Raw genomic sequence first — 57,671 nt, 5'->3', positions numbered from 1 at the left:
GGGGCCTAATTCTCGCCAGGACTCCTGCAATTGAGGTGACAACGCGTCATAGAGCGACTGATTGAATTCCCCCTGCTTGACATCAACCATCAACTCCAGACGATCACCCGTTTCTCGGCGTTTGAATGTCCCTGATCCTGACAGTTGTGCTGTTCCATGCTCAGCCACCATATCATTCATGGTGAGCGTGTCGTTCAGCCAGGTGACAACGCCCCGCGCCTGTTGAAGTTCAAAGGGAAATTTGCTGCATTTGATTCGGCCATCAATCACTTGAGCAGCCAGTTGAAAATCCCATTTCTGCCCCAGCCCCGGTGGTCGAATGAGGCGGGCCACCAGATCGGCTTTCCCCTCCATCCGCAGCATGTTCAGAATTTCGGCAATCGCGGGCGGGGCACTCCCTTTGAGAACATCGTCAATCGCGACGCCGCGTGTTCTGACCTCAATCGCGGCATCAGCCATGGGGCCGGGATTCATCGCCACGCCTTTGAAGAAAACGGGAACAGTCCCCGCCATCCCGTGAGCCTCCAGATCCAACCGTGTCCCGGCGACAGTAATCAGGCCGCTGACATTCGTGACAGGGTAAGGAAATTTGGCATACCTGAAGGTTCCCTCTCGTCCCAGAATGGTCATGCGAGGAACCCATGCCGCTCCCGCTTCGTGATCCAGTTCGCACTTCGCCCGGAATAATCCGGTCAGTTTCAGTTCGTCGGCCCATTTCCGAAGGCTCGCGGGGAGTCGCTGGCGAAGTCCATCAGTCAGTTCGAGTTCTTCCACCCCCGACTGGATAATCGTGCGGCCGGTATCAAAATGATGCTCGGCAGTCGCTGACCATTGTGCAAAACCCGTTGCTGCTGTCAGTGATTCCACTCGAGCCAATTCTTCAGTCACCTGACAGGCCCCCGTGAGGCCCGTCAGTGCCATGGGAATGGCAGGATGTGCCACGCTCCCGCTGCGAATTTTGGCGTTTACTAAATAGGCAGGTGGCTTGGTTTCTGACTGTTGTGACGCTTGAAATGTCAGATCGGCCTGCAATTGAATGGGCGGCATCTCTGGCAATCCACGCACTGATGCCGGCGCATCCAACGCATTCATCGCCTTATCCCACTGCTGTGCCCATTGCTGTTCAATGCGGGAATCCAGGGTTTTGGCAAATGTCCAACCCGACTTGGTGAAACGCAATGCCTGCCATTCCCCCCGCACCGACCAGAGCTTTTCATCGATCGAGAACATGGCCTCGTCGATCACTAATCGTCCGAGATCACCCACACGAGCTTCACCATGAATGGCCAATTGCTTGGCCGAAACGGGCATGCACGTCCATGCCAGGTCATCAATGACTAACGAGACGGATGACGTCGAAGCCTCGCTTTCATTGACTGTACTGCCGGTTCTCCATCCCATTTGCGTATCAGAGACTGGCCAGGCTTCTAATGTCGCAGGGGACGCCTCCCCCGCCATGAGCTGAATGGCCGATTCCAGGGTGATCTGGCAGCGTCCGTTCTCAATAAAAACTTCCGGGATCGCGGCGGCTGAGCTTTTCGCCATGGCGAGCGATTCGCTGTTCCAGCGTCCCTCGGCGTTGCGTTTTAGATAGACGTTGGGTTGGAGCACTCGAAGCTGTTCAATCACAATTAACTGGTGCTCGGATAACTGTTCCCGATCAAGCGTGACGATGAGTTCAGGCACAACCACCAGAGGCGTGGCCTCTCCCGGTGGCGTGACCTGAAGATTGAAGAGTCGGATATGTCCGGTGAAATCAAACCGAGCGCCATCTAATGTGATTGTCGCCTCAGGGAAGGCTCTTGTGAATTGACGTAACGCTTCTTCCCGCAGCATGGAATCACTACGAAAATAGAGCGCCGTCGCCCCGCCTCCCCCCGCCAGGCCCACAACCATGATAATCCCGGTCATCCAGCGGAGTGTTCTCAGCATGGAGCACCCTCCTGACCGATCGCGCTGTCTTCAACCGCGACATGACATGTCTTCTTCTGTGAACGTGAAGACTTCGTCCAGAGCTTGATCCAGCCGCTGGCGGCGAGAACAGCCAATGGCAATTCTGCAGGAAGCCGATACCGCATTGATCCCACAAACAGCAGATGAATCAAAGCAAAGACAATCACGGGCGTGAGGCAGAGAATGAATGCCAGCCAACTTCTGGGTGGGAAGACCAACTCAAACCCTGTCCCCAGATAGAGCCATAGTGAGAAAATTCCCGTGGGAATCAGAATCCACCATGGACGAAATGCCGCGTCATTCGGCACCAGATTCCAGTAGCGGCATTGTTTGATGAACCCCAGTTCCAATGTCCGGAGAGGGTTATTTGCGACAAAGGCCCAAGCCCGTCGACGATATTCCGCATCGACTTCCGCTTCACTGAGTTGTTTGGTCAAGCCTTCTGTTTCAAAGAAGGTCATATCACTGTTGCCTGTCGCCCCTGGATGCAAACCATCATAGAGACTGGCACCGACCCACAATGTGGTCAGCGTGAACTTCCCTGAGACCCGTTGATTTCTAATGCCCCAGGGAAGCAGAACCAACAGAATTGTCACTCCCATCAGGGTGGCTGTCGCACCACTTTTGAGAAAACGAGACCAGCGGTTTTGGCGATCTGCAATGAACAATCCCACGATCAGCAATCCGAGAAGAAGGCCGGCGCAGGCAAACCATGTTGGCCTCATGGTGATCGCTAAAGTTGATAACAAGCCGGCAATCACAGCAGAAACGATCAGAGAGCACCATGATCCGGAAGCCTGTAAACGACGCACCCAATCGCACATCGCAACCAAGGCCCACACCAAAGTCGTGCCGAATGCGCCTTCGCTGAGGATTAAAATGCCAAAACCCGCCAGCATGGGTGAAATTGCCACATAGAGACATGCCAGCAGTCCCACGGCATGACTATAGAGCTGGCGTCCTAAAACATAGACACCAGCCACCCCGAATACAGAGACACAGGCCAGCAGAAATCTCACCGCCAGACGGTTGTCGTGGCCGACAGATCGCCCGATGGCCAGCACCGCAGGAAACCCCGGCATCCGTAGAACATGACGGCCATAGATTTCATAAGGCTCGCCCTTCATTAAATCACCGGCCAGATCCCAATAACCTTCTGCATCACCGGGAACCAGAAACATCCGATCCGGCTCGTGGCTCAGAACTTGTTCGACACCGATAGCCAAACCGATACGAAGGATCAGCCCAATCAATAACACAGCCAGAAGTTGCCACAATTCGCGCCGATTCAATTCACCAAGCCCCTGAAGAATTTTCTGAGGGGACGCTAACTCAATCCTGCGGAAGTGGTCAATCCAACCTGGGAAGTCTGGGGTAGATGAGTTGTTGGCGAAACTTCCCTTTCGGAGGTTTCAGCGGATTTGCCCGAAAAAGTCAGTCAAAACAGCCAACAGGCGTCGCCTTGCTACCGGGTCAGTATCTCAACGACGTCTGCACATAAAACTGAGTACAGTCTCCGCGAGGGATGGTTCGCTCGACGAACTTCCCGTACCAGTACCAGGAATAGCCGGCCTGAATATCCCACCAGACCTTCACGTTATAGACGCCATAAAGATCGAGCGCTGTTCCCAGTCCGGTTCCATTTCCTGGCGATCCAAAAGGAACGTGGCTGATCTGGTAGCCCGTGTCCTGCCCGCTCGCCAATTGCATCCAGTGCACGGCTGCGACAGTCGTCAGCTTGGGCATCGGCTTGACTTCAGCCTGTAAGCTATAGTCAATCAGGTTCTGACCAGTCACGTTATCCGACAAAGCCCAATAGGCGTGACCCAGCGGGAAATAGGTATAGAACGTGTTGTCCATATCATCGTCGGGATTGCGATCACCGGAACCCCAGTAAAACAGCCCGGAAACACGAGGCTGCCAGGCGTGCCGCTTCCAGGTATGCCCTACGACAGTTGTGGCAAATCCGGCCTGAACGTTCTCTCCCAGATCATTTCCAAACTGGTAGCCTCCTTCGATTTCGAAATCCCACACGCGATCGTCAAAGGCGATGCCATCGGTCACTGGAATCAAACGGGCATACCGTGTCCCCACTGTGTGCCGGCTGCCATCGGCAAAACCAGGTCGAGGCTCTTTGTTATTCATCCACAACCAGTAGAAATCGATAACGGTGTTCTCGAATCCTGTGTAGGTACTGTAGGCACCGCTGAATTGCACCTGTCTGTTCGGTTGATCGAACTTCTCGTCATAGATTTCAACACTGTTGAATCCCGTAGATGGACTCACGGGGTTCACCGTAAATAAATCGAGCTTCCAATCCCCTTCAGTATGCAGATATCGGAAGCCCTGGAACGTTCGACGAGTGTTCGACCAATCCAGCGGCGAAACTAATCGCTGACGCCCAAAGCCCATTTCCTGTCGGCCGTAGCGCAGAATCGATGACGTTTCCTCGTCCTGATAGAACACCAGTTCGACAAACGCATTGGTCAGTTCCCAGCGATTTTTATCAATGGCATGAATTGGTGCAGAAGTGTTTGTTACCGAACCATCAATGGCTTCGACGTATCCTCTCAGCCAGTCGCTGTAATGGACATCCAGATAATTTCGCCAGCGGACAAGGTTATAGCTGGCGTCCAGTGGGCCAGCCGGCCGGATCCGATTCTTCTCAGTGATGTATCGATACCTCAGTTCGCCGCCTGCCGAGACGCGAATTGACTCGCCGAACAGGGTTCCCTCCATGTCTTTGAGGTCTTCTCCGGGAAGCCATTCATGGTTGGGCTTCTTGAGGATTGAGAAGTCGTTGTCGTAATACAAAAGTTTCCAAGGCCCTGGCTCATTCACGACCTGTGGTGGCGGGAAAGACAGCTTGGGCTTTGCTCCAGATGACTTTGCCGGTGGTGCCGGTTGTGGCGCAAAGAGGTCTCGTAACAGAGAGTTTTCGGCAGAAGCCGGCTCGAGATTTTGATCGACGATCCGTCCCTCCCGCACCTCAGACGGCGGAACTGACAGCAATTCCCCCATTGTCAGTGCGGGGGGAGAATCCTCTGTGAAGACAAGGCGGTCTGGCGGCCCCAAAGCCACACTGTCGTTTAGGGGGGCCGTCACGTTGGTCGAGTTCTCAGCAGAGTCAATTCTTGCCGAAACACCGGCCGTTTGATCGTTATTGACAACCAACTCAAGCTCATCACCCAGCGCGCAGGAATCACGACTCGCCGTGAGAATCAAAACCAGAGCCAGCAGCCACTGGAGGTTCAATTCTGTGATCGGATGTTTGATCTGCGTTTGCCAGCGATCCATCGCTCACCCGAAGCCTGAAAAATGTTGATAGAACACTCTCTATCAGGCGGTGTCGGACAAAGCTGGCTCAAGGGCCACTATTAGTTTCCTTACTTTTTCTTTGGAATCTTTGCCATTTGTTGACTCGTCGCTGCTCATGCAGACGGTGGAGGAACCGTCACAGGCCACTTGAGAGAAGAGTTCTCCGGCCAAACTCGTCATCTCACTTGTATGTATCGTCCCACTGACATCGTTATCTATAAACAATCGTAAATATCATCACTCGGCGAAGGCCTGATCGATCACTTTCAAATAAGCTTCGACCGTCCTTGCGTATCCCCTCTCCAGAGCATCGGCGATCAGTGCATGACCAATCGAGACTTCTAAAACGCCCGGCACTTCTTTCAGGAACAGGCTCAGATTATCAAGACTGAGATCATGCCCGGCATTCACTCCCAGGCCCAATTCCAGCGCTTTATGGGCGGTCGCTACATAACTGGCAAGAATGGTGCGACCTTCTGGCTGGCCGAAGCTAGAGGCGTAAGGCTCGGTGTAAAGTTCAATGCGATCAGCGCCGACTTCCTTTGCCGCCATCACTTGCGTCACATCAGGATCAAGGAACAGGCTGGAGCGAATGCCACGTGCTTTTAATTCCGCAAGAATCGGCTTAAGCACTGCGGATTCAGCCATGACATTCCAGCCATGATCGCTGGTGGACTGCCCCGGAGCATCAGGCACCAGGGTGCACTGGGCGGGTTGTACTTCAAAAACCAGATCCAGAAACTCGTCGGCCAGAGGATTCCCCTCAATATTGAACTCGATCTGTGGATGCTCTTTCAGATCAGCCGCGAGTTCCCGGACATCACTGCGGCGAATATGACGTTCATCAGGGCGAGGATGAACGGTGATTCCCTCAGCGCCTGCGGCAATACAAAGGGCAGCCGCTTTGCGAACGGAAGGAATGCCTAGCGAGCGCGAGTTTCGCAATAGCGCCACTTTATTGATATTGACACTCAGCTTGGTCTTTTCCACGGCAAATACGTCCTTGGATCATACAACAGAATAAAATCAGCAATGTCTGTATCAATAGACCATCCCACTTATGATCGTGCCCCTTCGGCCGTGAGCAATGGGGGTTGATCCAATGTGTAGATCATCGTCTCCTGAGCCACCGCTTCCCGAACATAGAGGGGTGGTTGCATCGCTGCGAGCATGGCAGCACCATCAAACATCCGCCGCGTCCCCTGCACCATTTCACGCAAACGTTCATCAATCGCCGTTGGATCGATCATGGTCTCAAAGGGTTTTGCACGAGCCACTGTCAGTCCCCACAAGGAACCATAAGTCGGCACAGGCGCCGCTGTTGCCAGTGCATGCCCAAAAACCGATTTCATGGTATTGGTGACCCGAGCCAGCAGTTTCACCCAGGGAGGTGCCATTGACCCTGACTGGTTGATCATGACTCCATCGGCGGTCAATGCCTGACGGCAGTTCTTGAAAAACTCACTGGTAAACAGAGGAAAAGCCGGGCCAAACTCAATGGGATCGGTCAAATCGGCAATGATCACATCGAACGCATTCTGGCTGGCTTCAATGAGTTCAAAGGCATCGGCCACTTCAATCTTCACGCGGGGATCATTGAGCGATCCTTGATGAATTTCCGGCAGCATCTCACGGCAGGCCTCGATCACTTCACCATCCAGATCTGCCAGGACGATTTCTTCGACCGACTTCCACTTCAGCACCTCTCGAGCGACTCCGCCATCTGCCCCGCCGGCAATCAAAACGCGCCGCGGAGCACCGAACAGTATGCAAGGTAAATGGGCAATCAATTCATGATAAATGAATTCATCGCCAGTACATGTCTGCCATTTGCCATCAAGAACGAGGGCTTTGCCGTAGCTTTCGCTGACGACGATCATCATTTCCTGAAACGGGGTCTGGCGATGCGTCAGCACCTGTTTAATGCCATGCTGATAAATATCTGTTGGCGACAGATGCTCACGAACCCAAAGATTGGAACCGCCTGTAGAGATCTCGGTAACAGTAGAATTTTCCAACGACCTGACCTCTGCTTATCTATTAAATTTTAATGGTCAAACGAGATGAAAGCCGACCGGCGCCAGCGTCTTTAATTCAAGCCTGATGCTTAAACCTGCTGGCACCCCACTCAAGAGGACGAGCTTTCAAGAGACAGGGGCCTTCACGATGGGGTTCACCAGCGTGCCAATCCCGGCGATCTCAATGGAGACCTCATCACCATTTTCCAGTGAAAAGTTATTATCAGGAACAATCCCTGTCCCTGTGAGCAAGAAAGCTCCGAAGGGAAGATCGTTCTCAAAGGTCAGCCACTGAATAAGTTCACTGAAGGTTCTTTTAAGCATCCCCAGGTGAGTCTGATCCTGACTGACAACCTGTCCGTTACGGCGAATCTGGAGCTTAACAGTACACGCTTCCAGTTCGAGCGGGGTATCAGCCAGACGCACCCAGGGGCCTAGCCCACAGCACTGATTGTAGACCTTCGCCTGCGGCAAATAGAGGGGGTTCTCTCCTTCAATGTCTCGAGCCGACATGTCGTTTCCCACGGTGTAACCGACCAGTTTCCCTGCCGGAGAAATCACTAATGCCAACTCGGGTTCTGGAACCGACCAGCGACTGTCTGAACGCACACGCAGCATCTGGCCAGGGCCAGAAACACGCGCTGGCGTTGCCTTGAAAAAAATCTCCGGGCGAGGTGCCGTATAGACTTTATCGTAGTGTGAGGCTCCGGCCTCCGATTCCTCCATGCGGGCCACCTGACTGCGGCGGTATGTCACCCCCGCGGCCCAGACTTCCTGCCGGTCAATGGGAGCCAGGAATTTTAATTCCTCCACGGGAATCGGACTCAGGCTGCTATCGACCAGATACCTGGCCAACCCGACGGGATCCTGAGCATGCAAAATATCCGCCAACGAACGGACATGTTCCACCTGCATCAGGTCGAGCAGTTTCCAGCTTCCGTCTTCCCCGAGTGCGACACGAGCCTCACCATCGACAAGTTGTACTTTTCCGAGCAGCATTATGACCTCGCTTGTCCCTTGAGTTCCGACGCACTTTCACTCTGATCAGAGTTCACTGTAGTCAGCGTTCACAGTAATCAGCTTTCACGGTGATCAACTTCAGCCAGATCACGCATCCCCAGATCACGCAGACTCTGTTAATCAGACAGGGGCATGGTCAGGATTTTCAAGCCTGACGGTTCTGGCAAATACAAGAAATGCAATGGTCATTGTGGCATATCCGATGGCCATATCATAGGCGTGGTAAACCATCGCCCCTTCCTGCACTTGGCTCCCCAGCATCAGAAAATCCGGGAAGTTCCCAATCAACTGGTAACTGTGGGTCAACCCCAGCCCCGCCAGTACGGCGCCAATCGTTGACCACGCAGCCGCCCGATAAAACCGCCGCTCGATCAGTTCCACGGTGATCGTCGCCAGGATCACACAAGTAAAGATATAACCGCGCTCCATCGACACCAGACCATGTAGCATGATCCCGTTCAGTGAAGTGGCGGTATTACTGACCAGCAACTCCTGAATGGTTTTTCCCCCGGCTGCCATGAAAGAGCCTTGAACCACGTTCAATCCCCAGGCGGCAATGGCCGGGAACAATCCGATCGCGACAGCGGGAGCATGCCGGGCCGGGCTGGCGTTGAACGCCTGCGAAGTAATGACAATGCCAATCCAGAGAACAATCGCCACACCAGCTTCCATCGGCACCAGCGCCTGAACCAGTGCCACCGCTCCCGTGAGACAGAGAATGGTAATGACCACGCCATTCAGGATCGAGTAGCCTGCCCGTGCCCCCATTCCTTTCCAGCCCGGATGACCAATATAGATTGTGGTGGGAAAACAGCTGCCAAACGCCGCTGCTGCCAACGATCCCAACCCGTTCATCGCCAGCGATGATCTTGTGTCATAAGCATCACCTGCCGCTTCTGCCGACTCGATGTTCTGCAAACTTCCCAGAAGATTGAACAACCCCATCGGAATAATCACAGAAAGCAGACCGAGCCATTGATCAGGGCGAGCGATCACTTCAAACGTTTCACCCAGCCACCAATGCGGCAGGCTCAATTTCAGGAATGGCATGGCTTCGCCAATGGCTGACACATTGAGTGCATGCTGAGCAATCCATGACGGCCCCGTGGGCCAGATCAGGTGCAGCCCGGTTAAGCCCCAGGCCAATGCCACCCCCGCGACCAAAGACAACAGACCACCGGGGATGCGCCAAGGAAAAGACACATGAGAAAAGTAAGTCACCAGCACAATCGCCAGAGGCAACATGGCAATGACAGGCTTCTGAATGATCTGCATCGTAAAGCCCATCGAAATGAAACCGATGGCAATCCCGGCCAGTGTCGACAGCAAGGCAGCGCGTGGCGTCCGGCGGCGAATGGACTCAGCCACAAACGCCCCCAAAAACTCAATCACTCCCGAACCAATACATGCCACCAGACCAAGCTGCCAAGCCAGAACAGCCGCATCAACTTGCGACTTCCCCCCCGCGACGGCAGCCCCATAAGCGGGAGCCATCACAAAGCTGATGTAAACCAGCAGTGACGGAGTATTGATGCCATAAGGCAAGGCGGTGACATCATTGCGACCCGTCCTGATCGCCAGTTGCCGGGCCTGCCACGCATAGAACAGGTTACCGATCAACAGGCTGACAGCCGCCCCCGGGAGAATGCGCTGATAAAGCAGGAAGGCCGCTTCACCTGACATGCCACAGAGATAGCCGCACAAGGTGACGATCAAAATCAGTTGCAGGAGGTTGTCGACAAACAACCCGAAGAAGCCATCAATGTCGCGGGCGACAAACCAGCGGAAAGGCCCTTGATGATTCATCACACCGGCGTTCGATCCGGATAAACCCGAAGGGGAAGAAACTGTCGAGTGGTCGTTGGCTTTTCCAGAATGATCCTGCACCATGAAACGTGCTTTCCTGCGTCATGAATAAAATAACAAATTCCGACGAGTCGAGCGGGCCACCACCTCGTCACGCATCGCCTGCGAGCGTCCAACGTTCTATAACGGTGAGCACCGACTTACCACAACAGAATCGATGAAACCTTTGCTGGTTTCGTCACTGGTCATTGCTGAACATGACACCTTTGCCACGAAAGATTTTCCTCCATGCCCTCTCTTCCCTCTGTTGTACTGAGCAGTCGTAACAAAAAAAAAATCGGTGAAGTGATGGAACTCCTGGCTCCCTGGAACATCCCGATTCAGGGTATCCAGGAATTTGCGGACGTCGCCGATGTCGAGGAAACAGGCACCACCTTTGCCGAGAACGCCGATCTGAAAGCCATCACCGTAGCCAGAACACTGCGCCGCTGGACGATTGCCGAAGATAGCGGGTTATGCGTCGTGGCTTTGGGAAATGCTCCGGGAGTCTATTCTGCCCGCTATGCCGGCGTGCCGTCTGATGACTCCCGTAACAACACGATGCTGCTGGAAGAACTGGCCAAGCTTCCCCATTCCGATCGGCGCGCGTTCTATGTCTGCCATGCCGTTCTCAGTGATCCCGAGGGAAATATCCGCGTCCGCTGCGAAGGACGCTGTTATGGCGAAATTCTCGGTGAACTTCATGGCAGCCAGGGATTTGGCTACGACCCGTTATTTCTGGTTCCTGAGTATCATCAGACTTTTGGACAACTTGCGCCGGCAGTCAAAAGGCATATCAGCCACCGCGCGCGCGCTTTCGAGCAATTCATCCCTCAACTCGTCTCAGTCCTCACGAACGCGTGATGACTCTGAAGAGTCCTCTGAGTCACTGGACTCATCAAAATCCTCACCAGCAGCGATCGGCCCACGATAGACTTCCATCGAATGCTGAGAGTCTGACGCTGTCTCGGCCCAGCGACGCACCAGTTCGATCACAGCTTGTATATGCCTCTCCAGATCATTGGCCAGCTCTGTTTCCCGGTCATGATAGCCCAGGCGGCGCGCGAGAAACTCGAATTCCTCGCTGCTGGCCGGAGGAACCGTCAAGTCCCGGGCATCCCCCCGCACCATCCGTAACGCATCGATCAAGGCGCGATGAAATCGATAGGCGGCTTTCAAGACTTCGGCATCCTGCCAGGGAAGGAGATCGAGATCCCGCAACATCCGCAGGGCATCCCGTGTATTCGTCGTTCTCAGTTCGGGTTGATCGTGTCCCCACTGAATCTGCAAAGCCTGCACCAGGTATTCACAATCGACTAACCCGCCCGGACTGAGCTTGGCATTAAAGCCACTGCTGTTGGAGAGCTGCCGTACCTGACGTTCCCTCAGGGCACGCATGGCAGAAAAATCGAACCGCCCCTGCGAATAGAGAATGTCATCGCGATAGGCTTCGATTTCACTGCCAAGAGCAAGATTCCCGGCAATACACCGCAATTTCACGAGTGCTTGACGTTCATAAGGCCACGCTGGCCCTCCGAGACCAAAGTAAGCGACAAACGCCTCCTGGGAAACAGCCAGCGTCCCGGCCTTTCCATAGGGCCTGAGCCGAAGATCAATACGGAAAATCCCTTCTTGCCGGGCAAAAATGGACTGCGAAAAAAGCTCCACCAGCCGATGGAAAAACTCACTGGTCGCGATGGGAGTTGGGCCATCAGTTCGTCCCTCACCAGCAAAGACCAGCATCAGTTCGATATCTGATGCAAACCCCATTTCTCTCCCGCCGCACTTCCCCAGAGCCAGCACCGTCCAGGGGCATGGCTCGCCGGTATGGAGCAGCGGAGAACCATGCCGCCAGGTCAATTCCCGAAGCGTCATCTCAAAAGCGCGTGAAACCACGACTTCCGCAAGATCGGTCAATTCACTTGAGAAATGGCCAAACGGGCCGATATGACCAAGAATGTGCCGCATATCAATACGGAACATTTCCCGGTCTTTGAAAGAGTTCAGCCGCAATTGCCAGCGCGATAAATCGGCCCCCTGAAAAATCTCGTCTCGAAGCTCTTCTGCCAGTTGATCCCGTGTTTTCGCCGCCTGCAAACCTTCCACATCCGCCAGAACTGGGAAGAGATTGGAATGTTGAAGCCGCAGAAAATCCTGCCAAAGGAAGTCGCTGATCCCCAGCAGTTTTGCCAATGCGTCCAGCACTTCCGGACGTTCCAACGATGAGAGTTGTTCCCACCAGGACTCCTGCAAAAACAACTCCTGCAAAAACTGGCGGAAATGAATCAGCGCGGCTTCCGGGTTAGGAGCCTTGGGCAACAGATGAGTAAACTGCTGAATCAAAGCAATGGCGGCCTTCAATTCCTCCAGCTGACGTTCATCTTTGATCTGACCACCTCGCCGCGCATCAGTGATCAGCAAGGTATCATGAACCCGGCTCCCTTCATTGCGAATCGCCATCTGTTCAATTGAAACGCCACACAGCGCCAGCGCATTCGTAAATTCATAGAGAAAACCAATCGAATCATCCGCTTTCAAATCCAGCAAAGTCGCCTGCCGGTCATGTACTTCGGCGACACTGATTTCCACTGGTAAAAAACGGACGGCTGAGGTTTCGTTCCCTCGCAAAGCGGCAGCGACTCGCTTGGCCAACATTCCCTGAGCCTCGGCATGCCCCTTGGAATGTGCCACCTGCTTGAGTGCCAGAAGATCATCTTCATATCGCTGCCACATCTCAGGAACAACAGCATCCACCAGAGGACGGGCCTGAAACACATTGACAAAATCGCGATACCCCGACTTTTCGGACTCGCGAAGATTCCGTTTATTGGCTCTCAAAGAGGCGGCATAGTTCGCCAGCAACTCTGTTGAATGACAGGACGTAAAGACATCCCCTCCACTGATATTAAACCCGTAAACGAACAGCAACCCACAAATCATCGAGAGATCGCCAGGTTCGTCAACACCCAGCACTGTCACCCGGTATGTCCCATCTGATAACGAATCGGCTTTAACCCGAACGGATCGCTCTGCCGTAATCGTGGTCAACCAAACACGATGCAGACGAATCTCGTCTTCCGTAAAAACTTCGTTGTAGTAAGGCAAGCCCAGCGAGCTTCCGGGTGGTCGCTCAGGTGGCGCCAGATCAGGCACTTCAGCCTTATCAGATAAAAGATACTTTTCATAAATCTTGCGGATCTGGCGGCTATGATCTTCGTAGTGCCTTACGAATGTTTCGGCATCGGGAAAATCAAGTCGTCGGGCCAGGTAGGACAACTCCCGCTCATTTTCCGGAAGAGCATGATCCTGCTTGTTATGCATCAGCTGGATGGCATGCTCTATCGTCCTGAGAAAGACATACCCCACCGTCAGACAGCGATACTCATCGGCCTGTAAAAAGCCATAATCAGCGAGCCGCACCAGCGAATCAAGCGTATTTCGAGAACGAACGGCGGAATGCCGCAGTCCACGTGTCATCTGGAGATATTGCACGGTGAACTCGATATCACGAATCGAACCCATGCCAGACTTCACCTCGCCCCATTGACGTCCGCGTTTGGCCAATCCCTGTTCGATCTTCTGCTTTGATTCGCGAATGCTGACACGGACAGCCGCTTCGGGCGCCCCATGAATCACCGGCTGAATTGACTTCAAAAATTCGTCACCCAATGAAAAATCGCCAGCAATCGGACGAGCTTTAATCAGTGCCTGTTTCTCCCAGATGGCGGCATGCCGTGCCAGATATTCCCGGTACACATCGGGCGTCGACACCAATGTTCCCGAGCGCCCCCAGGGCCTGAGGCGAGTATCGACACGATATAAAAAGCCTTCATCGCTGGCATCATTGAGAAAACGCACCAGCCGTTGTGCGACCAGCAAATCGCTGGCATCACCCCGATGCAGAAACACAAGGTCGATATCCGAACTGTAGTTCAGTTCTTCGCCCCCCTGCTTCCCCAGGGCAATGACAACAAATCCCGAAACTGGTGCATAGAGATTCGCATTGGCCAGACGCAGACCACATTCCACAACAGCGTCTGCCAGCAACGAAAGCTGGTTCACCACCCCACGAAAATCCATCAGCCCAAAAGTATCGCAGGCTCCGATCCGCAACATTTCACTATGGCGATATCGGCGGACAGCATTCCCCGGATCAGCCCCCGGTTGGAGGGAACTGACCGCTTCGACGGCTCCTTCAAAAAACTCTTCGCGGCTCCTTAAATCTGCCAGGCGATGATGATGTGTCAGTTGCTCCAGCAATGCCGGGCGTCGCAGCAGAATCCCCGTCAAATACTGGCTGCCGACAAACAGCCTCAGCAAAATCTCTAAGGCACGCGGGTGAGCAGCCAGATAGGAAAACAGGAGATCGGGATCAGGATATTTCTGGACATACCGCTCAAAATTCAACAGAGAAAGATCCGGATGCGGCAGAGACGAAACAATGGCCAGCAACTGCTCTAATGTCGTGGCTCGAATGAGTTCGGCCGTCTGTCTGGCCCTCGCCAATCTCACTCCCTGAGAATGATCGAGCACCCGGTCTGCAGCGATGTCACCATGTTTTGCCACATCACCGGCATCCTGCGTTTGGGGCGCATCGGAAGTGTGAAGCTGCTGGCTCACAGTGACTGAGAGTCTATCCGCGACGGCTCCCTCTCCCCTTGAGGGAGAGGGCTGGGGTGAGGGGGCCGATGAACCAGCCGTGTTTCCAATGCCAAAACCAATCCCCTCATCCGGCCTGCGGCCACCTTCTCCCTCAGGGAGAAGGACTTTTAGAGATCCCTCAACGGGAGAAGGATTTGAGCGCTTTCGGCTAGCCTCTGCCTGATCAGAAGCATCGGTCGAGCTGGATGTTCGTCCTTGCCGGTTCCATGATTCGGTCACTGGTGCTGACTGGGAACGTTCTTTGCGGGCTGTCAGTAAATCCAGCAATCGGGCGTGAGCCACACGAGGCTGTTCAAACCCAAGAGTCGCCAGTGCTTCTTCAACCTGAACAGCCTCCTCAGGCTGACGAATCCGGTCAATCAATTCCCGCCAGGTCAGTTGCATGTATCAACGCCAATCGAACAACGCCATCTTCCGATGAGAAAACTCATCATCACGGCACAAACACCCACGAGGAATGAACTCAAGACAACGGCTCTGCCTCTTTGAGCCTGAAACGTCTCTACAAGCCAAAAATTCAGAATTCAATGATAGCAAGCATTCCTCGGAAGATTCATCAAATCTCCACAGGACTGCGAAACTCGCCGGGCTTAAGCGCCAACACAGAAGATTTCAAAAGAGGAAGCAGTCGTTGAGCGGTGCTTCCCATCACAAACTGGCTGAGTCCAGTGCGTCCATGGGTCGTCAGAACCACCAGATCGACCTCTTTTTCTTCGACAAAACGAGGCAACGTGACTTCCGGACTTCCTTCCAGAATTTCGACCTGCACACCGTGCGGGAGCGTCCGCCAGTCGGTCTGGTGCAACTGCCGATGAATCGTATCGTGGGCGCTAGTCAACACCTGTTTGCGGTACTCATCCACAGCGGCTTCTTCACTTCCCGCACTTCTCAGATAACCTGTCAGCGGGAATTCGACCGAATGCACGATGAACAACCGCGCGTCCAGATGTTGTGCGAAAGCAATCGCAGCGTGCATGGCGCGAAGTGAATCCTCGGACAGATCCGTGCAGACCGCCAACTCGCGAATCTCGCGGATTTCCTCAGGCTTCACCACCCAGACAGCACAGGGGCAGGTCTGCACGAGTTTTGTTGTCGTGCTGCCAAACAGCGAGACGGAAAAATGCGACAACCGCCTGGCCCCCACCACCAGCAAAGGGGCATGGACTTCCTGAACAAACTTTGCAAGCTCTTGCCAGGGAGTGCCAAACCGGAAGACAGCCTGGGATTTGACGCCCCGAGCCGTAGCCTCCTGCACCAGCTTTTCCAGAGCCACTCTGGCGTAATCTTCAACAGTCACCATCACGTTGGCGACGTCATCGTGAATCAGATGTTCCGCATAGGGAGAGACATCAAGACAAGCACAAAAGATCACTTCCAGATTTCGCCGCACTGCCAGTTCCAGACTCTGATCGATCGTGGCCCGCGCCACATCGGAAAGGGTTTTCCCGACCACATGATCAGCGTCCCGAAGATCGACTCCAACAACCATTTTGGACAGGGTGTGCATGATCAAAAATCCCTCTGGAAATGAGCACCGATTCCCATGGAAACAATTGCTGGGAAAAAGCGGCGGCCTTCACGTCTCGGTAACCACGTCTCTGATGCGAAAGTCATCGACTGTCGAAATTTGCTTCTCTTCTTTAATCAATCATTCCTGCACCGGCATCATACCATTGAGATCCCCTTCAAGGCATGCCTGAATCTCGTTTCTTCCTGACTTCAACTGATGATGGCAGATTTGATGATGGCATTCTCTCCACTGCCGTAAGCCCAAAAGAGCCAACGGCCAGAGTGGTCTTCGCGCCCGCTTGCAGTCCGGGGTACGATTTCAAATCTCGAACAAACACGGTCGTCGTTCATCAACTCATTTTGAAAGTGCCGAGATGGAACTCATTTCAGACAGCCAGCGATTGCCCACCTCTGCCTTAACGCCTGCACAAAAACCGTTGCAGTTGCGACAGCGATGGCACACGGTCAAATCGGGATTGGTGATACTCACGCTGATCGTGGGCATGCCGGCTGCCTGGGCACAGAATGAGGCCGTTCTTCTCCGCTACCGCCTCACGCCAGAACAAACCCTGCATTGTGAAGTCGCCAGCCGCATGACAGTCACTACCGTTGTCAACGACTCCGAACAGGAGTTTGTCAATGAGTCTCATTCGCAAATGCAATTGAAAGTCGTGGCGGTTGATGCCAGCGGGAATGCCACACTGGAGTCACTCGTCAGCCGCGTTCAGATGAAATCGATACTCCCCGGCGGTGCCACCGAAGAATTTGACAGCCAGCAAACAGAAGCCGCTCCTCTGACCTCCCGAACAATCACTGAAACCCTGGGCAAGCCTGTTGCCAGAGTCAAACTGTCACTTAAAGGGGAGACTCTGGAATCGGCCTCTCTCACTCCACCAGAAGCCAACCCCGCGCCTCCCCGTGAGAAGCCTCGGTTCGATAGCTTTCCGCTGCTTCCCGAATCAGCCGTGTCAGTGGGAAGCCAATGGAAAGAGTCGTTTGAAGGGTATATCATCCAGGTCGATGGGCAAATTGTGAAGATCCCCTTACAGAGAAATTTTGAGATCACCAGAATCACCGGCCAACTGGTGACAATTTCTTTCACCCTCACTCCCGAAACCCCGCCTAATGACGCCACAATTGAGGCACAACTGGCTCAGCGGGAATTCGGCGGCACAATGATCTTCGACACCAGCCGTGGCCTGGTGATCTCCCGTGTGGCGACTATTCAACGGGAAGTCAAAGAGGCCTTAGGCCCCAAGACTGCGATACGATTCGAAGGATCGTTGATCGAAGAACTGGTGCCGCCCAATACCCCCATAGGCTCCGTGAAATTGCCGGAATAGCCGGAAAGCGAAAATTCTCAAGCTCCTCCGTTGATTCCGGAAGAGTTTCGGTTTCGCAGATACACAACCAATCCACTCGCAATGTCATTGAGAGCCGCAGTATTTTTCTTGATCGTCTCCAACGAATCATGATTGGCAATGCACGATTCCAGTCGACCGGCTGCGTCGTGCAGACGTTCACAACCAATGTTACTACCGGTATTCCGTAAAGTATGTGCCAATCGCTTGATTGTTCGCATGTCGCTGGTTTCGATGGCGCGGCACAAGTCCCGTTGCCATTGAGGCAAATTTTCGCCTGTCAGATCAAGCAGTTCATCCAATAACTCTGCGTCATTGGCAACGCGTTCTAACCCCACCGCGCGATCCAGCCAGTGAACATCCTCGACGGAATTGAAACTCAACTCAGGTTGAGGGTTCACCACGTTGGGATTTTTATCAGGAGCCGCAAACGCAGTGGCTCGCTCCTCTCCTTCCGATGCCCCCGCAGCCGTGGATACCCACCATTCAGGCTGCTTCACGAATGCCGAAGTGGAGGGAGCAGAAGACCGATAAGACTCCAGCGCAGAGAGAATCTGCATATTCAACCGTTTGCGGTCAATCGGCTTCGTCGCGAAATCGTTACACCCTGCTGACAAAGCCAACGCCCGATCCCCTGACATCACATTGGCCGTCAGTGCGATGATCGGCGTCGTGCACCCCATTTGCCTCAACGCCCGGGTGGCTTCCAGACCATCCATCTCGGGCATCTGCATATCCATCAAAATCACGTCATAAGGAGATTGCTTGGCCCAGGCGGCCTGCACCGATCGAACGGCTTCCAATCCGTTTTCCACCATGTGAAGATCGACGCCCATCCGCCCCAACCACGAACTCAGCAGCAAACGGTTATCCGGGCCATCTTCGGCCAGAAGAATGCGACACGAAGGCAATCGTTCATCATTTCCAGTTGTGGGACGCTGCGACACGTCCTTCTCTAAATCTCCGTGATCCAGCATCTTCCATGAACTTTCTTCAGCATTCAAAATCGGGAGCGTTAAACGGAACACACTCCCCTGGCCCAATTCACTTTCCGCAGTGAGATCACCACCCAGCAACCGGGCCAGTTGGCGACTGATCGAAAGCCCCAATCCCGTGCCACCATATCGGCGTGCCGTCGAAGATTCGGCCTGAGTAAAAGGGGTAAACAGCTTTTCCATCTGAGCGGGAGTCATCCCGACGCCCGCATCCCTGACATCAATTAACAGCAGGTGCGGCTCTCCTGCGGAAGATCGAGAGACATCAAAACTGATCTGAATTGCCCCCGCGTCAGTGAACTTCACTGCATTACTGACAAGGTTCATCAAAATCTGGCGTAACCGGGTGGGATCACAGATCATTTGATGCGGAACAGGAACCTCACACACCAATTCCAGCCTGATCCGATGAGATTTCACTCGAGACTGAAACAGCTTGAGAACTTCATTCGCCAGTTCCAGAGGCTGACAATCGATGAGTTCGACCGTCAGCCGCCCCGATTCGATCTTTGACAAATCCAAAGTGTCACTGATTAATCGCAGCAGATGCTCTCCATTTCGCAAAATCGTCTCCACCGCACTGCGATGCTCGGCAACAGACCCTTCACCCCGCTGGAGAATTTCTGCAAACCCAAGAATCGCTGTCAGCGGGGTGCGAATCTCATGACTCATATGCGCCAGAAAATCACTTTTCGCTTTGTTCGCATGATCGGCCACTTCCATCTGGCGACGAACTTCTTCATTCGCTAATTCAAGCAACCGCGACTGAGCCAGCAGCAGCGTATGGATATCCAGAAGCCGATACACACCCGCTTCCAATTGCACGACCAACGGTTCATAACTGGAAGGCCAGGGACGATTCAGCGCCTGCTGAGCAGCCTTGGGGATGGGAAGATTGCCGGGGTGAATCGCGATGGGCGCATCAATCACATCGATAATCTGACCCACCGGACGCTTCAAATAAAGATCCAGACCAAAGGGGCGACTGAGCAGCGTCAGCAGCTGACTTCGTGAAATCATGCTGGCCAACTGCCCGCGTTCCAGCACCAGAATCCCCGCACATTCCGGCGTTTTCTCGAATAAATCAACCACGTCCTGAATCGGCGTCTCAATGGAAACCTGCCAGTCATCCAGCGGCAATGCCGAGATCGTGGCCCCCAACTTCAAATGAAGCAGGCAGTCATGCAAGCGACCAAAAATCTCAGGATTGTTTTCCAGCGTCCAAAGGGGGAGCCGAACGCTGGAAATGGATGCACTACTCATTCTGTGCCCCGTCTCATTCCGTGATTCACAAAGAAAACGCAGGGAAGCCTCTTGAGCGATGACCGAAGCGTGTAGCATGCCTTGATGGAGAAAAGCATGCCGCATCGCTATGAAAATCTGGTGAAAATCTCCCCTTGGCAGCCAGAAAGTTTCACAGCAAACACAAACGACCACCCAATGGCCATCTTCGCTGAGTCAGAGATCCCGGCTTCGTATGCCTTCAGGAATGGAATTCATGATCGACGTGCAAAAGGTATCTAAAATTCATGTCCGGGGACAGACTCAAGTTTTCGCCCTGCAAGAAGTTTCGTGCCAGATCCCCAAAGGATCGTTCAGCTTCATCCTCGGCCCATCCGGCAGTGGAAAAAGCACATTACTCTATATTATCGGCTGCCTCGATGTTCCCACGACAGGCGACATATTTGTCAATGGCCGCTCTCTGGCAAGCCTCTCCTCGTCTCAAAAAGATGCCTACCGTAGAGATGATGTCGGCTTTATCTTTCAAAGCTTTAACCTGCTGGCCAATCTTGATGCCGTCGATAACGTGCTGATTCCTTATCTGGCAAAAGGTGCCACCACACAACAGCGTAATGAAGCCATCAGCCTGTTAAAACGGGTGGGGCTAGGCGACCGGCTCGATCATCGCCCCAGCCAGCTTTCTGGAGGTGAACAACAGCGAGTCGCGATTGCCCGCGCTTTACTAAAGCGGCCCAAGCTGATTCTCGCCGACGAACCCACGGGAGAACTCGATACCGCCAACAGTGCGGCTATTTTGCAGCAATTGAGGGATTGCTGTGAAGAATTCCAGACCACAGTCGTGGTGGTCACACACGAGCATGAGCACGTGCGACCGACAGACCATGTCGTTCGCATTCGTGACGGGAAACTTAACACGTCAGCGACATGAACTCAGCAGCAAGGATCGCTCGGCCAAACTCCCTGATCGATCCGAACCAACACGAGAAAATCTTTGGGAACTTCGCAAAATCTTGATGGATGCCTGCCAAACTCTCTTGATCGCCTATCCAAGAAAACGCCCTCTACCGCTTGCGGGAGAGGCCCGAGATAAGAAAGCCGTGACACGGCACAATCCGTGTTTCTGATAGCAACCAACACCCCCTCATCGGGACGATAAAGGATCAACCAGCGAACTCGCTCCCCGGAAGAAACCCATTCCTCGCCGATCAAGCTTGGCACAATGAAAACACCGGGCAAGATAAAAAAGGTCTCCATGAAATATTGACACTGGGGGATAACCTTTTTCAAAGCGGTAAATCCATGAAAGCACTCTGTAGCGAGAAATCAGGAAGTTTGGCACGCTGTCTTTTGTGTCATAACCGATCACAAGACAAGCTGCCTTCACCTGCGTGGCCACTCACGACAAAGCCTTAGCCTGGAACGGAACATGACAACCCTCCTGGTGATCGACGACTCACCCATCGACAGACGACTGGCCGGCAAGCTGTTGTCAAAACGACCGGACTGGACAATCCTCTACGCTGCCGACGGCGAAGAAGGTCTCCAGAAAGTCCGGCATTTTCACCCACAACTGGTACTGACCGACATGCAGATGCCGGACAAAACCGGGTTGGATGTCGTAACAGGAATCCGGCAGCAGTTCCCACAAATCCCCGTCATCCTGATGACGGCTCAAGGCAGCGAAGAACTTGCTGTGAAAGCCTTGCAGGCAGGGGCCGCCAGCTATGTCCCGAAACGCCTGCTCGCTCAGGAACTGACGGGGGTGGTCACGCGGGTTCTGGCCGCCACTGATGAAGATCGCTCGCGAGCCGCCCTTCTCAACCGCTTATCTGAGCGAAGCGAGCAGTTTGTCCTCCCCAACTGCCTGACACTGATTATGTCATTGTCACATCATCTGCAACGATCGCTCGCCGATATCTGGGAATGTGACACGACCGAACGTGTTCGCGTAGGAACCGCTCTCGAAGAAGCCCTCCTCAACTCCTATTACCACGGAAATCTGGAAGTCAGCTCAGCCCTCAAGGAGCAGGATCACAACGCCTTTCACGAGATGGCGGAACTGCGCCTGAAAGAATCTCCCTGGCGAGATCGGCTGATCCGTGTCTCGGTGCAGATCCATCCCACCACAGCCCACTTTGTGATTCAGGATGAAGGCCCGGGATTCAATCCCGCTGCACTGCCAGACCCCACAGATCCCACTTATCTGGAACGCCCCTGTGGACGCGGTGTGCTTCTGATGCGAGCTTTCATGGATGAAGTGACTTACAACCCCAAAGGAAACGAAGTCACCCTCACAAAACATCGCTTCCCTCCTTCGTCCTCCCCATTTCCATCTTCACCACCCCTCTCTTCACTAACTCCGTCATGACCGAGAACCGATCCCGGCAGATGCCCAAACGACGAAAAATTCGACTCGATAGAGCCAGCAGCGAAAAAGAGCACATCTGGCGGGTCTGCGCACAGCCTCCACGCATCCCACAAAATCAACAGAACCGGATTCTCATTCTGGTGTCTCCTGGTTAACAGAACCACAATCGCCTTATCGCTTTGATCGTGAGAGGTTCCCCCCCCCCCATAAAGTTCCGCTCACCCGGAACATAACCACCCCGAACATAACCACCCGGGAAATAACCAGAGTGATCTGGCTCAGATTCTGGCGTTCGGTCGCCAGAGGGGAAAAGGAACTGTAACATATGACCTCAACGGGAAATTCCAGCCACCAACTGGTTGACACCGTGGGGCACCGTATCGAAAAAAACGATTGCAGATGCCCACAACAGAAAATCTGCAACACCTGACTGAATAAGATGTTAAAGCAGGATCGCCGTCAAATGTGATCCTCTTGCTGGCTTGTTACCGACCTTTTGAAGAACCAATGCCATGGCGAGCACCGGAAACCCGCTTGGGCCAGATTTTTCAAAGAGCACGCTCCTCCCAGTGATTGCTCAGGATGGCGCCACCGGCGATGTGCTGATGCTCGCCTATATGAATGAAGAAGCCTATCGCGAAACACTGGCAACAGGTCGCGTGGTTTATTACAGCCGCAGCCGCTCCAAACTTTGGAGAAAAGGCGAAGAAAGCGGCAACGTGCAAAAGCTCCGGTCGATTTATTTCGACTGCGATTCTGACACCCTGCTCGTCAAAGTGGATCAGATTGGCGGAGCAGCCTGCCACGAAGGCTACCGAAGCTGCTTCTTCCGCCAGATTGATCCCGCCACAGGGGCTGTAAACGTCGTGGGTGAACGAGTCTTTGATCCCCAGGCGGTTTACAAAAAGAGCTAACTCTCATCGCCATTGGCAGATGAAAGTTGCTCGTTTGCAAAACCAGATCTCCTTCGCAATTTCTGACTTCGCTCCAAGATTGAATTGGCCGACATGACATCGCAAATTATCAAGCTGGGTATCCCCGCAGGCAGCCTGCAAGAAGCCTCGTCCGAGCTTTTTCGCAAGGCCGGTTACTCCATCAAGTTTTCATCACGGTCTTACTTTCCCGAGATCGATGACCCCGAAATCGAATGTATGCTGATTCGTGCTCAAGAGATGGCACGCTATGTGGAACAGGGAATTCTCGATGCAGGCATGACCGGCCACGACTGGGTGATTGAAACTCAGGCTGATGTCCACCAGATTTGTGAGTTGCAGTTCTCCAAAGTCAGCCGGCGTCCCGTCCGTTGGGTGCTCTGCGTCCCCAATGACTCTGACATCAAGTCAGTACATGATCTTCAGGGGAAACGGATTGCGACGGAAGCGGTCGGGTTGACCAAAAGCTATCTGGCACGTCATGGCGTCTCGGCAGAAGTCGAATTCTCCTGGGGAGCCACCGAGGTCAAACCCCCCCGGCTGGCCGATGCCATTGTTGAAGTGACAGAAACCGGCAGTTCCCTGCGAGCCAATAACCTGAGAATCCTCGACGAGGTACTTCAGAGCACGACCCGTTTCATCGCAAATAAGTCTGCGTTTGCCAACGAATGGAAACGCAACAAGCTGGAAAACATTGCACTGATGCTGCAATCCTGCCTGGCGGCCGAAGGCAAAGTGGCCCTGATGATGAACGTCCGTCGCGGCGACCTTTCAACCGTGCTGGGACAATTACCCGCCCTGCAAAAGCCCACCATCTCCTCACTCTCTGATCCGGATTGGGTGGCGGTAAATACCATTGTGGAAGAATCCTACGTTCGGATTGTCATCCCGCGACTCAAGCAGGCCGGCGCCTGCGGCTTGGTCGAATACCCGATCAACAAGATCATTGATTAACCCCCCGTAGTCGACATCAGGGGATTAAAGCATGGAACCTGTTTCTCACAGGAGATCACCATGCTGGTTGTGATAAAGTTAGGGGGGAGTCTCTTCAACTCCCCCAAGTTGCACCTTGTCATTTCGCAGCTTAAGCAACTTTTTGAACCACAAGGCCAGTTTGCCAGACACACTCCTCTACTCGTTCCGGGTGGAGGGGCAACGGCCGATGTGGTGCGCACTTGGCACAGGCAACATCAGCTCAACGAAGAAACGTCGCATTGGCTGGCCTGTGATGCTCAGGATTTCAACGGACGCTTGCTGACGAACCTGGAGACCGATTGCCACCTGGTAAGCACACCAGAGGAAGCCCACTTGATGTGGGAACGTCAGTCTCTCCCCATCCTTCGGGTCAGCGAAGCGCTCAGGTGCGAAGAAGCGGCTGCCACTGCAAAAAATGCCAGTGAATCAATTCACGATCTGCCTCTCTCTTACGAACCACTTCCCCACATCTGGGACGTCACCAGTGATTCGTTGGCAGCATGGCTGGCTCTGCGATATGGCGCACAGCACCTGATTCTCATCAAATCCATCCCTTTGCCGCTGAATTCATCAGTATGCCAGGCGGCTCAAAAAGGTGATGTCGATCCCTACTTCCCAGGTCTGGCGGGACACCTGCCGTTCGTCCACTGGTGCAATGGGCACACATTTCCTCTAACGTGCCATAACTGGTTAAACGAAGGGCTTCCCTCCGCTGAGACACACCCTCAGACGTGCTTCAAACCTGATTTGACAGGTTAAGCAGGGGACAGGGGCCAGCAAACAGGCCAACGAGCCTACGAATCTTTAGCCCACGTCCCGGCCGATAGGCCTAACCCCCGCAAGGGGCCGCAAGGGGCAATTGCTCCCTCGCCCATTCCGATGAGAGGGTTGGGGTGAGGGCGAGCCGCATTTAAATAGATGTTAAATACCTATAGTCTGTAGGCTGCGTTAAGTTCTGACGCAACGCACCATCTTCGATTCATAGTGCGCATTGCTACCTTCAAGGGATTGCTATCAAAAGTCCACGACCGATCAGGGCCGCGCAGAGAGTCGCCGTCACGAAGCTTCCTTCGTGAGAACCACGCTTGCGAACTTAAGCACCTGTCCCACCAGTTTTGCTTTTCCTGAGAATCACGGGGATCCAATTGTTGTCGGAAGCCGTTGTGAAGCTCAGAAAATGACCTGACATTCCAGAGAATCATCGCGGCGGCAAGGAATCACTCCTTTGCCGCTGACAATCCTTTGCGGCCAACAAGTCGGAAAACCAGTCGGAAATCTCGAATTCGAGTTGAGAGCGCCACAGGCCTCTCAAGCAGGCGGCATCTTGCGACACCGCCGGCACAACACGGCCCTGATCAAGCCGCTGACGAGGGTCATCTTCCGGATCGCAGGCTGGCCCATTGATGGCCCTCACCGACGAGGCGCGCCCAGCGAATCCCCTCTAACCTAACCCCCCTTGTTGCGCACCCAATCTCCGCCCGACACCTCCAACCCCTCCCCCCATAAACTCGCTCCCCCGTTCTAAAGAGAAGTTGAATGAGGGCGAACTATGTTTTCAGTGAGTCTGAACGGATCTCTTTTCAAATCTTCGTGTTTTTTCATTTCAAGCCCCGACGACTTTTTGAATGGCGACTCTGGCACATCTTGCTTTTCATGGAACAACCGGCATGATAAGTTAACAGATCAATCAACGTTGATTTCTGGAGCCTGTGATGTTTCGTCCCGTCGTCATGTTTGTTGCGATCTCTCTCGTCTCGTGGGCTTCGCCCTTGTTGGCGGCAGAGCGCGAACAGACCGTTTTTGTGGAAGCCGAAAGTTTCGACCAACTGGGCGGCTGGTCGCTGGATACTCAGTTCATTCGCGAAATGGGTTCTCCTTACCTGTTGGCACATGGGTTAGGAAAGCCGGTTGCCGATGCCACAACAACGATCAAAATTCCGGAAGCCGGCAAGTACCAGGTTTTCGTTCGGACCAAGGATTGGGTCGCGCGATGGAAAGCTCCCGGCACGCCAGGCAAGTTTGAAGTCTTGATTGACGGCAAAGCCCTCTCGAAACCTTTTGGTACGGAATCCGCCACCTGGTTCTGGCAACCGGGCGGAGAGATCGAACTAACCCAGGGAGAGCATCAACTGGGGCTGCATGATCTGACAGGTTTTGATGGTCGCTGTGATGCGATAGTGTTGACAACCTCTTCAACGCCCCCTCCCGTTGCAGGTCAGGAACTGGCTGGCTATCGCCAGAAGCAACTGGGCCTGGGAAGTTCGCCAACGATCAGGCAGGGCTATGATCTGGTTGTGGTAGGCGGAGGTTATTCCGGAATGGGCGCTGCGCTGTCCGCAGCACGCATGGGGTGCAAAGTCGCACTGATTCAGGACCGTGGTGTGCTGGGCGGGAATGGTTCCAGCGAAGTTCGTGTCTGGTCGATGGGTCTCATTCGCCGGGGGAAGTACCCGCGCGTTGGCGAAATTGTGGAAGAGTTCTGCGACCACGCCAGGAAGTCACCCGGAACGGCTCAAGAGTTTGAAGACGAGAAAAAAGAGAGCCTCGTTCGGGCTGAAGAGAAGATCGATCTCTTCCTCAATACGTTTGCTGATGGCGTGAAGCAGTCGACCAGCAATCGGATTGATGCCGTGACCGGTTTTAATGTCAAAACCGGTGAACAGTTCGAGTTTCGGGGCAAGCTGTTTGTGGATGCGACCGGGCATGGAACGATTGGTGCCCTGGCCGATGCCGCCTGGGAAATGACGGACAAGGGCCGGATGGGCATGAGCAATATGTGGACGTGGGCCGAAGAGTCGGCTCCGACCACTTATCCCGCCACGCCCTGGGCCTTACCGTTGACCATGAAGGATTTCCCCTACCCTGTTGACCATCATGGCCAGTGGTTCTGGGAAAGCGGATATGACAAGGATCCTCTGAGTGATGCCGAAGGGATTCGTGACTGGAATCTTCGCGCTGTCTTTGGGGCCTTTCATGCCATGAAAAATGGTGACGGGGCCGAAAAACACAAATCAGCGGCTCTCACCTGGGTGGCATACATTGGTGGCCCGCGTGAGTCTCGCCGCCTTCTGGGGGATGTTGTTCTGACTCAGGATGATGTGGTCAATAAGCGGGAATTTCTCGATGGCTGCGTTCCCAGCACTTGGAGTATTGACCTTCACTACCCCAAGAAGCAATTCATCGGCAAGTTTGAAGAGAACCCTTTTATCTCGATTGCGATTCATGATCAGCGCATTGATCGTGCTTATGGATACCCCGTCCCTTATCGTTGTTTCTATTCCAAAAATATCAACAACCTCTTTATGGCTGGCCGCAATATCAGCGTGACGCATGAGGCGCTGGGAACAACACGTGTGATGAAAACCTGCGGCATGATGGGCGAAGTGGTGGGGAAAGCCGCTTACCTTTGTGCGCTGCATGATTGCCAGCCGCGCGATGTCTATGAAAGCTATTGGAAGGAGATGGATACTCTGCTTCAATTGCCAGGCAAAGCGCGTCGTGAATCAATCTCGGGAGAAGTAGTCATTCCCAATGATGCCATGTCGCTGCCTGGCCCTCCGGGACTTGATCCCGCGAAGATGGAAGGAATCGTTATTGATAATCGCGACGCCAAGGTCTCAGGGAACTGGGTCAGTGGTTCGGGGCTGAATGGCTATGTGGGATATGAATACCTTTATGCTCAACAAAACACGGGAGCGAAAATTCTGTTTCCCTGGCGTGCCGGGGAAGCAGGACTGGTTTCTGTGCGACTGATCTACGGGGTTCATGAAAACCGTGGTAAAAAAGTTCCTGTGACTGTTCGTGTGGGTGAGACTTCACAGCAGTTTGTCGTCGACATGACCAAGGCTCCCACGGGAAAAGAGGGTTCCTATGAACTTGGACAGTTTTCCGTTGAGAAGGGGCAGCCTGTCACTATTGAACTCAGCACTGAAAACGCAGGTGGTTTTGTGCATGCCGATGCGGTTCAACTGGTGAAAATCAAGTGAGCCAGAAGCGTGGTGCTGGCCCCGCACTTCCGGTTCTGAATCATCCTGCAACCCCTCAGATTCATCGGCAATCGTACGCAACCCGTGTGCATGTCGTTCGCTTGCTGGTGCTGTCGTTGTTGCTGGTGCTGATCCATTGGCGGCATGAGACGTTATTGCAAAACGGGGCCTCCACATCGGCGGAGGCTCGGTTTTTGTTGATCGTCCAGAAGCACTGGACGGAAGCCTCGCGGCTGTTAGCCCGTCATGTCCATGAAGAGGAGCCTTCCGGAACAGAACTGGCCGATCTTCTGTCTGATCCAGCGCTCCTGCCTGATCCAATGCTTCTGTCTAATCCAATAGCAACAGACGGGGTCTTTGAAGTCGTCGATGCGTCAGGCCATCGACTGGGATTCTTCTTGCAGACATCGCCGTTGAGTGATCGATACCTGGGATTCTCTGGCCCCACAAACCTGTTAGTGGGATTCAACGATGCCCGGCAGATAGTGTGGGCCGAGATCGCCAGCAGCCGTGACACCCGTGACCATATTGAACTGATTGAGCGTGACTCTCATTTTTTGCGACAATGGGATGGCCTGGCGCTGGCAGATGTTCCTCAACATGATGTGGTGACCGTAACGGGAGCCACATTGAGCAGCCTGGCGATTGTCCAGGGGCTTCACGCACGGCTGGAGTCCCGAACGGCTGCCTTGAAGAGTCAGGGCGGCGTGGCTTCTCAACGAGAGTCGTTAAGGTTTCCTGGCCCAATCTCCATCGGGCAGGCAAAGGAACTTTTTCCGCAAGCCGTTCATGTTCAGCCCGATCCTTCCAGTCCACTTTTGACTCAAGTTCTGGGAGAGGGGCAGACTCAACTGGGGTGGATTCTAAAGACTGTTCCAGCAGCAGATCAGTTGGTGGGTTATCAGGGGCCGACAGAAGCTTTGGTGGCGATTTCTTCCGATTGGACACTCGGGCCAGTTTTGATCGGTCGGAGTTTTGATAACGAACCCTATGTGGGATATGTCAGAGACGACGCCTGGTTTAAAGAACTGGTGTTAGGGCTGAAACTGGATGACCTGGCTCAAAAAGATTTTGATCAGTGGGGCGTTGAAGGGGTTTCTGGCGCAACGATGACCAGCCAGACAGTCGCCCGGGCTTTGATTCTGGCAGCTGAGCAGGCGATGCAGGATCGTGAGCGTGCGGAACGGACGCTTCAGCAGACGATCACCCCTGTTTCCTCGGCTTCATGGCAACGCTTCTGGACACCTCAAGTTGTGAAAGGAGGGCTGACAGCCCTGATCGTGGCGTTCACCTGCGTCATAGGCTTGACCCATTGGCGAGGATCTCGTCGGCTTCGTGGGGTTCTGCAAGTGGTCATTTTTATCTACCTGGGGCTTCTCAGCGGGGAGTTGCTTTCCATCGCCATGTTCGCCGGCTGGATTCAAAATGGCGTTCCCTGGGTGAATGCGTTCGGATTGGTGGCTTTGTCTTTAGCGGCTCTCGTGTTCCCCATCACCCATCGCAATAACCTTTATTGTTCGCATTTATGCCCACATGGGATTCTTCAACAGTGGATGGCCCGACATCGACATCCCCGCATCAAGTTGGCCCCGCCGGCTGTCAATGGGCTGAGACTGATTGTTCCTGGTCTATTGATATTGGCATTTCTGGGAGTCATGGGGCTTCTGCCAATCCCGTTAGTCGCTCTGGAACCGTTTGATGCTTACCTCTGGCGAGCGGCTGGCCTCACCACCATCGTGATCGCCGTTCTCAGCCTGATCTTTTCGTGGTTTGTCCCCATGGGCTACTGCCGCTACGGTTGTCCCACTGGCGGGATTCTCGATTATCTGCGACGTCATGCAGGAAGCGGAACAATACAATCTGGTGACTGGTTGGTGGCAGCCTGTTTGATCGTGGCGGGGGGGCTGGAGTTATGGGACTTCTTCAAAACCCCATGAAAATCGCCATCAGGATTGGCTCTGGGCAGACTGGCAAAGATCTGGTGATCGCGTTTGCCGGGATGCTTGTGGTGAGTCTCTGCTCCCTTTTCCAGGGGCCAGAGGTGGCCTTCTCTGCAGAGGACTCTCGGCGAAACGAGCTTTCCACACAGGTCAACGGTCATGCCATGGGAATGTCCTGGTCGATCGCATTTCAAATGCCAACGACAAATTTCTCTCGCCATCAACTGCAGGCAAACGCGCAGAAAGAACTGGCCCGACTGGAACAGATTTTTTCGCTTTATCAGCCTGAATCCGAACTGAGCCGGTGGAATCGTTCCCGCAGTACGGAATGGCAGGTCGTTTCTTCGGAACTGATGGAGTTGGCATCGCGTGCCCTGGAACTCTATCAATCCAGCCAGGGAGCATTTGATCCTCGCGTGGAAGCGGTGTCGCAGAAGTTTGGACTTCGTTCCTCTGTTCGCGTGGTTCAACCATCACATTCTTCGGCAGCCACAGAGGGCCGAATCCTTGTCGATACTCCTCAAATCGAAGTACGGCATGAACCACCCGCCATTCGTAAATTATCTCCAGAAGTCCAGATGGATCTTAACGCTTTGGTGGAAGGGCTTTCGTTGAGAAAGCTCAGGGAACTGTGTCATCAACATGACATTAGCAGCATGTTGATCGATCTGGGTGGTGAAAAATGGGTGGAGTTCCCCTTACGCGAAAAGACTTCTCAAGTCGATTCACCGAAAAAGGCGCAGGCAGAAGAACAGGTGACGATTCTGATTGAGTCACCCGATCAACCGGGAGCGTTTGTGGCAACCATCCGAACACGCCATGGCGCGGTCAGCACTTCAGGTTCATATCAACAGCGCTGGCCAACGGCAGAGGGGGATGTCACCCATTTGATTGATCCTCGCACCGAGAAGCCCATCGCTGCCGGCCCGGCCCTGGTGACAACTTTTGACCCCGACCCTGTAAGAGCAGATGGATGGGCGACAGCGTTGATGGTCGCTGGCAGGGAGAAGGGACTGCAACTGGCCAATGAGGCGGGCATCTCAGTCTTATTTTACGATGCCCGTCTGGAACCGAAGGTGGTTTTGTCAGCTCACGGAGAACGCGACTTTCGAGTGCTCACCCGGCAGGACTCCTTCCTCCAGACTCATGCTGCGTCCGTATTTCGTGACAACCACCAGACATCAACAACCGGCGTGGCCCGCCAACAGGGAGGGACTTCAAAGTCATCCCAAACAGTAGACAGCCCCGAGACCATGAGTATGAAAAACTGGGGGATTTTCACCTGGGGTTTGCTATTCAGTTTGGTTCTGGCGGGGTGGTTTTATCGTGCCAGAAAGGGCTGACAAGAACTCTTTCCCGACAAATTCACCGCTGAAGCCGAGAGTTCTGGCGCAAAGAGAATCTATCGACGTTGAGGGACGACGAATCGATTATAGAGAATGTTGTGTTCATCAGCATTGAATCGGAGCGTGGCGTCACTAGACAACGCATCTTCGCCAAAAGGGACACCGAGTGCTGTCTCGCGATCGAGAACTTCGGTCATGGGGTCGCTCCAGGCATGCGCTGGCAGGATTTTTTTCAACCACTCCTGATGCTGCTGCACCAGTTTGAGATTTTCCTCGGGAACTTTATTCAGCCAGACGATTCGATCAACACGTGCTAGCGCCCGCGCCTCCCGGAGAATGCGGTAACGCTCTTCTTCGGTCAGCGTGGAAAACATCCGATGATCATGCTCGAGATCGCGCACCTTCAATAGCGACTCTTTTCGGAGATTTTCAGAAAGGTGTCGCTGCTGTGAGGAGGTTCTCATGGTGGCTAACGAAATGGCCTGAACCCAGGCGGCAAACTGCTCCGATGTGACCTGTTCAATTCGCAATGAACGTTGAAGTGACGTTGAACGATTCCATTGGCTTCCCAACTCAACAGAGTTCCAGTTTTTTTTCTGCAAAGCCTGTTCTTCCGCCAAAAGCTCGCTGACGGCAATAGTCCGTTGCTTTTTCCAACCGGGTGGCATGGTAAAGAGCGGAGCGAAAGCGGGAAGTCGATCGCCGGGAAGCGAGTTCACGATGCGTTCAAAGGTTGTCCACATCTCCGGTGAAAGCGCTTGATCGGGACGAATAATTTCCGCAGGGACGGGAGGCGAGGCATCGCATCCCCATGCCGCCATGGTTCCAATCGTCAGGAAAATCGCCAGATATTTCATCGGTGGGAGGACAAACCAGAGGAAGCGGGACTTGTGGGCATTGATCAGCATGATCTCTTCTCCAGAGTGCATGCTTCAATTTGCCTCAGTAAGTGGGAAGCAGAGTCATTCTTTTGCGTCACGAAGAGAGTCTCGTCCACTGACTCTGCCAATTTTTCCCGTTGTAACGATATTAGTGCATTGTCAAAGCATAAAATTCGGGGTTCTTCTGTTGTTAAGTCCGACAACGGAGGACGTTGCGGCGACATCAACCCGAAAACAAAGCCGTGACACGGCACTCGATCTCTTCCGAATTTCTTCGCGCTCTTCTTTTCTTCGCGGTAAAAACTCTTTGACTCACCGCAAAGGCGCGAAGAACGCAAAGGAGTCATTCCGATGGGCAGGTTTTTCCCCCAGGCCGGAACTCCCGTGGGTTGATCTGGTCATCACCCCTTGATGGTGTCAATGCCGTGCCACTTGCTCAAGGGAATGAGAAATTTATGTATAAAAGACAGCGGCTCTGAGCAGGCAGGCTCTGTCAACATTCAGGATCAACATCAAACACAAGTTCGGCATACTCATTCAGGGCCGTGGGCGTGGCACGAAGAGTAATCAATCCTGAGCATGGCACAGAGAGCGTACTGAAATCCTGCAATCCGTATGATCCACCTCGTGCATTGTCAAATGCTTAAAAGTAGGGTTGAACAGGTCGACAAGTCCGACAACGAAGGACGTTGCGGCGACATCAACCCCAAGATTAAGCCGTGACACGGCACTCGTTAGCTATTAGGTTCGTCGAGAGCCAGACCTGAAGTCGAAGGAGGCGGCGGGGTTTGAGGAGAGGCTTCTGGTGCCTTCTTGTCTTCTGACACCTCCTCCTGCGTGGGAACAATCCTGTACTCCTCCGGCATGGATCGCACATGCAAATCCATCTGCGGGAATGAAAGCCGAATCCCAGCGGCAAACAGTTCCCGATGAATCGCAATATGGAGTTGATGCAGGACACCCATGCGGTTCTCCAGGTCAGGCAGGAAAAGGCGGATGGTGAAGTTGAGTCCGTTTGTTCCAAACTCATCGAAGACGATCATGGGTGCCGGATTTTGCATGACATGAGGCTGACTTGTCACGCACTTCATCAGGATCTCCTGCACTTTGTAGGGATCTGACCCATAGCTGACGGCAACCTTGAGTGACAACCGGTTGACCTTGTCGGACAGTGTCCAGTTCAACACCCGGCTGGTAATAAACTCCTTATTAGGCACCAGCAGTTCTTTACGATCCCAATCGGTAATTGTCGTGGCGCGAAAACGGATCTTGGAAACCGTGCCAGAAACATCTCCCACAGTGACAATGTCCCCTTCTCGGATGGGGCGTTCGAGAAGAATAATGATCCCCGACACGAAGTTGGCAAAGATCTCCTGCAGGCCAAAGCCCAAACCAAGACTGGCAGCCGCCACGAGCCATTGCACATTCGACCAACTGATGCCAATGCTTCCAAAGGCAAGAATCACTCCCAGAGAAAAGATCAGATATCTGACCAGAGTAATCACCGTTAAATGAAGCCCGCGATCACTCGACAGCCGCCGTAAGAGCACCACCTCCATCAAGCCAGGAATGTTTTGTCCAGCCAGCAAAGCAATGGCAAAGATAATAATTCCCAGCGCGAGATCACGTGCGGTCACCATGCGAGTTGGTGAGCTGCTACCAGTTTCCTGGGAAGGCGACTCGATCCCGGGAACCAGCGATGTTCCGCCAGCTGGGCTGGATGTTTGCGAAGCTGGGGCTGCGGTCTCCCAGAGTTCCATGCGATCCAGAATGCCCAAAGCGGGGACAATATCGGCCCAGATGAACCAGACACCGCATAAACCCACAATGGTGAGCGATGTCTGTAGAAGGGATCGCACCTGTTGAACAATGGTCGACAGGTCGACTTTGAACTGCGAAAAAAGCAGATTTTGCAGGCTGGAAGCCAAATTTCCGGGAGTTTGCCGCACGCTTTCTTCGGCGGCCTGCCGCATCTGCTTGACTTGTTCCAGAGCGATTTTTCGCCGTTCAACCGTAACCCATCGCATCACAATGGCATGAACCAGAATGAGGCCAATAATCAGCCAGAACGTCCAGTGAATGCGCAAGGCCAATTGTCCGGCTGTGTAGACATATCCCATGGCCACAAGGATTGCTAACAGGAGCGGAATCGTGAATGCGAAGTATTTACAGACGGTTTGCAGCCTGAGCACAAGGGGATTCGTGAGCGGTTCCCCCGTGAGCAGATGCGTTCCTTCGGCCTGATGAAAGAGAGAGCGCCAGGCCACACTGGAGATCATTAACAGCAGAATGATGAAAAGAGGCCGGCTTAAAGCCTCAAGGAATCTTTCATCGTTTGTGGCCGCTTGTTGCAGGACACTGAGAAGCGAAACCATAAAGACCAGCGGGGTTCCGCAAATGAAGATCAGGGTCAATCCCCGATGAAGCCGGCGAACCACCATCTCTGACCATCCAAAGTGTTTGGAGGCCAAACCTTTTTTTAAGGTGACCATCCGCAACACTTCCAGCGTTGCCAGAAAGACAGTGGCAACGGTGAGAGCGCGAGCGATCTGTGCACTGCTGGTGGCAATGACTGATGACTCTTTCAGCCGCCAGGCAATAAAGCCCAATAAGACAGGCCATCCCAGCGCGAGGAGAGCTGTCCAGGTCAGTGTACGTGCAGTGGGCGTGTAAGATCGGCATGAAGGGAGGGCCGCTTGCTCGCCCAGTGTTTTCACCTCATGGATCATTCTGCGACGCAGGCATAGCAGTGGCAGTAAGCCTGTTGCTGCGAGCAGATACAAGGGAAGGTTCTGGCGAAAATCCGTCAGCAACAGATTCAGCGAGGGTTGCCAGAGATCAGCCCGGCTCAGCCATTGAATAGCGATCTGGCTTTGACTCAAGGTCTCCAGAGTCATCGGCCCGCTGGAACGAATCCAGAGGACACGTTCGTCAATGTAGTTGCGGAAGTCTTCCACTTGCTTAATCAGGTCTCTGCGGGCGTTATCCAGAGAACGCTGATTTTCAAACGCCGTATTGTAACTGCGTTCCAAACTGGTCAGCAGGTCACGTTTTTGTTTGAGCAGGATCTCTGCCTGAGCTTCCAGAATTTCTCGAGGAAGCTCGTTGGCGTCTTTGGGAAGATCCGCTAGCGCCTGATTCAACGATTTCTCTGGATCACGGAGCGCCGTCAGCATCTCATCCAACTCAAAGAGCTTGAGTTGCATCTCTTGAATGCGGTTTGCTTCAGCGGCCAGTCGCTCTGAAATGTCGCCCAGATTCGGAAGTGTCGACCGTTTTTTACGGAGCATTAAACCGATGGACTCAGTTAACCCCACATCTTTCACCACATCCTGCATTCGTTTGAAGTCGGTCTTCAAACGATCGGCCTGCTGGCGAATGTCAGCCAGGTTCTGGCTGGTCTTTTGCATCTGCTCAGCCAGTTGCTTGTCTTGCTGAGCCAGTTTTTCGTTGCTTTCAGCCAATGGCTTGAGAATGGGATGAGCGAGGGCGGCTTCACGCTGCGCCTGCTTGACGCGCATCTCAGCTTCGGCCTGACGTCGTTTTGACAGAGCGGATTGAAGCTGCTCAATTTCCTGTTGAGCCAGCGTCAGTTCGCGCGATGCCAGGTCGCGTTGTTCACGTGCCAGCGCGCCACTGGCCGGAAGGTCGTACCAGGCTTGCTCCTGTTTCAAAGCCCCGATTTCCCGGAGCGTTGCCAACCGCTGGGCATACAAAGAGAGCCGGCGTGCCTGGGTTAATACTGGTGATTCCCCTTCTGGAGCTGTGGCTTCCTGTTGCTTCGTGAGTTCTTCGAGTCGAGCCGTGGCCGTGATGAGAAGATTGGGGATTTCTTTTAATCGTAACGAGCGTTTGGCAGCTTCTGCGTTGAGATCGGCCAGCCGTCGTGTCAGTCCATTTTCTGGATGTTCTACGCGTGATTTGCGGGTCGCAAGTTCACTATTGAGGGATTCCACATCGGCATTCGTGAGGGAAATCGGAGCCGCTTCTTTAGGAAGCCCCGCCAGCTTCGTCTGAGATTCCTTGAGAAGTGCATCGGCCGATCCCAGCAATCGGTCAAATTCTTTCTGCCGAGCCATCCGAAGATCAGCCTGCTTCAAAGAAGCTAAGGTCTGCTCATAAAAGTCGGCGATCGATTTCTTGACAGGGGCATCCAGATCGGTAAGTTCGGCGGCCTGTTTAGCGAGTCGCTCAATAAAGGCAGGAGTGAGCTGATCTTCAGAATTTGTGGTGGTCACATTTCCTGAAGTCGAGGATGTTCCCGCTGGTAATGAGGCAGGCGGGGGCGTCACTTCGGCTGTTGGCCGTGTCCCTGCTGATTGGCCATATGCGGTCGAAATCCCGGGCCAGAACATTCCCGCAATCAGCGCGAAACAAACGACAGACCAAGCCATGGCAGATGAAGCCCGCAATGTCGCCAAAGTGGCCTTGCGGCTGATAACAAACCCATCCGTGTTCATACTTCTCTTTCAACCAATCCTTGGCGACAAGAGTGATGCGGGCACGCCGTGCTCTTGACACCCAGCGGGCTGATTCCGGGACTTCAAAATAAGTTTAACGTTCCCGGCAATCTCAATGTTCGCCATCGGGTATCCCTGATGGGCGCTCGGGAGTCAACCTTTAAGAGCCAGTCTGTGGCAAAGCCCTTGACATTTCTACGGAGTTTTTCTTGTCGCTCAGAAGATCATGTTCAATCTTGATGTTCCGTAATCCTCTGAAATCATGAAACTTAGAACGTCTTCACAGGCTGGCAATTCTCTTTCACTGGGGACGAACAATTCCCCAGATTCCAGGTCAGGTCGAGAGATGCACAGAACTGACGTTGCCTGAATCGGGAGGTTTGAACTATTTTTCCGCCAGCGAATTCCGCTGAGTCTGGTTCACTCATCGCAGCATGGGTGACTTTGGCAAGTGAACTCCGTTTTTCCCAAGCCGGTTTTGATCCCAAGGATGGGTGGTTGTGCAAACGGCCAGACGATGGATGCTGTCCGGAACTTTAGCAACACTCTCAACGTGTGTTGCGCTGGGTGGCTGCGCCGTTGGTCGCAATCAATCGGAACTCTATTCGGCCCGCCTGCGCCACTCCAACACGCAAATGCTGCGACTGGAATCTGATCTGATCGCAGCGAAAGACGAACTGCGTGCGGTTAATGAGAAATTGGCTCAGGTACAATCACAATCCGCTGGAAACACCATGGCGGCTGGATCGGGGGCGAAGACCAGCCTTGCAAAAACGATTGAGTTTCATACGCGCCTGACCGCCCTTCAGGATGACGATCAATCGGCTGGCCCCGAAACTATTACGGCATTTGTGACCCCACGAGACGCTTCCGGAAGCCCGACCACACTGGATGGTCAGTTGGAAATCGTGGCGCGTGACATTCAAACTCAGGCCGTTGTGACACGCTGGTATGCGGAAGGCCCCCAACTCACCCGGCATTGGTATCAAGGTTTCCTTGGCAGTGGTTACCAGATCACGCTTCGATCGTCAGAACCACTTCGCGCCGACACGGTACTGATTGAAGCCAATTACACGAACGCTGACGGAGTCGCCCTTTCCACCACACATCATTTCTCCCAGGCAGGCAGCCTGGCATCCTCCAAAGCGGGAAGTGCAGGACGGCCAGCGTCGTTCTCTGAATCACAGGAAACCCGTCGCCCGGATTACAACGGACAAACGACTTCGCATGTCCCGGAAAGCAGCCAGATTCCGCAAAACAGCGATGAACAAAATCTGCGTCGCTCAGCAGAACTCGGCCCCACGTCCGTCAATTGGACGGACGACAACATGCCCATCCGCCGATAAGTTTTTGCCAGTCAGGCCACACGCTCAATGAGGGTGGGCATCGCAACGTCCTCGGTTGTCGAACGGAACAACAGGCGAGCCACGAGTATTAAACCTTAATAATGCTCTCGTGCTCTGTCAAAGCTTAAAAAGTGGGGTTCAATAGGTTGTAAAGTCCGACATCGGAGGACGTTACTACGCACGAAACCTCAAGACAAAGCCGTGACACGGCACTCGTTAGTTCTTCAGAATTCCGCCACCAAAGTCAAAGCCTGAAACCCGCCAGACTGTCATGATGCAGGTGATGGTCTGGGCGATAAAAAAAATCCTGGTGGATAAACCTTCCGGAAACATGATCCAGGCTTGTGAGGTGGGAGCTGTCTCTGCGTTTTCTGTTTTCGAGGGATGCAATAGGGATAAGAGCGGAGCCAGAAGGAGCGCTGGCGACCATAGCAAAATAGGCATCAGGAACAGCCAGAGGCGTGCGGTTTCTCCGCTGTTCTTTCCTGAAAGCCAGAGAATTCCCCAGACAAACAGGCAGCAGATCGTTAATCGATATCCGTCAGAGGAATGTTCAGCCTGTTGAAGTTGATTACGTTTGAATAAGGCCTGTCCAGCATAGCCATACACTTGAGCCGCCCTTAAGAATACCGGCCAGCCGATGGCGATCAGCAGTTCCACGGGAGCCAGCAGAAACCAACCCCAGTAAGACCGCGGCGAGACTTCGTAAAAGCGGCCATGATTGTGAAAGTTATACCACCAGATCTTCCAGAGGTTAGCTTCCGTGAAATAGTGAAAGAGCTGCACCAGAGCAATAAATCCGATACCAATCGCCAGAAGGGAAATGACATCTGGCAATAAGGATGATCTTGGAGCGGCGGGCGTTGACTGTCGTTTAACGATCAGATTCCAGAGCAGATAAAGGCCGACCATCAGAAAAATAGGAGCAAATGCCAGCGTGAACAGCATGCACATGGCTGCGAAGCCACCGGCTGCCAAGCTGGTTCCAATGCCCCATGGCTGATTCACGCGATATCTGCTGGCCGCGCAAGCCAGAATGGTCATCGATAACACAGGGAAGGCGGCGTCTGATTTTGGCAGAAAGATGATGGCGGCTGGCACCAATGGCCAGAGTGCCGCCGTCAGCCAGGCGATTCGATAAGCACAGAACTGTGAGACAAGCCCATAAATCGGCAATGTGGTCAGACCGGCCATCGTCAGGCTGAACAGAGTTGCCAGCCAGAGGATGGCGCGATCATTGTCTGTCAGTGGATGGGCATCGGCTGCGGTGTTCTGCATGAGAATCTCGCAGGCTTCATTGAACATCGGCGGCAGAGTGTTCAGTGCCATGCCTTTGATGAGGGGTGAACCATCAACGAGAGCCGCAATTCCATGAAAAACAAGAAACAGACCAGGGGGATGTGTGCCGACATGCAGGACATCCCCTTGGGCAACTCGTGATTCATAGGTTTTCAGAAATGGGGCTGCTTGTGGTGCTTCATGTCGGGCAATCGTGAAGTAGCCTGACGACGCGGGGTAAAACAACACAAAGGGGGCTTTGGCTGTACTCCCTGCGGTGGGTGCCAGCTCAAGGACAGAGAGCATCCAGATCGTGGAAACAATGACCAACCCCATGAGAGACAAGCGTCTTAACGCTGTTGGAAGAGCATCCACACGAGGGGCCAGCCAGAAGACATAGCCCAGATAGGCCGCAGCGAAGACCGTGGTCAGAAAGAGATTAATGAACTGTCCTGGCCCATCCCACGGCATACGCCACCAGGTCCACTCCTGAGGGATTCCCAGTGGCCAACGGGTCTGCCAGAGGTAGAGATAAACCAGAATGACCCCACCTGCCATCCAGGCGAGCAGAGGGTATGGAAATGCCGTCGCTCCCTCTTTGAGTGGAGTCGGTGCAGCACGATCAGATTTTGTCGAGCGAGGTGGCATTCTCTCAGTGTAGACACGAGGTAAGCCGATTGCACGAATGGGAGAGGTTCTTCAGAATGTGGCCCGCATGAGTCAATTTCGCTGTAAATTTGGACTCTCGTCATTGCGTCGAGCCATTAATCCGTTGAAAAGGTGCAAGCCATGAAGCCGCGAGTCACTGTCATTACACTGGGTGTCAATGATCTTGAGGAATCGTTGCGGTTTTATCGGGAGGGGCTGGGTTTTTCCTCGGGGGGAATTATCGGCCAGGAGTTTGAGCATGGGGCGGTGGCGTTCATTCCGCTCCAGCCAGGGCTACAACTCGCGTTATGGCCACGAGCCAGCATCAGTCACGATACAGGTCTCCCGGTGGGTGCGATGAGCTTTACTGAGATGACGTTAGGACATAACGTCGCCTCACGAGATGAGGTTGACGCTGCGATGTCTGCGGCTGAGGCCGCTGGCGCCACCATCGTGAAACCTGCCCATGAGACGTTCTGGGGAGGCTATTCTGGTTATTTTCAAGATCCTGACGGCCACCTGTGGGAAGTGGTCTGGAATCCTCAATGGGTGGAGTCACCCAACATAGCCGACATTCCCCCCGCACCAATCACTCCGTAATCGAACTTTGTATCGCCGACGATTTCCACGCTTGGGATTGTGGCAAATCTGTCAATCGTTCCCCGCCAGTTACGCCCCGCCCTGAGCGGAGGCTACTAATTAAAGTGCTTTCCGTTGGGTGGAAATGGCGTCTGTCTCTACGAAAACAGGGAATTCTACTTGAGGATGATGGCTGGTTCCTGCCGATGGGAGTTAGCCGCGACCGGCATCAGCGCGCTCCGCGCGGAATTCCACGCTTCGTCTTGCCCTTCACGGAAGCCTGCCTGATAGCCGGCGGCCCAACACATGAAAATCCCCCACACTAAGGCGGGAACACTCCAAATCAGCCAGGGTTTTGAGAGCATCTTGCCCCTCCTCCACAAAGACGGATTCGGCGGGCGGCATCGTGCCGTTCGTCGATTATTTATTGTTCGTTCATTAAATTTTCACATACTCTTCGACTGTCGTCAACCCGACCTCTCCACAATTAACAATCTGCGTGCCCAAGAGGCGAAAAAAGCGGAAAATTGTAACTCAAAGCAGCACATCACTCGCTTTGTCGCGATTTGATTCATTGTTTGGACGAATTCATGAGGAAAAATCAGGCAGGCTGCCGTTCGTCCGGAAAATGAGAAGCGCGAACGCCAGCCGTTTGTGCACAGCCGTGCTGGTAAATAGTGCATTCCGGAAGAATGTGAACCATGAGAAGCCGTGAACTTCCCCGTGAGTCGCGGGAGTCTTCAATAACGGTTGAGAGATCGCCCGCGGCTTAATCTTCTTCATCCAGAGGAATCGGCCCGGCTTGGCGCAAGATTGATGCCAGAGTCGGGAAAGCGTCTCGGTTGCCGGGTTGACTGATTTTGAGTGCCGCTGCAGCACAGGCAAATTTCAGGGTGTAATCGGCAGCCCAGTTGTCGAGCCACCCATGGATAAAGGCGCCGCAAAAGGTGTCGCCCGCCCCAGTGGTGTCTCGGGCGACCACGCGGAACCCAGGCTGTTCAATCTGATGGCTGCGTGTATGCAGGATCGCGCCTCGTTCCCCCAGTGTTGTAATAACCCAGCGTGGCCCAAGCGATTGAATACGTGCGGCCCCTTCACTGAGAGAATCAGTGCGAAAATAATCTCGTATCATTCGTTGTGATGCATTAACCGCATCAACGTAAGGAAGTAGCGTTTCCAATCCCGGGCGATAACTTCCTGCATCGAGAAAGACTCGCAAGCCTGCCTTTCGTGCAAGCCGGGCAGCCGTCACTGCGGTTTCGACGGGCCAGCCATCGAGATAGAGGCAGCGCGCCCCTTGAAACATCGCTGGTTTGAGATCCTCAGAACTTAAAGAGACGCGAGGACGATGGCTGGCAATCGTTCGTGAAGCCGTGCGTTCATTAATCCAGACATGAGCGACACCCGTGTCCCGGTCGGAACTCTCAATGGACCATCGGTAATCAATTTTTTCAGAGTCCAGACTTTCCCTGATAAAGCGGCCTTCTTCATCTGCGCCCCAACTTCCAATAAAACTGCAGGATCGCCCCAGACGAGAAAGCATTGTCAGGCCAGCGGGAACAGGCCCGCCCATCTGGCGAGGAAGAACCTGCGAGTTGACTTTCGTATTTTCAGCGGGAAAGTCAGGAACAATCATTCGATGGTCGACAACCACCAGGCCAGAGCCGATGACTTCAACAGGAGTGACTGGCGTCGCAAACGAATCCGACTCCATGAGATGTCCATGTTCCAGAGATTGTGATGTTCGAGAGACTTCATGCGATTGAAGTCAGCTTCCATGATACCTGGCAGGGTTATTTCGTGTCATTCCCGATGATCTTCCAGAACTCATCGTCATCAATCGTGGCGTTTGGGTCAGTCAGTTTGTTCGGAGGAGTGACGGATCTGGCGCGAACCCGTGGGACTTCTGGTTCTTCCAGCTCAGCCTCTTCCAGAAGTATGATTTCTTCATCATCGTCACTCTCCTGAGACGATTTTCCCGCAGTTGCCGCCGGGGAGCCTGCCGGTTTCGGACCTCGTGAGAGATCTGATCTGGAAGGGCGCGTTGCAGGAGCCGGCGGACGAGACGTTGGGCGGATTTCATCCATTGCATGAAGATCACTTCCGGCTGAGTCAGTCGCTGCCGCACGGTCTCCAGGGAGAGAGGTGCGGGTGATGTTTTCTGGCCGCACAATTTCAGTTCGTGCCGTTCGTCCGGTCTTTCGCACAGTGGCTGTGACTTTCACGCGTGCGTCGGTGCCATATTCCAGGGTGACATCAATTTCTGATCCCTCAGGTAATCCAGCGGGAAGAGGTTTAATCTCGCATTCACCGACAGGAACCGGGCGGTCGTCTCCTGCGTTGCCGCTTTCAACCAGTCGCAATGTCACTTTGGATTGATTGGTGATCACTGTGCCATAGGTCTGACGGCAGTTCGCTGGCAGAGGAGTATTCGCTGGGATCAACCAGTTAGGTTCGCGCACGCCTGTCTGTTCGTTGCGAACCAGAATTCCGAGAGATCGGGAATTCACATCGGTCTGTTTGAATTTGGTCAGTTTGGAAATGGCGTCAGAATTGAGCACTGATTGGGCAAATTGATGGTCAGACATCAGCATGCCCGCAAAATAGGTGGCTCCATGGGCAATTGACAAGTCGGGAGAAAGGGATGAGTTCAGGGTTTTCCAGCCAGCCATTTTTTTCAGCAACTGCTGAATCATGGGCATGCGGGAGGCCCCCCCAGTGGTGAGAACCACATCGACATTGGCCCAGCCAAGGCGGTGGTCGCGGAGAAGGCCTTGCGTAATGGCTTCGACACGACTTAACAGCGACGTCGCAAGCTTTTCAAATTGAGCCTGCTCGACAAGATAGGTTTTATGGTATCCCTTATGACTGATATTCAAAGCGGCTTTGGGACGGATCGAGAGGCTGCGTTTGGTCTGTTCCACCTCAAGCGCCAAGGCCTGCAAGCTCTCACGGTCATTGCGGGGATCGAGGCCAAATTCTTTCTGGAACTGCTTGGCGATCGCGGTCATTAAGACCTGATTAAAATCCAGGCCCCCCAGGTTCAGATCCCCCGATGACGCGATCACGCGGACTTCATTTTTGCGATACGAGACCAGAGACAGGTCGTAAGTCCCACCACCAAGATCCACCACAAGAATGGTCTGGTCTTCCGCCAGCTCTGTGAACCAGACCCCTTCATTGCCGATAACATGGCACAGAGCGGCTGCGACGGGTTCATTGATAATATCAACATGCTTGAGTCCCGCTCTCAGACCGGCCTCGACGGTCTGCGCACGGGACGCATCGGTGAACTGCGCGGGAACGGTGATCACCGCCTGGTCGATGTCACCCAGTTTCTCACGAGCCTGGGCAAGAAGTGACTGCAAAATGATGGTCGAAATATCCAGCGGGGTGTAGAGCCGCCCGCCGATATCCCAGGTTTTTGAAGGATCACCCATGAAGCGCTTGGCTGCTGAAATCACGCGCTGAGGCGATCGAATCGAGTTTCTCAATGCTTCCGTGCCAACGATGGGGTGGTTTCCTTCAAAGAGCACCACCGAAGGGGTGGTCATCTCTCCTTCCCGGTTGGGAACAGTCACCGGTTCGCCATGCTCGTTGAGATAGGCAATCGTCGAGTAGGTGGTGCCGAGATCGATGCCAACTGCTTGATGACGAGGCATACGATTCATTTCATATGAAAGAAGTGAGGTACGGCATGACTCATGGCAAGGCTCCCCTACCCTGACGGGTTGTTAGAGCCTGTCCGCAGATCCGGTTCATTGCAACTCTCGTAACCGATTGCTTAACACGCCAAACCATTGGGAGACTCTACGAACCCCAGTTTACCGAAAATCCACAGCCTTGTGACCAGCTTCCGGGAAATTCTCATACCAGAATGGCAAATCCGGAGTATTGCTGAATGGTGAGCAATCCTCCTGTTACGTAGGGGGGTATGAAACGACAGGCAGCAGCAGCAGCAGTAGGGTGGGTTAAGGCTTTGCGCAACCCACCAGCGACTTCTTTCTGATCTGTACGATCCGTGGCTAACAATACAACACACAACAATCACGAATCGCACAAAGGCCACCAATCAGAATTTCGACTGACAGCATTTACATTCAAGTAGGGTGCATGAAGCGACAGCGCAATGCACCAACTCACCCCGCCGACTTATGTACCACCACCCTGAAGGCGTAAACCCCATACGCCACCCAAACCCCGCAAGAGGCATTAAGGAAAGCGGCCACAACGGGGCCGCGAACCTTTAGCCCACATCCCGACCGATAGCCCCAAGCCCCGTGAGGGGGCCGCGGATCTTTAGCCCACATTCCGGCCGATAGGCCCAAGCCCCGTGAGGGGACTGCTGAGATGGAAGAATTACCAGCTTAACTGGAACCCTCCCGTCCCTGTATGCGAAGTCAGTTGATCCGAGGCCTGACCGATGTAGTGGCCATAGAGGCTTAAGCGATCGCTCAGCACTAGAGACCCACCCGCTCCGAAGACAATAAAGCTGTGACCAGCGCTCACACCTTCAATGGCAAACGGTGCTCCGGGAGGCGCCCCGGCAAATGTTGCACTAATCCCCTGGCTGCTATCGAGGAATTCATACATATAGCGGGCCTGCATTTCTGGCACGAACGTGCGGCCGCCTCGCAGAGTCATTGGCCGCAGCAACCGACCACCAACCGAACCTCGTAGTGAGTTATCCGACTGCCCGTCGACATTCAGCCCGACACCACCCGTGGCGTTTTCTGCAAAACTGTCTGTCCACAGGTTGATATACTGCAATCCCACCAGAGGCTGGACAACAAAATTCCCTAACGAACGATTCTGCCCGGCTTCCAGCAGCACACCCAACTGATTGGCATTATAGCTGCCCTCTGCGGTATTGATCGTGCCACCGACATCCACGACCCGGTTCGTATCGTAACTCTGGTTGCCGTAGTTAATCACGCCCAGTAAGTAGTTATGATCGAAGCTGGTTCGGCCATAGAGACCGACCTGACCCGTTTCGACTTCGCTGCGATCCATGCCAGAGCCACCACCGCGTACCGTGCTGTTCGCATAGCCCCCCAGCACACCCACGGTCGTCACTTCATCGAGATAGTAACCGATACCAAAGTTCGTGGCACCAAAGCTATAACCAATACCGCTGGCATTGCCATTAGAACTAATCCGGCCTGACTGCCCATAACCTTCAATCCAGCCATCCCAGGTCTGGGCATGCGAGACCGGTTGCAGGAACTGCGCCACCGATTGCGCCATGACCTGGCTCGATGCCTGGTCACCCGCTGTCTGACGGTGAGCCAGACGGATGATGTCATCCTGCTGATGATTAAAGTCACCGGTCGAGACCATCTGAAACGCCTGATCGGGCGTCTGCAGACGGACGGCAATCAGAGAACCGTCACTTCCCGCATTCTGCCGAAGCCGCTCGGCCATGTTTCTCAGCAATGACTGAGCCTGCTCGATCGAGACGGATGAATTACTGGCATAGATCTCGCCGCTCAGATTATTGAAAGCGGCCTGTGCTTCAGAATTTGTGAGCAATGTCAGATCATTAATCAGAGTTGCGAAATCACCCGTGGCCCCCGAAGCGGCATTGTCAAGTGCCGTTGCCACATGGAATTCGTTGGGGGTTCTGGCCGCAGTGACAAACGGTGCATCATTTGCCAGGAGAAATGAAACGGCATTCGGATCGGTATAATCCAGCTGAAGTGACAGAAACGCCAGGTCATCGGTCACCGTATCAAATTCATTATTTACACCGCCTGAACCATAGAGGAAGGTATAACGATCACCAACGGTGAAACCGGTCAGCCCCTGCCCGGTGACATTGAGTTCACCGCCCAGACTAGCGACACCGACCACATTCAGCACGTCGGTGTTTTCCGCACCCGGAGCAATCTCAATATCTAACCGGCCACCAGCTTCCTGAGTATAGTTATCATTGATCGTGAGCGTGCCAATCGAATTGCCCGGAGCGACCACAGAGTTATTGAACACGGAGGCGTAGATCGTCCCCGCTCCCGAAAGTGTGCCGCCATCAATCAGGATATCGCTATTCCAGGTGCCGTTGATGGCCAGATTACCACCCGTAACGGTCGTATCTCCGCTGAACGTGCTGGTGCCGGTGAGGTTCAAGCGGCCTTCACCCAACTTCTCAAACATCCCCGAACCTGTGATCGGGCCAGAGAACGTCGAGTCGTACCCATCGGTATCAATGGCACCACCATTGGTGATGTTGATCGTCCGTGCGGAAGTGATGCTGGCAACTGTGAACAATGTTCCCTGATCCAGGTTGAGGTTCCCGGAAGCATCGCCCAGATTTGAATCACTGCTAATTCCCAGGAAGCCACCATTGACATTAGTCCCCCCAGAATAGGTGTTGGTTCCACTGAGAACGAGAGCACCAAATCCACTTTGCGTCAGGCCACCACTTCCGGAAATCGTCCCTGACAGAGTGAGCATTCCTCCTGCGATATCGAAGGTACCGCCGGCGGTATCCAGGAACACATCCCGCTCCAGGGTGATCATCGGTGTCGTTGTCCCCAGTGTTCCGCCATTCATGCTCAGAACGCCTGCGGTATCTCCCAGATTATCATCGGATGTCACATTGATGCGGCCACCGTTGATCTCGGTTCCGCCGGAGTAAGTATTGGTGCCGCTAAGAGTCAACGCCCCGGTACCTGTTTTGACGAGCGAACCTGTCCCGCTGATAACACCGCTATAGGTGGTGTCGTCCGACGTGTTTGACGTGAGTTGCCCATCACCCAGCAGCACACTACCAACGCCTGAAAGTGAGGCAATCTCCTGCGTTTTCCCATTCACATCGAAGACGGTGTCCGGCGACAGACTGAGGCTGGTGGTCGAAGCCAACGAACCGTTGCTTCCCAGCCGCAAAGTTCCCTCGTTGATGGTTGTCCCGCCGGAGTAGGTGTTTGCAGCATCAAGGGTCAGCACCCCCGCACCGTCTTTCGTCAGGCTACCGGTACCGCTCATGATCCCTGCATAGGTGCCATCGACCTCCTGATCGAAAGCCACCGCCGCATTGTTCGTAATGTCGTGGTCGTTGAATACAGCGGCGGTGCCGATCAACGTACCGGCATCAACCTGAGTCGCCCCAGTGTGATTCAACGCCTCATCAGCCGTCAGTGTCAGACTGCCCGAACCCGCCTTGACGAACGTGCCGGTGCCTGTAATCTGGCCATCAAAAGTGACATCGTTGGATGTCCCGGCTGTCACCTTGCCGCCATGGTTCAGATTGATATCTCCCAAACCGGTCAGATCGCCAATGATCGCATGGCTGGTGCCGTAGGTGGCCAATTGCGACCCATCGGCAATATGGACATTGTTCCCCTGACTCAGGGAATTGTCGTTGGTCAGAATCAGCATCATATTCTGGATATCGACATCACCAGTGAATTCGCTGTTGTCTCCACTGAGCCACAAGGCCCCAAGGCCGGTGGCAGTCAGCTTGCCGCTCCCCGAAAGATCACCACTCAAAGTTGAGTTGCTGTTCTGAACCTGATTGACCGTTAAGTCTTCGGCCAAATTGATATTGTTGGCCAGCGCCTGATTGGAGTCATTAAACTGGAGCGTGCCGCCGTTGGCCTGGATCGTCCCGGTTCCGAGTGATCCCCCGGTATTCAGGGCCAGAATTCCTTCATTGAGATTCGTATCGCCGGAGTAGGTGTTGGCGTTCGACACTGCTAACGTGCCGACACCACTCTTGGTCAGTTCACCCGTCCCCGACATCACCCCGGCATAGTTGCCGCCAATGACTTGGTTGAAATCGACTTCGGCGTTGTTGAGGATATCTCCCTGAAGGCTGTTGGTGGTTCCTTCCAGCACACCTTCCGTAACCGTTGTGCCTCCCAGATAGGTATTGGCACCTTCAAGGATCAACCGGCCAGCCCCTTCTTTGACGAGTTCCCCGGAACCACTCATGACTCCACTATAAGTGCCTTCGGTCTCTTGATCGAACACCACCGTGGCGTTGTTGGTCATGTTCTGGTTATAGAAGGCGGCGGCGGAGCCAATCAGGCTGCCGTCGCTGATGGTGGTCGTCCCCGTATGAACCAGCGCGTGGCCACCCCAGACATTGCTTCCAGTAAGTGTCAGGCTCCCTGAACCGGATTTGATGAAGTCCCCCGAACCCGTGAAGCGTCCATCGAAGACGACATCATTCGAGGTTCCCACCGTGATCTGGCTACCACTGCCGAGGGAAACATCACCTTCGCCCGTCAGATCACCAACGATGACCTGTTGATCCATCCATACTACGAGAGATGCTTGATCGGCGATACTGACATTATTCTGCTGATTGAGGGCATTCGCACTGCTGGCAATGACCGAGCCATCCTTGATCTCCACATCACCGGTGAAACTACTGTTGTCACCGTAAATCCAGAATGCGACGCCGCTGTCACCATCTGGCTTTTCAAAGGTCAGCTTCCCCGATCCGGAAAGATCGCCGTACAAAAAAACATTATTTCCTCCAAGCGCCGCCCCCACCTGCTGGATCGTGAGGTCGGAATTGAGAACAACATCGTTAGAGAGAGACTGGCCACCGACATCATCGGCGAACCTGAGTGTCCCGCCACCGGCAATCAGATCTCCAGTTCCAATCCGGGCCGATGAACCCGAAAGTTCCAAAGTTCCGGCATTGAGCAGAGTGTCACCGGTGTAGGTGTTGTTGCCGGTAATGGTGAGAACGCCATCCCCCTCTTTGACCACATCCCCGGAACCGGAAATCACACCGCTATACGTGTCATCGTCGGTCTGGTCGAAGACCACCGTCGCGTTGTTGGTCATGTCTTTGTTAGAGAAGGCGGCGGCGGAACCAATCAGGCTCCCTTCGCTAATCAGTGTCGATCCGCCATGAAGCAGTACATGGCCACCCAAGGAATTGTTGCCGGTCAGTGTCAAGCTGCCTGAGCCTGTTTTAATGAAGTTTCCAGCACCGCTCGCCTGAAAGAATCGACCATCAAAAATCACGTCGTTGTCGGAACCGACCGTGATCTGGCTGCCATCGTAGAAGGTAACGGAGCCTTCTCCTGTCAGGTCGCCAATGACCACTTGCCGATTCGTATAGGCAGCCAGCGCGGCACCATTCTCGATCGAAACATTGTTCTGCTGATTTAAGGCGTTCGTGCTATTAGCAATCAGCCAGCCATCTTTGATTTCCACATCACCGGTAAAGCTGCTGTTGTCCCCTACCAGCCAGAGTGCAATTCCATTCTCACCGCCGGCCTTTTCATACGTCAGTTTTCCTGATCCCGAAAGATCGCCGATCAAATAACCATTACTCCCGCCGACTGTTCCGCCGACATGCTGAATGGTTAAGTCTTCGTTTAGAATGACGTTGCTACTCGTGATGGATTGGCTGGCATTATCTCCATTGAGCCGAAGCGTCCCACCACCGGCAATCAGGTCTCCCTCACCAAGCCCCGCCGCCCAGCCACTCAGAGCCAATGTCCCCTCGTTAAGATAAATGTCACCACCCTGTGCAAGTGTGGCTGAACTTGACCCGACGGTTAGCGTCCCGGCTCCTTCCTTAATCGTGTCGCCAGTTCCATAAATCCTTGCATTTAACGTGTCGTCAGTGACCTGGTTGATGATCAGCGTCGCATTATTATCGATATAATTATTGCCGAATTGAGCCGAGTTACCGGAGATCGCACCACCGGCGATGGCCACATCGACGTTAGATCCAAAGACCGCACCCGTGGCTCCGAGCGTCATCGTTCCAGTGCCGTCTTTAATGAAATAACCACCGCCGTCGAAGTTTCCATCATAGGTGAAGTCGTTGCCGTTCCCCGCTGTGACCGAACCTCCCAGGAAATAGATCCGGCCAGCTCCCGTCAGTTCTCCGATCACGGCGTTCGTACCGGGCGTCACCAGATCCGAGCCGGCAGCGATGTCAACATTGTTTCCCTGAACGAGGGCCGTGTTCGAATAGACGTACAAGGCCTTGTTCTGAATGCTGACATCACCGGTGAAGGTATTGTTCCCGAAGAGGAGCACCGTCCCGACACCTGTGGTGGTCAATCCGAATGATCCCCCTGACTCACCGATGTCCCCATGGAGGTTAAAGTTGCCATCCTGAACCTGGTTGAGTGTCAGATCCTGTTGCAAGGTGATGTCGTTGTTCAGGTTGAAGTCACCGCTCTTATTGACATGCAGAACGCCCCCATTGGCAATCAGCGTCCCCGTTCCAATCGTGGCCGATCCCCCGGAGAGTTCCAGGATTCCCGCGTTGAGGGTCGTATCGCCGCTGTAGGTGTTGGCCCCGGTGATGGTCAGTTTCCCATTGTCATTCTTGATGACATCGCCGTCGCCGGAAATCACTCCGCTATAGCTACCATCTGTCGCCTGCTCAAAAATCAGTTCGGCATTATTGACGATGTTGTGGTTGTCGAATTGAGCAGTCTTACCGGAGATCGCCCCGTCACTGATGGTGACCGATCCGCTATTCTGGAAGACGACCCCATCCTTGCCGAGGGTCATCGTGCCGGCGCCGTCTTTGATGAAGTTACCGGGGCCCTCAAGGGATCCATCATAAGTAAAATCATTGGCATTCCCGGCTGTGACCGAGCCTCCGATGAGATAGACCCGGCCATCTCCCGTCAGTTCTCCGATCACGGCGTTCGTACCGGCTGTTACCAGTTCCGAGCCGGCAGCGATGTCAACATTGTTTCCCTGAACGAGGGCCGTGTTCGAATAGACGTACAAGGCCTTGTTCTGAATGCTGACATCACCGGTGAAGGTATTGTTCCCGAAGAGGAGCACCGTCCCGGCACCTGTGGTGGTCAGGCCAAATGAACCTCCCGATTCACTGATATCGCCATTCAGAGCGAGGTTATAATCCTGAACTTGATTGATGGTCAGATTCTGTTGCAGGGTAATATCGTTCCCCAGGCCAGAACCGGTGTTGCGGTCGACTTCGAGGGATCCCCCATTGGCGATCAGCGAGCCAGTGCCAATGCTGGCAGAATAACCCGAGAGTTCCAGGATTCCCGCGTTGAGGGTCGTATCGCCGGTGTAAGTGTTGATCCCGGAGAGTATCAGCTTTCCGTCGCCATTCTTGATAACACTTCCCGGTTCGCTGTTCCCTGTGGCATCAGCGATAATATCGCTGACGGTCACTTCATTGGGGCTGGTCACATCAAACGTGACACCTGTATTTTGCAGGAAAATGGCCGAACCGGCAGCCATGCCGTTTTGAGCACCAGTCCCGCCTTCGACCTGGCCGCCCGAAATCCCCGAGTTGCGAACGGTGATGGTCGCTCCATCCATCGCAAAGATGGCCCCACCAAAACCCGCACCGCCGCCCGCCTGATAGTTACTCCCGCTCCCAGTTCCTCCCCCATATCCCCCAACGGCATCGGTACCTACATAGCCTCCGCTCCCCCCACCACCGAAACCGCCAATTCCCGGATCTGCGCCACCGAGGGTGGGTCCGCCGCCACCACCTCCGCCAAAGCCACCATTTCCACCAGGGGCCTCGGGAGATTGAGCACCGCCCCCTCCACCACCACCGCCGAACCCACCAGCACCTCCATTGCCATTGTCTCCCGCTCCACCACTTCCCGCTCCACCACCGCCCCCGCTGAATTCTCCTCCCGCTCCACCTTCCTCTGTGCCACTACTATCACCTGCGGTTCCACCGTTTGGGCCGCCCCCAGTCCCTCCGACTGTGGCTGTTCCATTTCCACCATTTTGTCCGGTAAATGCCCCACCGCCCCCGCCAGCACCCGTTCCAGAACCATCTCCTGATCCGCCGTTTCCTCCCAGACCGCCGCCACCGCCGCCAGTGATGTATAGTTGAGCGTTGGCAGTTCCTCCATTGCCTCCAACGGCGCGGTTGCTAACGAGTGTCACGGTGTCGAGCGTGACATTGGCCCCGGATCGTGCGAAGACCGCTCCCCCGGCCCCCATTCCGCCCCCACCAGAACTGTGGGAGCCGTCCCCACCATCTCCCCCTTTGGCCAACCCATTGTGGATGGTCAGGTTGCTGATAGTGACGGTTCCCGCGTTCACAAAGAACGGGCGATAAGTGTCGTTGCCACTGACGGAATTCCCGACACCACCGTTAATGGTGACGGAATCACTGATGAACAATCCGCCGGTGGTCAGCGTGATGGTGCCCAGATTGTTGGCAATGTTAATCACATCGGCCCCGCCTGTGGCTTCGGCGTCCAAGATGGCCTGCCGCAACGACCCGGCACCGCTGTCGTTGTTGTTCGTCACCGTGAAGGTGTCGGCCTGAGCACTCCCCGCACTCCCCGCCACCAGCAGCGTCGCCGCATAGAGCCAGTGCCGCCAGCGCTTCTTACGGGGCACAGGAGGAATCACACCAGGCCGGCGTGATCGCCTGGTCACATTGGCTGCCGTCGAAGCGGCTTGCGCTGAAGTCGAGTTCGTACCCTGTTCCGCGCGACGACATGATGACGTTGCCAATCTGCACCTCCCTGTGATTCAACGGCAGTTTTTTCCGCCTCTGCTCAAGCCCGCATCCTTGCGGCTCTGCTAGATCGTCTCGGGATATGACGACCTTAAGATTTTTGCACTGCAAACAGTGGCTATGTGACATGTTTTAACTAATGTATCGATTACGCCATTTCTCCGACCAACCTGCACCGCTCTCTCAGCACGAGACAGCAACCGTTCCTCCCAAAGTGCAAAGCAAAAATTGCAGCAAAGTGCCAGACTTGAGGCTCTCTTGCAGCTCTGAGCAAGCCTGCTTGAACCATCTCTCAACGCGACGTTGATTTTTGGTAAGCCCCCAAATACAGGGAACCGCGAGCACACAACCAGTCGCGACAGAAACCCACAAATGGGCCGGCAACGGGATTTCCAGTCAACAGCATGACCGGGCAACGGGATCACCAGGTAACTGGCAATCTCTCAGGAAAAAGCGGGTGAAGGGAATCGAACCCTCACCTAAAGCTTGGGAAGCTTTCATTCTACCATTGAACTACACCCGCAAGATCACGGAAGACTAACCGCCCACCGCAGTGATGGTCAAGTATGCGGCCCAACTGTTCCAGACACCGACTCCACCCAGACAACTCAACCGAGTCTACACCACCGGGACAACACCACAGGCAGACCGCCGCGCACCATCCACCATCTCTAACGCGACGTCCAGCTCGAAACCGCCGACGGATTCTCAACCTTCTGGTATCGAATCTGGATGGCATTTTGAACCCCCATCAGCGTAATCAGACCTTTTTCCGCACTGTGATCCACACTGATCATCCGGTCGATTTCAATGCCGTCGCGGGTCGCCAGCGTGACCCCGGTATGGGCATCAAGAACTTCCACCAGCAGCCAATGCAGATTTCCGTCATCACGATCTCGTACCCGACTCATCAGCACCAACAAGTCAGAAGGGATTTCCGGGGACTGCAAGATCGAACGATTCGGCGTCGATCGTCCCCACAAACACTCCCCTGACCGTTTATCAATCGCGATTAAGTCATCGCGGACATGCACCGTGGGAATAAACCCTTCATTGACAGCCGCATTGAAATGCTGAACCGTAACCACCTGCATATTTCTCAGCAGATTGATGTAATAACGATCCTCATCGGCAAAGGCTCTGAGATAACTGGCCCCCTCCAGTTCCTCGGCACTCAATGTGAGTTTCGCCTTTAACCAGGGCCCGCGCACATCGTAGATTTTGATCTCCCGATCAGAATTCAGCAAAGCGATTTCATGCTCATTGATACGATGAACAAAGGCCCGTTCTCCTGCCGGTTCGTCAATTAAAACACGAGACCCCACCGGATCCCACAACTTCATCCGCATCGTTGAGCGAGGTTCCAACTGATGATCTTTGACCGTTGCAAACAACTTCCGACCGAAGACATACGTGGCCTGCCGTAATTCCTGGTCAATCCGCCCGTTCCCGATCTTACGCCCCGTCGCCGTCTCCAGCAGCGTGTATTGAAGACGATCCGGCCCACGAACAACCAATGCCGTTTCATCGCCAAAAATCCCGGTTCCCTGATCCACCTGTAATCCGCTCAACGGTTCCAGATCGTCCCGCTTCCAAAGGACGGCTCCCGTCGCAGCATCAATCAGAGATAATCTCTGCTGGCTTTGAATCACAAGAAAACCAGGCCCGGCTGGCCCATGATTGGGCACAATCGTTTGCCCCTTTCGATCCGCCAGGCGGCAATTCCACACAACCCCCTCTTCCCCGTTTTCCAGTAACGAATGGAGCGAAACCTCCCCTTGCCGAGCCACGGTAATGCTATGCCCCTGAAATGCCTGACTCCCCGCCGGAGGCGTGTTGTAACGACCATCCAGAGCAATCGACCGGACATTAGCCCCCGTCGACTTATCAAATAGCATTAACTGCGGGATCTGATCATTGCCCACCACCAGAGCATCTGCCGGAAACCCAAGCGGAGGAAAGAATCGCCGCCGATGTTCGAGATAAGGACTCTTCTCAACAATCAGAGCAGGTTCAGCCTTTGACCCTGCGAGAGAATTCCAATCGATCCGCTGGTTCCCTAAACCGGCGTTCCGCTCCATCGAAATATCCAAACGATATACAGGTCGCTCAAGACGCTGACTCTCGTGTTTGTTTGCGAGAGGCACCAACGCTGGTTCTTTCAGAACCGCACGAGAACTCCCCGGATACCCGGCCATCTGATACAAGCTGGCCAAAGCCTGACGAACCTCCGACTGATCGCTTAACTGTAACTCTTCTCTCAGTAAGCATTCAGCCGCATGCAACTGCCCCAAAGACTTTAATCGCTCACATAAAGCGAAGACGACACGGGTTCGATCAGGGGAATCTTTTGCCAGTTTCAGCCAGCGACTGGCTAATTCCGTCGAATCCACACGCTCAGCAGCCGGCAACCAGCGCTCCAGTGCGCTCCCCCAGATCGCCGCCAAACCATGCCCCTCTGGTGCATTCACATTTCCTGGAATTAATTTCCCTTGCGTTAAATTCCCCGGAGCTAAAATTCCCCGGAGCCGCTGGCACCACGAAGTCGCCGAGACCTGAAGCATGGGGTCATCCGGGGCCGATGTCAGCACTCCCTCGGGAATCTGCATCAAAGCATCGAAACTCAACGCCACGCCCGCTTCGTCCTGCTCCTGAGCGCAGACCCACGATAACCAGACCGCATCATGCAAACGATCTGCGTCACTGAGAGCCAATGATCGCAGTTGCTGGAGTAATTCACGCACAGGCCGTTTTTTTTCGTAAAGCTGAGTGCTGAGAGCCGCTCGCAGCATTCGCTTCGCCCGTTCCCGACTCGCGGGTGATAAATCTCCCTGAATAGCCGCTTTGACAGCCGCCTCGACGCGATCCGACCGACCTAAAACCGTTTCCAGTTCCGCCCGTTCCAATGAAGATTCCGCCGTCGCCTCCCCCTTGGCTTCCAATTGATCCAGTGCCGTCAATCGAGCCAGAGACTGAGGAAACGCAGCAACTTCGGAAACTCCGATCGAGACCAACAAGTCACCAGCGGGGAGAAGATTCCCCAAACCATTCAGATCACCAGACAAGGCATGGGCACGCGAAGCCCCAGTAGCTGTCTCAATGGTCAGGAAGCGGCTGTCATCTAAAGGAAGGACAAACTCAGACCCGAGCTGAAGGCCAGTCCCACACGGCAACCCCGTATTCACTTTCCAAAGTTGCTGACCATCACCAAGCTGCAAGCCACGCGTCTGCTGACGTCCAACAACAATCACAACCTGATCTTTGACCGCTCCGATGTATTCACCATCCAACCGGGGAGCAGCCCAGAGAACCTGGCCTGTTTCCAACTCCAGGCAGCGAAGTTTCTCGGAAGAATCCGGCATGAAAATCACGCGGTTCTCAACAATCATTGGGCCATCCAACATCCCCCGAGCGCCACGGCGAGGAGGCGTTGCCGTCGAAAATCGATCCGGAATTCCCATCCCTGCCGTTGTTCCATCGGCCTCAGAGGCCAACCACAGGAAACGATGCGTGGCCAGATCAAAAGCCACGAGCAATCCCGTTCGTGTCGGGCAAACGGCAATCCCCTGATCCACTGCCGGCAAGCAAGCCTGAAAAAAACGATCACGCTCTTCAGAAATTAACCGATCGCTGAAAGCCATCGGCTGTTTCCAGATCAAGGCGCCCGTCCCCGGATGGATACTGGAAAGAATAATCTGCCGGTCAAACTCAGAAAGCACCAACGTCTCAGTCGGTGTCACCACAGGAGGGCCAAGAAAAAAATGCCCGATAAAATCATTCGGAGCACCCGCTTCTGAAGTGTGTTCTCGATTTGGCGCAACCTGCCCCTTAGCCCCACCAACCGACCAGGCAATCCGCTTCTGATGACTTTCGGCCCAAAGGTCGAGAGCGACCAATCGATTTGAAGCCACACCAACAGGTTGAGCCTCACCAAATTGGCGAAACTGAGGACTCGCCATGCGTCGAGGAATCACAAACGAAAGATCATCAATCAAAAACAAACGCCGACGGTCAGACGACATCACACCCTGCACGGTGTTTCCGCCGACATACTCTTGAGGATCAAGCACGGAAGAAATGTTTCCGATCCCCTGCTTCGAGATCATTCTTTGTTTTGTGAGTTCGTTCAGTAACGTTTCCAGGCTCGATTCACTCGACCAGGCCCATCGTTGCTTTCCGTCAAATCCAACAGAAATCACACCTTGATAGTCGCGAATGAGAATCTGGTCACCGACAACAACCCCATGAAGTGCGCCACTTGGCAATCGGTCGGCATCCCGCTGCTGAGCTTGCCACCGCTCTAAATAGAGTGGCAATAATTCATGATTGGATCTCTCAGTCAGCAGGAAAGACCAGGCCAATCGCTGGGCCGGCAGACTTCCTTTTTGCGATCTGACCCGCGACTTGGAGCCACGGGCACCCAGCCAGTCATTAACTGATTGACCCCGCCCGTCCAGAAATTGGTTGTCTCTCTCTTCCCAGGTCAATAACTGATTGACTGCTTTAGAACCAATCAGATCAGGCCGCCGCGACTCCACCAACGCTTGGGTCGAATCAC

Annotated in this window: 30 protein-coding genes and 1 tRNA gene (2 of these 31 cut by a window edge); 12 read left to right on the top strand and 19 right to left on the bottom strand. The window is 54.1% G+C overall.

The features are described from left to right. The 7 genes from SH287x_RS03340 to SH287x_RS03310 all read right to left on the bottom strand — a co-directional run. Positions 1–1,932, bottom strand: partial view of a hypothetical protein gene (locus SH287x_RS03340; protein ID WP_479517024.1) — the 5' portion only. The gene continues 1,389 nt to the left of window position 1, outside the view; the window shows 1,932 of its 3,321 coding nt (coding positions 1–1,932); its start codon is at positions 1,930–1,932; the stop codon falls past the left edge of the window. Next, complete coding sequence (locus tag SH287x_RS03335; RefSeq protein WP_479517023.1) at positions 1,926–3,245, bottom strand: glycosyltransferase family 39 protein; 1,320 nt, start codon at positions 3,243–3,245, stop codon at positions 1,926–1,928. Before SH287x_RS03335 ends, SH287x_RS03340 begins: the two co-directional genes overlap by 7 nt. 181 nt (positions 3,246–3,426) lie before the next feature. After that, positions 3,427–5,250, bottom strand: coding sequence for an alginate export family protein (locus SH287x_RS03330; protein ID WP_479517022.1), 1,824 nt, complete (start codon positions 5,248–5,250; stop codon positions 3,427–3,429). A gap of 258 nt (positions 5,251–5,508) precedes the next feature. Beyond that, on the bottom strand, positions 5,509–6,261 hold the full coding sequence (locus SH287x_RS03325) for a pyridoxine 5'-phosphate synthase (RefSeq protein WP_479517021.1): 753 nt from the start codon (positions 6,259–6,261) through the stop codon (positions 5,509–5,511). Positions 6,262–6,329: 68 nt separating this feature from the next. Then, on the bottom strand, positions 6,330–7,289 hold the full coding sequence (gene speE, locus SH287x_RS03320; protein WP_479517020.1) for a polyamine aminopropyltransferase: 960 nt from the start codon (positions 7,287–7,289) through the stop codon (positions 6,330–6,332). A 126-nt stretch (positions 7,290–7,415) separates the two neighbouring features. Beyond that, a complete protein-coding gene (locus SH287x_RS03315; RefSeq protein ID WP_479517019.1) occupies positions 7,416–8,288 on the bottom strand; it encodes a fumarylacetoacetate hydrolase family protein in 873 nt (290 codons plus the stop codon). Positions 8,289–8,429: 141 nt separating this feature from the next. Beyond that, positions 8,430–10,199, bottom strand: a complete 1,770-nt coding sequence (locus SH287x_RS03310) for an NCS2 family permease (RefSeq protein WP_479517018.1) — start codon at positions 10,197–10,199, stop codon at positions 8,430–8,432. A gap of 204 nt (positions 10,200–10,403) precedes the next feature. Between SH287x_RS03310 and rdgB the strand changes: the two genes are divergently transcribed. Then, positions 10,404–11,018 carry an RdgB/HAM1 family non-canonical purine NTP pyrophosphatase gene (gene rdgB / locus SH287x_RS03305; RefSeq protein ID WP_479517017.1) on the top strand — a complete coding sequence of 205 codons (615 nt, stop codon included), beginning with the start codon at positions 10,404–10,406 and terminating at the stop codon, positions 11,016–11,018. Here the strand turns inward: rdgB and SH287x_RS03300 are convergent. After that, positions 10,998–15,200, bottom strand: coding sequence for a [protein-PII] uridylyltransferase family protein (locus SH287x_RS03300; protein ID WP_479517016.1), 4,203 nt, complete (start codon positions 15,198–15,200; stop codon positions 10,998–11,000). The two genes, rdgB and SH287x_RS03300, sit on opposite strands and share 21 nt — an antisense overlap. A 172-nt stretch (positions 15,201–15,372) precedes the next feature. Continuing rightward, positions 15,373–16,323, bottom strand: a complete 951-nt coding sequence (locus SH287x_RS03295) for a universal stress protein (RefSeq protein ID WP_479517015.1) — start codon at positions 16,321–16,323, stop codon at positions 15,373–15,375. Positions 16,324–16,699: 376 nt separating this feature from the next. On the opposite strand from SH287x_RS03295, the gene SH287x_RS03290 reads away from it, so the two are divergent. Beyond that, positions 16,700–17,668, top strand: a complete 969-nt coding sequence (locus SH287x_RS03290; RefSeq protein ID WP_479517014.1) for a hypothetical protein — start codon at positions 16,700–16,702, stop codon at positions 17,666–17,668. 17 nt (positions 17,669–17,685) lie between these two features. Here SH287x_RS03290 and SH287x_RS03285 read toward each other — a convergent pair whose 3' ends face one another. Further along, positions 17,686–19,944 (bottom strand): ATP-binding protein, encoded by a 2,259-nt coding sequence (locus SH287x_RS03285; RefSeq protein ID WP_479517013.1) that lies wholly within the window; start codon positions 19,942–19,944, stop codon positions 17,686–17,688. Positions 19,945–20,179: 235 nt separating this feature from the next. Here SH287x_RS03285 and SH287x_RS03280 point away from each other — a divergent pair, with 235 nt between their 5' ends. From SH287x_RS03280 to SH287x_RS03245, 8 genes are all read left to right on the top strand, one after another. Then, positions 20,180–20,851, top strand: a complete 672-nt coding sequence (locus SH287x_RS03280; RefSeq protein ID WP_479517012.1) for an ABC transporter ATP-binding protein — start codon at positions 20,180–20,182, stop codon at positions 20,849–20,851. Between the two features lie 498 nt (positions 20,852–21,349). Further along, positions 21,350–22,291: an ATP-binding protein gene (locus SH287x_RS03275; RefSeq protein WP_479517011.1), complete on the top strand. Its 942-nt coding sequence runs from the start codon at positions 21,350–21,352 to the stop codon at positions 22,289–22,291. A gap of 512 nt (positions 22,292–22,803) precedes the next feature. After that, positions 22,804–23,205: a phosphoribosyl-AMP cyclohydrolase gene (hisI, locus tag SH287x_RS03270; RefSeq protein WP_479517010.1), complete on the top strand. Its 402-nt coding sequence runs from the start codon at positions 22,804–22,806 to the stop codon at positions 23,203–23,205. 93 nt (positions 23,206–23,298) lie between these two features. Beyond that, a complete protein-coding gene (gene hisG / locus SH287x_RS03265) occupies positions 23,299–24,177 on the top strand; it encodes an ATP phosphoribosyltransferase (RefSeq protein WP_479517009.1) in 879 nt (292 codons plus the stop codon). A 60-nt stretch (positions 24,178–24,237) separates the two neighbouring features. Continuing rightward, positions 24,238–24,957 carry an amino acid kinase family protein gene (locus SH287x_RS03260; protein ID WP_479517008.1) on the top strand — a complete coding sequence of 240 codons (720 nt, stop codon included), beginning with the start codon at positions 24,238–24,240 and terminating at the stop codon, positions 24,955–24,957. 953 nt (positions 24,958–25,910) lie between these two features. After that, positions 25,911–28,184, top strand: coding sequence for an FAD-dependent oxidoreductase (locus tag SH287x_RS03255; RefSeq protein WP_479517007.1), 2,274 nt, complete (start codon positions 25,911–25,913; stop codon positions 28,182–28,184). Further along, on the top strand, positions 28,181–30,121 hold the full coding sequence (locus tag SH287x_RS03250) for a 4Fe-4S binding protein (protein WP_479517006.1): 1,941 nt from the start codon (positions 28,181–28,183) through the stop codon (positions 30,119–30,121). The genes SH287x_RS03255 and SH287x_RS03250 overlap by 4 nt, the downstream gene beginning before the upstream one ends. Continuing rightward, positions 30,097–31,467, top strand: coding sequence for an FAD:protein FMN transferase (locus SH287x_RS03245; RefSeq protein WP_479517005.1), 1,371 nt, complete (start codon positions 30,097–30,099; stop codon positions 31,465–31,467). The genes SH287x_RS03250 and SH287x_RS03245 overlap by 25 nt, the downstream gene beginning before the upstream one ends. A gap of 59 nt (positions 31,468–31,526) precedes the next feature. Here the strand turns inward: SH287x_RS03245 and SH287x_RS03240 are convergent, their stop codons facing one another. Both SH287x_RS03240 and SH287x_RS03235 read right to left on the bottom strand, forming a co-directional pair. Beyond that, positions 31,527–32,399 carry a hypothetical protein gene (locus SH287x_RS03240; RefSeq protein ID WP_479517004.1) on the bottom strand — a complete coding sequence of 291 codons (873 nt, stop codon included), beginning with the start codon at positions 32,397–32,399 and terminating at the stop codon, positions 31,527–31,529. 686 nt (positions 32,400–33,085) lie between these two features. Further along, positions 33,086–36,811, bottom strand: coding sequence for a mechanosensitive ion channel domain-containing protein (locus tag SH287x_RS03235; RefSeq protein ID WP_479517003.1), 3,726 nt, complete (start codon positions 36,809–36,811; stop codon positions 33,086–33,088). Positions 36,812–37,311: 500 nt separating this feature from the next. Between SH287x_RS03235 and SH287x_RS03230 the strand changes: the two genes are divergently transcribed. After that, positions 37,312–38,157, top strand: coding sequence for a hypothetical protein (locus tag SH287x_RS03230; protein WP_479517002.1), 846 nt, complete (start codon positions 37,312–37,314; stop codon positions 38,155–38,157). Between the two features lie 216 nt (positions 38,158–38,373). On the opposite strand, the gene SH287x_RS03225 is transcribed toward SH287x_RS03230, so the two are convergent. Further along, a complete protein-coding gene (locus SH287x_RS03225; RefSeq protein WP_479517001.1) occupies positions 38,374–40,083 on the bottom strand; it encodes a hypothetical protein in 1,710 nt (569 codons plus the stop codon). Positions 40,084–40,224: 141 nt separating this feature from the next. Here SH287x_RS03225 and SH287x_RS03220 point away from each other — a divergent pair, with 141 nt between their 5' ends. Next, positions 40,225–40,683, top strand: coding sequence for a VOC family protein (locus tag SH287x_RS03220; RefSeq protein WP_479517000.1), 459 nt, complete (start codon positions 40,225–40,227; stop codon positions 40,681–40,683). Between the two features lie 155 nt (positions 40,684–40,838). On the opposite strand, the gene SH287x_RS03215 is transcribed toward SH287x_RS03220, so the two are convergent. From SH287x_RS03215 to SH287x_RS03190, 6 genes are all read right to left on the bottom strand, one after another. Next, positions 40,839–41,027: a hypothetical protein gene (locus SH287x_RS03215; RefSeq protein ID WP_479516999.1), complete on the bottom strand. Its 189-nt coding sequence runs from the start codon at positions 41,025–41,027 to the stop codon at positions 40,839–40,841. 404 nt (positions 41,028–41,431) lie between these two features. Beyond that, positions 41,432–42,376 (bottom strand): carbohydrate kinase family protein, encoded by a 945-nt coding sequence (locus tag SH287x_RS03210; protein ID WP_479516998.1) that lies wholly within the window; start codon positions 42,374–42,376, stop codon positions 41,432–41,434. 79 nt (positions 42,377–42,455) lie between these two features. Continuing rightward, positions 42,456–44,324 (bottom strand): Hsp70 family protein, encoded by a 1,869-nt coding sequence (locus SH287x_RS03205; RefSeq protein ID WP_479516997.1) that lies wholly within the window; start codon positions 44,322–44,324, stop codon positions 42,456–42,458. 697 nt (positions 44,325–45,021) lie between these two features. After that, on the bottom strand, positions 45,022–53,109 hold the full coding sequence (locus tag SH287x_RS03200) for an autotransporter-associated beta strand repeat-containing protein (RefSeq protein WP_479516996.1): 8,088 nt from the start codon (positions 53,107–53,109) through the stop codon (positions 45,022–45,024). Positions 53,110–53,565: 456 nt separating this feature from the next. Then, a tRNA-Gly gene (locus tag SH287x_RS03195) sits at positions 53,566–53,636 on the bottom strand. Positions 53,637–53,784: 148 nt separating this feature from the next. Further along, positions 53,785–57,671 carry the 3' portion of an outer membrane protein assembly factor BamB family protein gene (locus SH287x_RS03190; RefSeq protein WP_479516995.1) on the bottom strand. It continues 457 nt past the right edge of the window, so 3,887 of the gene's 4,344 nt are visible here — the last part of the coding sequence; its start codon lies beyond the right edge, outside the window; it ends in the stop codon at positions 53,785–53,787.

The organism is Planctopirus sp. SH287 (genome assembly GCF_056500625.1).
This window is presented reverse-complemented; position numbering and strand designations above follow the sequence as displayed.

Coding starts and splice junctions, on each gene's coding strand:
- SH287x_RS03330 (WP_479517022.1), bottom strand. CDS start 5,250: ATGGATCGCTGGCAAACGCAGATCAAACATCCGATCACAGAATTGAAC.
- SH287x_RS03315 (WP_479517019.1), bottom strand. CDS start 8,288: ATGCTGCTCGGAAAAGTACAACTTGTCGATGGTGAGGCTCGTGTCGCA.
- SH287x_RS03310 (WP_479517018.1), bottom strand. CDS start 10,199: ATGGTGCAGGATCATTCTGGAAAAGCCAACGACCACTCGACAGTTTCT.
- rdgB (WP_479517017.1), top strand. CDS start 10,404: ATGCCCTCTCTTCCCTCTGTTGTACTGAGCAGTCGTAACAAAAAAAAA.
- SH287x_RS03300 (WP_479517016.1), bottom strand. CDS start 15,200: ATGCAACTGACCTGGCGGGAATTGATTGACCGGATTCGTCAGCCTGAG.
- SH287x_RS03295 (WP_479517015.1), bottom strand. CDS start 16,323: ATGCACACCCTGTCCAAAATGGTTGTTGGAGTCGATCTTCGGGACGCT.
- SH287x_RS03290 (WP_479517014.1), top strand. CDS start 16,700: ATGGAACTCATTTCAGACAGCCAGCGATTGCCCACCTCTGCCTTAACG.
- SH287x_RS03285 (WP_479517013.1), bottom strand. CDS start 19,944: ATGAGTAGTGCATCCATTTCCAGCGTTCGGCTCCCCCTTTGGACGCTG.
- SH287x_RS03280 (WP_479517012.1), top strand. CDS start 20,180: ATGATCGACGTGCAAAAGGTATCTAAAATTCATGTCCGGGGACAGACT.
- SH287x_RS03275 (WP_479517011.1), top strand. CDS start 21,350: ATGACAACCCTCCTGGTGATCGACGACTCACCCATCGACAGACGACTG.
- hisI (WP_479517010.1), top strand. CDS start 22,804: ATGGCGAGCACCGGAAACCCGCTTGGGCCAGATTTTTCAAAGAGCACG.
- hisG (WP_479517009.1), top strand. CDS start 23,299: ATGACATCGCAAATTATCAAGCTGGGTATCCCCGCAGGCAGCCTGCAA.
- SH287x_RS03260 (WP_479517008.1), top strand. CDS start 24,238: ATGCTGGTTGTGATAAAGTTAGGGGGGAGTCTCTTCAACTCCCCCAAG.
- SH287x_RS03255 (WP_479517007.1), top strand. CDS start 25,911: ATGTTTCGTCCCGTCGTCATGTTTGTTGCGATCTCTCTCGTCTCGTGG.
- SH287x_RS03245 (WP_479517005.1), top strand. CDS start 30,097: ATGGGACTTCTTCAAAACCCCATGAAAATCGCCATCAGGATTGGCTCT.
- SH287x_RS03240 (WP_479517004.1), bottom strand. CDS start 32,399: ATGCACTCTGGAGAAGAGATCATGCTGATCAATGCCCACAAGTCCCGC.
- SH287x_RS03235 (WP_479517003.1), bottom strand. CDS start 36,811: ATGAACACGGATGGGTTTGTTATCAGCCGCAAGGCCACTTTGGCGACA.
- SH287x_RS03225 (WP_479517001.1), bottom strand. CDS start 40,083: ATGCCACCTCGCTCGACAAAATCTGATCGTGCTGCACCGACTCCACTC.
- SH287x_RS03220 (WP_479517000.1), top strand. CDS start 40,225: ATGAAGCCGCGAGTCACTGTCATTACACTGGGTGTCAATGATCTTGAG.
- SH287x_RS03215 (WP_479516999.1), bottom strand. CDS start 41,027: ATGCTCTCAAAACCCTGGCTGATTTGGAGTGTTCCCGCCTTAGTGTGG.
- SH287x_RS03210 (WP_479516998.1), bottom strand. CDS start 42,376: ATGGAGTCGGATTCGTTTGCGACGCCAGTCACTCCTGTTGAAGTCATC.
- SH287x_RS03205 (WP_479516997.1), bottom strand. CDS start 44,324: ATGCCTCGTCATCAAGCAGTTGGCATCGATCTCGGCACCACCTACTCG.